Origin of the sequence: Pseudoalteromonas sp. UBA6610 (assembly GCF_002433295.1) — a bacterium.
Classification (GTDB): domain Bacteria; phylum Pseudomonadota; class Gammaproteobacteria; order Enterobacterales; family Alteromonadaceae; genus Pseudoalteromonas; species Pseudoalteromonas atlantica.
The window spans coordinates 57,672-99,924 of record NZ_DJHW01000104.1 but is presented as its reverse complement, the minus strand read 5'-3'; the positions used below and the strand labels follow the sequence as shown (position 1 = coordinate 99,924).

The window sequence follows — 42,253 nt, the reverse complement described above, 5'->3', positions numbered from 1 at the left end:
CTCTTAACCTCTTTGTGAATTAATATTTTTTATTTTTTGCACAAAGAGAAGAAAATGAGAAATATCCAAGTAGCAGCGAGTTTACCTCGCATTTGGGTTTATTGTTCGAACGCGGCATAAAGCCGCGACTACGCACTACCCTCTAAAGCGCAGCGTCTCTTAACCTCTTTGTGAATTAATGTTTTATTTTTTGCACAAAGAGAAGCAAAAGAGAAGTAAATGAGAAAACATATAAGTAGCGGCGAGTATAAAACCCGCGTAAACGTGAGGCTTACTTACGCAATTTTTTAAATACGTAAAAGCGTTGCTTTTAAAACGCCAGCAAGCTGCGCGTCTACGAGTTGTCTAGCCCTTCGGGCACGCTTCACGTTCCAGTTCGTCGCAGAGCTCCTCTCGCTTCAGCTTGAAAGCAAAACTATTTGCTTGTCTAGCCCTTCGGGCACGCTTCCGCCCCTAGGTTGCAGTTCCTACGTACTGATATGTATACCAATTTTTATGTAATGGGTGCCTGTGGGCTTACCTATTACTGTTTTAAATCTTTATTATCTACACTTACTTCTACTTTTTGATTAAGTAAGTTAATCAGCAAAATACTACGCATGTCGCCATCTGGCTCTTTGTATATTGCAGTAATGTTGTTAAATGCGTGGTTATGTACGCTTACTGTGTCGCCTACTTTTGGTAAAGTTGACTCAGCAGACTCTATTCGCTCAGATTTTAGTTGTTGTATTAGGCTGTCTGGCACAATTTGGTAACGAGAGCCATATGCAACAAACCCATTAATTCCGCGCGTATTTTTTACAGCAGAAAAATTAGCATTTTGAGACTCTAAGCAAATAAATAAATAGTTTGGAAATAAAGCAGAATGCTTAACACTTCGCCTGCCTTTATGGAGTTTTTCGATGGTTAATTTTGGATAAAAAACTTCAATGCCTTGATTCAGTAAGTTGGTGGCTGCTCGTTCTTCTTGACGAGGCTTACATGTAACTAAATACCAACTCTTCACAAGAACCCTTACTACGCACAATTGCAACAAATACAACATTAATAAACAAACGGCGGCCATTATAAAAAATTAAGGTTCTTAAGTAAATAGACATTTAAGGTAAATGTATACTTACTTACCTCACTCTGGCAGCTCAGATTATTGTAATCATTGGGTTTATATTACTTTATTCAAGCTAAAAAACATATTTGTAGCAGGGGCTTATCTTGTAATTGGGCCTATTTCTTTAAGCGCCATAAAGCTGCTGCTATTACACCCTAAACTTTGCTTAAATTGCTGTTTACCCCTACTTTTAACTTTACATTATAAAAGCTAAATATAGATACTTATGCAAATACTTCACCACGGAGCGGTAAACGGCGTAACAGGCTCGTGCCACGAGCTCGTTATTAATAGTAAAGCCAGTGTATTAATAGACTGCGGGCTTTTTCAGGGAGAGGACGAAAAGGATGATTTATCAATAGAGTTTAATGTTACTCACATTACTGCGCTTATTGTTACGCATTGCCATATTGACCACGTGGGGCGTATTCCGTATTTGCTTGCAGCAGGTTTTAAAGGCCCTATTTTTACTACGCCTGCCTCGGCTAGTTTGCTGCCACTCGTGATTGAAGATGCGTTAAAGGTGGGCATTACCCGCGATACTAAAATTATAAATGCGTGTTTAAGTTTGCTAAACAAGCGCATTGTTGCCGTTAGTTTTAATACTTGGTTTACGCTGCCTTGCAACAACGAGCAAATAGCTAAGGCGCGATTTCAGCGTGCTGGGCATATATTAGGCTCCGCTTATGTTGAAATAGATATTAGTAAGAATAAAGCTACACATAGAGTGGTATTTTCGGGCGATTTAGGCGCCCCCTACACGCCGCTGTTACCGGCACCAAAACCTCCTTATAAGGCCGATACGTTAGTTATAGAGTCAACCTACGGTAATAAAAACCACCAAGGCCGAAAAGAGCGCACCCAAACACTAAAAAATGTAATTGAACGCGCTGTTGCAGACAACGGCGTGGTGTTGGTACCTGCATTTAGTATAGGCCGCACACAAGAGCTACTTTACGAGTTAGAGCAGCTAATACATCAATCAGCTAAAGGCTCGCCTTGGCGACATATTCATGTGATTTTAGACTCTCCCATGGCTGCTAACTTTACTGAGCAATATATTAAATTTAAACATTTATGGGATGCAGAGGCTAAGCGTAAAGTAGCCAAAGGCCGCCACCCACTCGACTTTGACAACCTAACTACGGTAGATACGCATAGTGAGCATATGGCTATTATTAACTATTTAGCGTCGCGCCAAACCCCTGCCATTATTTTAGCTGCCAGCGGTATGTGCAGTGGTGGGCGAATAGTTAATTACCTTGAGCGCTTTTTAGGCGACAAAACTACCGATGTACTATTTGTGGGCTACCAGGGCGTTGGCACGCTTGGCCGCGATATACAAAAATACGGTCCACGCAATGGGTATGTTTTTATAAACGATACACGCATTACAATTAACGCACAGGTGCATACCATTAGCGGCTACAGCGCACATGCCGATCAAAACGGATTAGTTAAATTTGTAACCGGCATGCGTAAAAAGCCAAGCCATATAAAAATTGTGCACGGTGATGAAGATGCAAAGCGCACTTTAGCAAATAAGTATAAAGCGATATTAGGGGGTGGTATAAAAGTTGAGATTGGCACCTAGCTTATACAACAAGGGATTTAGCTAGACGGTTAAACTTTTATATTTTAGTTTTAACTAATACCCTGCAATTTTGATAAATGAGTAGACAACTGCTAACTATTTTTTTACTTAAGTTTATTCCATGCACACTGTGTTATAGTTGCATAACAAATAAATAAAACAATATATGTAGCTAGCATTACCCACTCAGGCACTGAAAATATCTCTGCAACGCAGCCTAGTACAGCAAGTAATAAGGCAAAACTAGAAATACAAACAAGTGCTGAAGTTCTGCTATAGCCTGCTGCTTCGAATAAATGGTGCAAGTGCTGTCGATCTGCAGAAAAAGGTGAATTACCCGATTTTAACCTGCGTATTATCACTGTAGCCATATCTAAAATAGGCACTCCCATAATGTAAAGAGCCGTTACAGGCTTGAACGCCGGCGTTTCTAAATTGACCCCTAACACCATTAACCACACCAAAGATAAACCAATTAGCATGTTACCTGAGTCACCCATAAATATTTTTGAAAACGATTTATGTAGTTTTAAGTTAAACATTAAATACGCAAGTAATGAGGCTATAAATAAAGTGGGGAGTAAAAACCAGTCGTTTGCTACTCTATTTAAAAAAAACGCTATAGCAGCAAAGGCAATTAAGCTAAGCGCACCTGCAAGCCCGTCTATTCCATCCATCATATTTATTGCATTAATGCCGGCAATAATTGCGACTATGGTTACAATAATTCCAAACAATCCAAGTTTAAGTTCAAATCCGCCTAAAATATTACCAAGGCTACTTAGGTGTGTTTCTGTTCCAAAAATCATTAAAGAGGCTACAATCACTTGTGCAACGAGCCTTGTTTTTACAGGTAGGTCGTAACGGTCGTCTAACACCCCTAAAAACAAAACGAAGGCTGCAGCAACTAAATATATATTTAAGTTTCGGCTTTGCTCAATAAATAAAACCGATGCAAGCATAATCGATAAATATATAGCTATACCACCAACTAAAGGGATATGCCCTTCGTGCACTTTACGTGCGCATGGGTAATCAACTAAGCCGGTTTTGATTGCGATAGGGTTTACAATCTTAATTGCTAAAAAAGATAATATAAAAGATATTGTTAGCGGTAACCAAAAGTCCATATTTAGGCCATTAATAACAGTTAAATTGTATGGGGTAAGCGTATTTACGATTGAGCTTTTATAAAGTGCCCACCCAACTAAGTTAAACTACAAAATTAACTTTTCCACTACGTTAGAGTCTATTTAATAAGAGTAAATTAAATTTTCTTGGTAGTAAAACGCCTAACAAAAGTGAGTACTTTCCATATGTGTAGTATAGCAACACTGTAAATTAAGAATAAAATAATAAATCCAAAAAACATTATAGACTCAGGTAAATTAAGCAACTCAGCCGCTATACCTACACCTGAAAATAGTACGCTTAGTGTAAATATAATTACCAAAGCTGAACGTGAGCTAAATCCCGCTCGCAAAAAGATGTGGTGAAGGTGATCTCTGTCAGCGTGAAATGGAGACCTTCCCTTTTTTATACGCCTAACAATAAGTGCTGCCATATCCATTAAGGGTATAGCAACAATCCATAACGCTGTTACGGGTCTAAAGCTTGCCGATTGACCTTGCGTGTTGGTTACTAACAACCATACAACCGTAAACCCTATAAACATACTTCCTGCATCACCCATAAAGATTTTTCGGTATCGGGTTCCACAAAAACCTAAGTTAAAAATTAAATAAGGAATTAATGCAACAACAATTAAAACAGTAAATAGGTTTTCTTTTTGGTTAAGCAACAATAGTAATGCAATAGCGCCTAAGGTATTAATGGCCATAGCCCCTAATAGCCCATCTATGCCATCTACCATATTAAAGGCGTTTATTAACCCGATAACGGCTAAATACGTAAAAAAGATCCCAAAATAGCCTAGTTTAACGTCACCAAGGTAAAAAATGTCACCAAGATCGATAATGTAGTTATCTATTGCTATTATCATAAATGTAGCAACAATAATTTGAAAAATAACACGAAATTTAACGCTTAGTTCGTGTTTATCGTCCATCACACCAAGCAAAACCATTAACCCTGATGCACATAAATAACTGGTTAGTTCTTGATTAAAAGGCAGCCAAATACCGCACGATATGGCAACACTTGCAAAAACAGCCACTCCACCAATAAGCGGTACATGGCCATCATGGTGTTTGCGCTCATTTGGTTTGTCTACAAGATTATACTTAACTGCAAATGGTCTAAATAATTTTATGGAGCAAAGCGACAGAACAAATGACGAAATAATAGCTAAAATAAATTCCATACGCCCTCCTAAGCTTTATAGTATTTTAATGATAATTTATTAGTACTCATGCAAACCCAGTTTTATTGTTACGCACAACCCTAAGCGGCTTATTATATTTTGCTATAATTACGAGTAAAAAAGCTAACGAGCTATGCCTTTAAATGCGGGAAATAAATTGATACGCAATTATCAATACTCCCTTACCCTTGCCAACTACACTTTTAGTAAAAAAGCTAACTACCTTAGCCTAAAAACAGAGCACAACTATGCACTGTTTCTCTCTAAATAAAAATAGTCGCAGATTCTAACATAGCTTTTTTTGTAAAGCACAACTGTTTATGTATAGCTCGTTATTTAACTATAAAGTAGCCCTATAAGCTTTTAAGCGCCCCCTTTTTAACTCTTTGTATTGTGCAAAGCGTACTTTTGAGCTCTAGCAACCTAAATAAACTTAGGTATAATCGCACAACTAGAAATAAGTACATCACTAACAAGCAGGGAAATTTAATGGGCAATGCTGATAAAAATATTGAGATCTTACCTCCTCCAGAACTCAGTGAGATAATAAGCTCTATATGGTCTTTTAAAATTTATATTTTTGCGATTTGCTTTGTCTGTGCAGTTATTTCTTTTTTTGTAGCCATAAACACTCCCAACACCTACAGAGCTGAAGCCTTACTCGCCCCTACGCAGTTGCTTCAAGGGCAAAGCTCACAAATGGATTCTCAGTTAGGTGGGCTTGCTTCTCTTGCTGGTTTAGGTGGTTTAAACGATGACGACTTTAAAACAGAAGTTGCACAAGCAAAAATGCTAACTAAAGAGTTTGTGTATGCGTTTATAAAAAAATATGACCTAACTGCCCCCCTTATAGCAGCACAGCACTGGGATGAAGCCAATCAATCACTTATCTATGATCCAGAAATATACGACACTAAAAACGCCACTTTTTTATTTCCAGAAGATACAAACCCCTATTGGCTAGCCTATAAAAAGTTTGAAAAAAACCTAACTATAGACAAAGAAAAAAATGGACTGGTAAGAATCTCTTATGAACACATATCTCCTGTTTTCGCGCAACAAATTGTAACCAATTTAGTTAAAGATATAAACGCGCAAATGCAAAGTTATGATATAGAACAAGCAGATAAAAGCATCCATTACCTCAACGAAAAACTAACGCAAACGCGCATTGCTGACATGGAGGCCGTTTTTTATAGGTTAATAGAAGAACAAACTAAAAATAAAATGTTAACCGAAATAAAAAGTGAGTATATATTTACTACTTTAGATCCGGCGATTATTCCTGAAGAAAAGTCAGGCCCTAAACGTGCTTTCATTATTATAGTAAGCGTTATTTTAGGTGGTATTTTCGGCAGCTTTATAGCCCTTATCCGTTTTTATAGGGCTCGTTAATGCAAACACCATTAATTACGGTATATATGCCAACGCACAATAGACTGAACAACTTAAAACGCGCTGTACAAAGCGTGCTTGATCAGTCTTACTCACAATGGGAACTTATTATAGTCAACGATGGTTCATCTGACGGAACTGCTGACTACTTAAATGCGTTAGCACTCACTGACCCGCGTATTACTGTTTTTCATCACGAAACTGCGCTTGGAGCTTGTGCTGCTCGTAATAAAGCAATTGATGCAGCTTCTGGAGAGTTTATTACCGGCCTTGATGACGATGATGTATTTACCACCGATCGGCTTACCTATTTTATGACGCACTGGTCTGAGTCGTACACTTCGTTATGTACCCCTGTGACTGTTTGTAAAGGTAACTCAAAGGTTGAGCATAACTTTTTTATTGGTGAGCTAACTTTAAACGATATTCTAGTTGTTAATAAGGTCGGTAACCAATTATTTTGCAAAACCGAGCACCTTAAGCATATAGGCGGTTTTGATACCAGCTTTAAAGCTTGGCAAGATTATGATACGTGGGTTCGATTTTTTAAATGTTATGGACCGGGTTTAAAGCTACCAAAATCGACCTACCTGCAATACGAAGTGCAATCTGATGTAAGTATTACTCGCTCACCTAACAGGTTAACTGGGTTTAAGCAGTTCTTAAACAAGCACTCGCTATTAATGAACAAAAAACAACTTAATGCAATGGGATGCTGGGAAGCAATCATATCGGGAAATTGGGTTCCTCTGAGCTTATTAATACACTCTCATAAAGATATTTATAAGTATTCAATAATGCATAACATGAAAAAAATACTGGGACGTTAGGTGTAAATATGCACATTGTTTTTGTTTTTGAAGACTTTTGCCTAGGTGGCGTTGAAAGGGTCACTGAGCAGCTAATAACCGGCTTGCTTGAAGGTTACAATTGTAGAGTCTCTATTATTTGTGAACGTAAAAGTGGAGAGCTTACCTCTCGCTTTGATAAGTTAGCACCTATTTATGCGCTAAGAGATAAAAACGCGTTAATTATTTTTCGTCGACTCGCTGATGAACTTAATCCTGATGTAATTTTATTTACCAAAGGCGGACTGTCTAAATATGGGCTGTTTGTACCTAAAAAAATAAAAAAAATAGCTGTACAGCATGTCCCTATTAATTTACCTCAAGAAAATTATTTTAAAAATATAATAAGGCGATTAGGTGCGACCTTTTTATATTCGCAGCTAGATAAGGTTGTTTGTGTATCTAAAGGTATATTAACTAACTTAATTACATTAAATGTTGTACGAAAAGATCAGGCGCTTTGTATTTATAACCCAGTACTAGACAAATCTATTGAAAAGCAAGCTCGTGAAAAGGTTGATTTTGATAATTATTTTGTTTGTGTAGGCAGGCTCCATCATCAAAAAGGGTATGATTTGTTGATAGAGACTATTTATGAGGCTAAAAAAACAATAAATGACATTAAAGTTGTTATTGTTGGAGATGGTCCTGAGCATGATAACTTAAAAGAAAAAATACGTAGCAAAAAGCTCAGTGATAATATCATTCTTCATGGCTCACAAAGTAACCCTTACAAATATATAGCAAATGCTAACGCCATACTTTTAACCTCTCGCTGGGAAGGGTTGCCAACTGTATTAGTTGAAGCCGCATTTTTAAAAACACCTATTATAGCGTTTGATTGTAACTACGGCCCTAGAGAGCTAACTAACAATGGAGAAAATGGGCATTTAATTGACTTTATGGATATTGGTAACTTTGCAAATGCAATCTTAGAACTAAATAAACAACAAAAATTACCTATTTCACCTAATGTGGAGCCATTTTTACTGTCAGTGGCTACGGATTCATATTATAAGTTATTTAAGTCACTATTATGAATAAATTGCTTAATAATAAAATACACTCAGGTGATCATTTTACTGATATTCAAAATAAGGCATTTGGCTCGGCTTCGTCTTACATTATTTCGTTTGTAAATCCTTTTTCATATTGTGAGGTAGCAAAGGAAGCGCGCTTAATCGATGAGGTTGATGCGTATTTTTCTGATGGTGCATTACTATGCATTCTTCACAACTTATTTTTGCAAAAAATAACCAGGGCAAGCTTTGACTACAGCTCTATTGCTGAGCCTTTTTTACAGTATGTAGCAAATAAAAATAAGCGTATTGCGATTATAGGTGCAACTACAGACGAAAACTCACTGGCCGTTATTAATCTAAAAAAGCAGTTCCCTAACTTGAATGTTGTCTACCAGCGAGATGGATATATCAATAACCCTGATGAAACAATTAATGAGCTTAATTTATTAGAGCCTGACGTTGTACTAGTCGGTATGGGTACTCCTTATCAGGAGCGCTTTTCAATTGAATTAAAACACAAGCTGATTAAACCTGCCGTTATTATCACTTGCGGCGGCTTTTTAACACAAACATCTATAAAACCCGATTACTATCATCCCTTAGTAAAAAAACTTGGGTTAAGGTGGCTGCAACGCATGGTATTGCACAAGCATGTGCGCGACAGAGTATTAAAAAAATACCCTAAATTTACCATAAGCTATTTATACAAAATGATTGGGCTTAAGTTTGCAAAAAAATAATGTACCTTTAAACACTGCACAATGGCTAGTACTGTCTACGTTATTTGTTTTGTGTTACTGGCCAACGTATTTCATCCCTACGATTGATGCAGCTGTGATGCAAAAATCGTATTTTGTAGTAATGCTTGCTTATTTAACGTTAATTATTTTTGCCACTAGAACCAAAGTTAGTATACCTAATGTTGCTTATGTGTATTGGCTTCCGCTTTTTGCGATGTTGATAAGCTTTCCTTTTGCTATTAAAAATTTTTCGACTTTTCATTTTTCTGTCCTAATCAAGCCGATTTTATTATTTTCATACGTTATATTTTTCTATTCTTTGCTTGTGGAAAACTTCAAACTTACCAACAGCATAAAAATAAAAAAAGCTTTAACCGCTATTTTTATAGTTCAATTAATAGTTATCTTATTGCAAATAATATTTGGCGATATTGCGCCATTGAAAATGCTTAGCTTTAAAGACGTTTATAGCGGGTTTGGCTTTAGAGCGCCGGGTACTTTTGACTGGGTTTATATTACCTGTTATTTCTTAAGCTTTTTTTTAGCTGTTTATATTATTGAGTTTTTTTTCGGAAGTAATAAAAAATCTGCGGCTTTGTTTATTATTTTAGCCTTTCTTGCGATTTTTTTATCGCAATCAAAAACCGGTTATTTAGCAACTGTAATTACTGCATTATATTTTACATTTTTATCTATAATTTTAAGACTGGGTATAGCTAAAAAAATTATGCTTAGCATGGTTACCCTTCTTACTTTATTTATATTATTAATAGCCTATTTTGGAGTAAACCTTGATTACATAACAAGATTTATTGATCTATTACAACAAGGTCATTTAGATGGCTCAACATCGACTCGAAAAAATCAAACTATACTTGCTTTAACAGAAGGTTTCACATATTGGTATAGTGGCTCGCCGCTGGCATTAAAGGGCGTAATAATTGAGAATAGTTATCTGGATTATTTATTTCGCTATGGATTGCTTGGCTTGATCGCCTTTACTTCAATGCTATTTATTTTTTATTATTATTCGCTAATGGTTTGTATAAAGTGTAAAAAACTATACGATAAAAAATTAGCTAGTTTTGAGCTTTTTCAGTTAAGTGTTGCTTGTCATATTAGTTTTTTTTCAGCCACGCTTTATTCATTTACTGGCACACCTGTAGATGCATACCGCTCTGCTTTATGGTCTAGTTTTGTTATAGCGCTTGTTGCTTTTATAAACAGGCTAAATAAAAAAACACTTCAAAACACTAGCATAGTAAAACGATAACTAAAAAGTAAATTTAAAGCATCACGATAAGGTCACACATGAATTGCATAGCAATTACAGCTCACCGAATAAGCTCTTCATTAGAGTACACAGTATTAAAAGCGTCAAAAAATCCAAACAACACCATTTTGATTCATGTAGATAAAAAGTCTGATATTGAACCATTTTTATACTTAAAGTCTAAAAATGTTATTTTTATAGAAAAAAGAATAGAGGTGTCTTGGGGAGATGTATCTCAAATTGATGCCACCCTTGAACTTATTAAAGCCTCTTTAGAGCACGAATATGACTATTTTCATTTAATATCGGGCGACGACATATTAATCTCACAAAACAGATTAGATACATTGCCAAACAAAGGAAAGTATGAATATATTGCTTTTCAAGAAAATCGTACTTCGCCTATAAATCCAGAGCTTAGGGTGTTGTTTAATTATCCTTCTTTATGTTTTAAAAAAAATAACTCTTTTATTGAGAAGGTTTGTAAAAAAGCATTTTTTTCATACACTAATATGCGTTTTAATTTAGGGCTATATAGCACACTCGACATTCCACTTTACAAGGGCACTAACTGGTTTAGCTTAACCAAAGGCTGCATTGAGATGATAAATAGCTTTGTTGCTCGCAATCCTCACTACAAGCTCAAATTTGCACGTTCCTTATGTGCTGATGAAGTATTTTTTCACTCTATAATTTATAATAGTGAGTTTAAAAATAACATTTATAAACATCCTAAATCTTTAAATATTGATAGTATTGCAGAGCATGCACTGCGCTATATAGATTGGAAAAATGGTCCTGATTACCCTAGAACGCTGCAGGAAGAAGATTTTGAAAAGGTGAAAAACAGCGAAATGCTTTTTTCGAGAAAAATATCGAGCTCAATTTCATTAAATGAGCTTCGCTATTTTGATATTGAGCCTGACAATAAAAACGACAGCATTTAAACTGTCGTTTTTAGCTTTACAGCAGAGCGTATAACAAATATACAGCAGCATATAACCCTAAATTAGCACTTAACATTAAAAAGAAACTTTTTTTCGATATGCTTTGGTTATAACGACCAAAATAGAAAAAAGCTCCTATAGTTAAAGAAATTTGTAACCCCGCGACGCCTAACGAAAATAGGTTTATATTGCCCACCTGCGCAATAAAAAAGAGTGAAATAACACTAATTACTGCTGAAATCATACTCCAGTTAAATTCTATTTTTGTATTTCCCTTTGCTTGTGCAATAACTCCAAATAAACTACCAAAAGGTGCCACCAAACCAAGTATAAGTAATATGCACAATACGGGTAATGATTTCTCGTACTCATGAAAGAAAAAGTGTACTAAAACAAGCAATCCTATGACGTAAAGAAAGTATAAAGTTGAGTTTAATAACAAGAGCGTTTTAGCAGAGCCATTTAGCACCTTATAAAACTCTCTCTGGTTATCTTGTAGTCGTGCAAGCTTTGGATAAAGCATTCTAGCAATTAATGTACGAATAAATTTAACTGGCTGCATTATGAGCTCTTTGGCAAAAGAATAAAGGCCAAGTATTTCTACGCCCATTATTTTACCTATTATAAGCTGATCGAGCTGAGTTCTAACTTGACTAATTACTTGAGAACCCATTTGGTAACTTCCGAACGCTATTGCAGGCTTAATAATTTTTAGATCAACTTTTAAAGTTGGGTGCCATGTTTTATCAGCAATAAATACAAAAACAAGGTAGCGAATAAAGTTGGTAATTAAATACGAATATAGGTACGGGAAAATACTCGATATACCTAGTTGAATTAAAGTAAAAGTAGAGATAAGCAGGCTAATTTTAATAGCAATATCAATTTTAGCTAAGGTTACATTTTGCTCACTTTTTATAAAGTTTGCTTGATATTGAGCGGAAAACCCTAATAAAACAAAATTAAACGCCATAATATACATACTTTGCCCTATATCATTAGAATCATAAAAGCTCTCAACGGGCGCCGCTAATACGGTAATAATTAAACTCGCTATAAGTCCTAGGACACAGTTTGTATAGTATAAAGTTGAGCTCTGTGCTCGGGTTAAATTTTGCTTGTATATAAAATAATTAGACAATCCCATGTCTTGCACTAAAAATGCAATTGCTAAAAACACGTTTACAATGGCTAAAACACCGATAGATTCTGGGCTTGTGTAATAAGCTAACATTGAAAATATTAAAAATTGTACGCCTCCAGCAACCCCTGCTGATACAAATAACCAAGCCCCCTGCTTTTTATTGCTCATTTACCTTTTCCAGTATCCCTACAAACTCTTTGTAAAGTTTGGTTTGTTCAAAAGAAGTATCAATCCGTGCCTTAGCTTCTTTGCGTATTTCTTCGATATTTATTTCATTATTTACTATTTTTAGAACCACATTAGCTATTTCTTCAGTATTTCGCTCTGGTACTAAAAAGCCATTTTGCGAATCACTTATTAACTCTGGTATTCCACTATGATAGGTCGATACAGTCAGCAATCCCATGGCCATAGCTTCCATCAATGAAACAGGAATGCCTTCCATGTCTCCTGTTTTTGCTGTTATTGAAGGCAATAAAAAAACATCTGACTCATTAAGTAACTCTGAGACTTTATTTTGAGGTTGGAAACCTAATAACTTTACATTTTTTAATGCTAACTTTGCTATTTGATTTTCAATGTCACTTTTTAATTCACCATCACCAATAATATTATATTCAAACTTAATACCTTTACTTTGTAATATAGCCATGGCATCAAGCGCATAGGTAAGTCCTTTTTTTTCTGTAAAGCGAGCGACCGTAATAATTTTAAGTATGTTTGATAGTGGCTTGTTTAACTCTCTACATTCAAACTGCTTGCTATCTATTCCCATACGGTTAACTTTTATTTTATTCTCAGGGCAGCCTAGCTCTACTAACCTATTCCTCCACAGATCACTAATAGGAACCATGAGTTCGCCGGTCATAAAGAGCTTTTTATAGTCATCTTTAAATAATTTTAATATAGAATGGACAGAAATATCCGAACCATGAAAGATAGTTATGAGTTTACCCTTTAATAAATTTAGCTCTCTTAATTTGTTTGCTACTACGCCTGCCGTACCAAAATGAGCAACAAAAATATCAGCTTCATAAACCTTGCTATTTTGGGTAACTATACTAGGTAAGAGTAGTGATTTACTATGGATCCCAAAACGCTTCATATTTAGTGCTTTTAATTTATTTGTTATGTTTAGTGGTTTAATTGTATTTAATATACGTTTAGCTCTAATATTAATCGCACTATCTTTTGTGGATTCAGCTGTTAAGTAAGTCGTTTTTTCAACGAGTGAGTAATCTATTACAGATTGCTGGCATTGCGCTACATTACCCTTACGTGTAGCAATAATATTGACTTCATTTCCAAGTTTGATCAGACCAATGATCTGATTAATAACAAATGTTTCTGATGGCTCTGGGAATTGGTTCAAAAAGAACGTGATTTTCATTTTTTTCCGCTGATATTATTTAATGTATTTTGTATCATCATCCTTACTTTTTGTCTTTCTTGTTCTACCTGAACATTCATTTTTACTTTAACTTGCTCAATGTTGTTTAGTACTTCCTTTGCACTGGTTAACAAATTACCATCAAATAAGGTACTAATATCTTTAGAGAGCTCGGGCATATCTAACTGCGCCATAATGCCTTTAGATTTGTGCTCGTAATTTATCGCGATTGCTGGAGTGCCAAAGTTCATTGAAATAATGGCACTATGGAGGCGAGTGCCAATTGTTAAGATACAGTGGCTTAAAAAAGTTCCTAACTCAATGTCATTTAGCTCATCCATTATGACATGGCAGTGCTCAATTTCATTAACTAGCCCTTGGACTTTTAAAGCGACCATTCTATCATCTCGATGATAGCCACCAATTCCTGTACACGTTGAACAAAGCACTACTTTATAGCCATCAGCAATGAGCTCATTAATAACACATGCGAAACGAGCTTCGTATTCTTGTTGAGTAACACCCAGGCGCTTATCAAAAGGCGCTAGGTTTCTAAGTGTTATAGCAACGGTAGGCCTACCGGTCACTAATTTAGTAAGATGTGGCTTTAAAGTAAGTACGTTATTAGGCACCGTCCATGCTGTATCTGCGCCGCTCGTTACTTTTGAATTACTGATGGAGGCGCTACGCATATAATCAAGGCTTAAACTCTCTCTTAATGCTAGTGAGTCTACTGATGAAAAAACTTGATTTGCTAGAGCAGAGTACTTTTTGCTATCGAATGGGCCAACTGAGTGCCCAAGCATAAATAGCTTTTTATTAGCAATTAATGCACACAAAGCGTGTTCGAACTGAGCAGGACCGTATAAATCAACAAAAAAAGACCCTCCCACTTGTATAACAGCATCGTAACCTTTTAAACGTTCTATATATTGCTGAATGTGTTCTGGTAACTTGCTTATATTATTTGACTTGAGCTTTTTAGCTAGACTGTACCCTAAAAACCGTTGGCTGACTCTTTTCCATAAGCGCTCTTTAAAAGAGCCACCCGATGAGTGGTACTCATCAAGCGGATCCGGATGTAGAGTTTCATTAAGTAAGTAACTTGAGCTAACATGAAAGCGACTGTAAATATCTAGCTTTATATCAGGCTGTTGTGACCTTAATTCAGCAATCAACCCTCTTAAAATTGCCCCATCGCCTCTGTTCCCACACGTATGGTTACCTACTAATAATAACTTCATTTATTTACTCATTTAATTGTAATTGGTGCGCTGTATAGCTCGGCCATAGCTTCACTGAATTCATCCACTTCAAAGCTCTCGTTTACAACTTTTGTGGTAATTAACATAACTAGCTCAGTGCGATCCAGTGAATCTACATTGCTTTTAAATAAGTTACCTATAATTGGGATTGTGCTTAGCAACGGAACACCATTGTTATACTTGTTTTTCTTTTCTTGAATTAAACCACCTAATGCTACTGTTTGGCCATCTGCTGATAAAATTTCAGAAGTGATTGCACGGTTTGTGATAGTCGGAGATGAGCTCCCACCTAATTCATTTGGATTTGCATCACTCACCGACATTGAAACACTCAGTGTAATTACACCTTGAGAATTAATGATGGGTGAAATAGTCACGTTCACACCTGTAGAGCGATATTGCACCGAGTTAGATACCGCATTATTGCTACCTAAGCTTTCAACTGTTTGCGTAATAATAGGCACCTGATCGCCAGAGGTGATCGTGGCTGATTCGCCGTCTCTTACAATTAAGTATGGTCTTGATATAACACGCGCATCGCTCACGCTGTCCTTCCAGTTGAAGGTTGCTTGCCAGTTACCACTTAATACCGCTCCAGCAATACTTCCAGAACTAGAAAGTGTGGCATTACTAGCAGAAAGCGATTCATTAGAATTTGAATTTTGATAAAACCAATCTATGCCTGATGACATACTATCACCAAGCGTTACTTCCAAAATAGTCACATCAAGAATCACTTGTCCGGGTAATACATCCATTTTTTGCATTAACGATTCTACTAAGCGGTATTCATCGTTTGTTGCATAAAAAATTAGCGCATTTTGTTGTTTATCTAGGCTAAAGCGCATAGAGCCAGTAGTACCGCTCTTTTTACCTTTTCCTCCTTCACGGTTAGATTGTGGCGTGGATGGGGCTTGGCCATTAAGCAATCCATTTATAGACTCTAGCATTTCTTCTGCTTTAGCGAATTTGGGTTTGTATACAAAGTACTGCCTTTCATCACCCGCAATAGGCACATCTATTTTATTTGCCCAAAATGTAATTCTGTCGATTATTTTTTCACTCGCCGCATACGCTACAAATGCATTAATACGAGGGATAGGAACAAACGAGGCATCGCCCTCTTTAGAGACCTGCATTCCATCTTCGATTAGCAGTTTTTCAATTTGCTCTATCCCTTCAATAGGCGAAATATTAGCAAATTCTATTAATCTAATTTGGCGTCCATATGCGCGAGGTACATCAAGCATATTAATTATTTTCATAGCGCGTAAAATTTCAGCTCGCTCACCTTCTAAAATAATTAATTTTTGCAATGAATTAACAGTAACTTGGGCTGTTGATAGCTTTTTCATTATGCTAGTAATGTTTCGGCTACTGCTATAAACGTATGGCACAATCTGTGTGATTGCACCTGATATGTCAGGGATATCCGCTGTATTATTACCTATACCGATTGCTATTGAGTTTTTTTGATCTGAAGACGTTGCTTTAGAAAGGTATAAAATATTATCTTTTCTTAAAGCTCTAATCGCACTTTCTTCGAGTGTTTTTATTACAACCTCATAAAATGCAGCTCTTGAGATTGCACTCGATATATTTAGTGTTATTTTCTCATTTGATGCTGCCAATTGCGGCGCAACTACATAGTTAATACTTAAAAGGTCATCAAATACGCGACTTGTAAACTCTTTTACAGATACCTCGTCTGCAGAAAAAGTAATCGGCTCACCGGTTAGCTCTGGCGCTTTTTTAGCTTCTTCTTCTAAACGTGTTATACCGCCTAAATCTTGAACTTTTAATGAACTAAATTCAGCCTGCGTTTTAGCTTGCTCTTTAGCTATCTGCTCTTGTGTTTGCTTAATACCTGTTGTTTTTAATATTGATCTATCTACTGCTAAATCGTTATCTCGTAATTTACCTGTTGTTGTACAACCAGATACTGCTAATGCGACTAAAACTAAAAGAGATCCTTTTAATGGTTTATTATTCATTTTGTTACTTCCTCAACACCATTTGTTTTTGTAATACTGATAACTTCAGGCTTGTACATTTTCAGTAAAACTTGTTGACCGTTATTAGATAATTCAACCGCAGCTGCTAAAATTTCCTGTAGCTCTAACGATTCAAACTTATCTCCTTTTGAAAGGTTAATTAACTCCTCTCCATCAGGGGTTTTTATCTTGATTCTTGCGTTTGCAACATTACCACTGGTGTAAACAGAAACTAATGAAAGCGTAGCATCTATAATATCGGGACCTTTATCATCGCCCTCGTTGCTGTCTTTACCTATTTCTGAGTAATCTACGCCCAAGGTGTTTGCCAGTTGCTCTATATCGAATTGAGTTTGCGCTACTCTACTTACATTTAACTTTACCGAAGCCGGCGCTTTTTTTTGATGGCTTTGATTTTCGGGTAACAAAAAATCGCTTACCCATGTAATTATTGCAATACATACGCATAAAAGTATTAATATATTTCTCATGACTTTTTAAATACCCGTACAAACTCTATATTTGCAGTTACCCTGTCGGGCGTTGCTTTTGTGCGCGTAAAAGAAACCTGCCTTACGCGGTTACCCTCTTTTATATTTTCGAGTTCATAAAGTAAATTTAAAACCTCGTTATAACTTCCCGATACGTTGAGTCTACCTGCATAAACAGAGTATGCATCGTTGATTTTTACTTCTCTAAAAGGTGCTTTATTATTAATGTTCAGCTCATACCGCTCTACCGCCGCATCAATGACCTGGAGCCATAGTAATGCAGGGTCCTGATTATTATCTAAAATAGGTAGCTCAGAAAAATCACTTAAGTTTGCTGCGAACGACTCGGAATTATTTCGCCTCTGCTCATCTGAAGCTAGCAAGCTCTCTTGCTTAGCCACTATTTTTTCTAGGCTTTGCAACTCACTCTTATTTGCATCAAGCCAATCTAGCCAAGGAAAAATCAAAAACTCAAAACTTAAAAGTAGCGCTATTAACAATAACCCCCACTTTTTTATAGATATAGATGATGCATTCACTTCCATGTCACCTCAATAGTAAACGTTTCCAAACCTTGTTTGTTTTTTGTAACCGCTCGCGAAAATTTAGCCTCTTTGACAGATTCAGCACTAATTATTTGCTCAAGTATTTTTGTTGCGGAGTTCTCTGTTGTTCCAAATAGCTCAACACCGGTAGGGATAACTTTAACTCGCTCTATAAATACATCATCGTCTTCTAGTTTTATTTGGCTCAACTTATCAAGCACATTTGGATTAGTAGCTAAGAATTCGATTAAACCCGTTGCTAAAGTTAATTCTTTATTTGTTGCTTGTCGCCCAGAAAGAACCTCGGTTACAGCAGCTTCATTTTTTGACTTTTTATCAACGTAATAACTAGTAGCAAGTATAAGATATGCACTTAACAAAATAGCTGTCGCACTCAATAAAGAAGTGATTGCTATGAGCAATTTTCGATTTGAAAGCTTTTCAGGCTTACTAGATGCTTGTTTATTTACGCCAAATAAGCCCGATAAGTTTAACCAGTTTAACCTATCTACATGAGAAGCAAAGTCGACTTTTACTACATTATGCTTTATCAGTAATGGCTGCACTTGTGCTTCTCCAGCGCTCGAATAAAGAGGTGCAATTAAACGACACTCAGAAGGAATTTCATCCAACACATTCTGAGGCACAACAAAGTACGATATTGTAAATTGATTATTCCTTAGCGCTTCTATTGACCAATAAAATTTTCCCTCCATAGGTGGAAGCTGCATTTTTTCGGCTTGAACTATGCTTTTAAGTTCAGTTATAGAAGTGTTTTCGTAGGTGCGTGTTGTTGCCCAAAAAAGGTTTCTATCGAGTAAACACCCTGTTATCAAAGACAGCCTAGGCTTGCTTAATTTAGTTTGCTCTACAATACACTCTGCTGTCAGATGGTATTTGTAATGGCAAAAAGCCGAGGGAGAACCTAGCCTTTTTAATACTTTTTTCATTATCTAAAAATTAGCTCTTCATCTGTTATAGAGTATGGACGGAAGGAATCCTGTCCCCGTAATAAAATAAACTTTTTTGTTATTGAAATATTGTTATTTGAAGAAATCTTGATCAGAAAGCGTCCGCTAGGGTAAGTAACACCATCCTCTGATGTAGTTTGAGCACTCTGCTCAGAAATTCCTAATGCGGAGTATAAAGATTTAGGCACAAATTGTCGAACTATGTAGTCTCCCCCATACATAGTAATGTGCGGCTTTATTTGTTCATATAGCGTATCATTGTCAAATATATATCTCAGCTCTTGCGTTGTTTGAATAATTCCATTTTTAGGAAGCTCAGGTTGTGGGTAATCACCTTTTTCAGCCCCTTCTAAGTGCCTGAAGTTATCTTGGTCTTGCCAATCATCAAGCCTATCTTGTATTTTTAAAAGCTCAGTCTCTCCCACACCGTTCAAGGCTAATAAACGGTTAAAGTCATTCTTATTTAAAGGTACAATAGAGACTAGCCCGCTTATATCTTGAACCGTTACGTTATAATCCTTTAGTTTCTTGGTTTCACCCGTAAAACTTTGAGTAAAGTCATTTATAATAGGCTTCCCTAAGTAATCAGCTCTGGGCCCTAAAATACTAAAGTTACTTGTCATATAGCTGTAAATTACTTCTGCTTGAGTGCTTTCTAAGTTTAAAGATGCATCTGTGTTTTGTTTTACCATACCGGCTAATCGTGCATTATTTTGGCCTTGCCCAGACATATACAACATAATAACTGCCATTACAGCAGTAATCATTAACACCACAATTAACGCTACCCCCTGGTTTGACTTAACCCTCGAAAGCATTACTTGCTCCTAATTCAAAAGAAGTTAACTGAGGTATCTTAAATAAAATATCAGTATGTTCAGCTATGGAGATCCGTACGTATAGCGGCATTAGTTTTCTTTTGGCAGCAGAAAAAGTTGCAGACCACAATGGCTTAGGCTTTACAGCTATATTTAAATATTCAGAATAAAAGTTACTTAACTCAAAATTATCTTTCCACCCGAAGTAAGTGATAGAAATATCTTTACCTGTCAGGTAGGTAATAGGTGAACTGCAATCTTTAGGCATGCGATCAATATCTTCAAGTAAAAATGTACCATATTCTATCTCACAATATTGCACCGTATCGTCAACCACTTGTAACGTAGCAACCGCTAACGGAGAAGTAACTTGAATGGGTTTATCAGTAATGAATGAAAATGCGTTGCTATTGCCTTGAAAAAAAGGCACCTGCTCACCCATTTCTGTTCTAAAGATAAAGGGTGTTAAAGAATGAATTTGACTATTAATTAACTTGGTCGTTGTTAAGTGTTTTATTTGATTGTTTTTTTCTTCTTTAGTTAACTCACTTAGTGAAAACCTGTAACTGGTCACTGAGACTGTCATTACTAGAGAAAAGATGACCATTGCGACGAGTACTTCGATTAACGTAAAAGCCGACTGTCTCCTTTTATTGCTTCCAATATACATCTTTAAATCTCAATATTGTCTTTTCTTGGCTTTTTTGACTAACAGTTACTTCGTACAGTTCTAAATTATCATCTTTTTTGTCAGTATCTTGTGTCGTTTCGGAAGAAATAAAACGCACTACGGGCTTTGATTCAATCACCTCTACGTGCCATTTATATTCATTAGAGCCTATCTTATAGCTACCTTGCGTTATATTTTCATATTGATATTTGTAACTCACAAAATCTTTTATATGTTCGGCAAGTAAACCCCGAGATATATTATTTTTTAGCTTTTGCTCATGTAGCATTGACGCTCGAGATACAAAACTAATTGCACTAACAGCTATAAATAAGATAATAGAAGCAATTAATACCTCTATAAGCGTCATTCCCTTGCTATATCTCAATTTTTTCTCTCTTTTGAGTTCCATTTATACCAATCGTTATTACCACCTTTTTAAAGTAGCTTTGTGCATCAAAAATAAAAGACTTATCTTGTAATGTTAATATATTAAATTCAATTTTTTTAATTAACCGCTCTGGACTCTCAGCGCTTTGCTTTTCATCTTGTAAATTTTGTTCATCATCAAGGTTATTCGTTTCACCTTTGATTTCATCCATTTCTACATCAGATTGCGGTATTTTTTGTTCGTAGACTCTTAATGTATTTTCGTTTAAAACTAACTTTACTGAACCGCCCTTATAAACACTGTACTCTTTAGCAAAAGTTATAATTGAAGAGAGCTGTTTTTTTTCGCTATAGAGTTTAGCTTGATCAAATTGTTTCCACATATTTGGTAGAACAAACGATGTTGCCAATCCAATCAGCACCAATACGATAAGTAGCTCTATTAATGTAAACCCTTTATATTTAGAATGAGACATCGTTTATCGATACAATACTAAGCAACATGGTGATAACCACAGAACCTACTACTCCACCCATTACTAAAATCAGTAATGGTTCTAGCATAGCTGTAAATTTAATAAGCCATTGCTCAAAACTTAATCTTGAGCGCTGCGCTATTTCGGTAAATGAGCTTGTAAGCGTGCCACTTTCTTCACCCACGGAAATTAGGGAGATGCCAATATCATCAAATAGCGTTAACTTAGCCAATTCATCACTTAATACTCCACCTGCGGATACTGATACTACAATATTTCTTAAACTTTTTTTCAGTTTAGGATTTATTACGGTTTCACTAGCTAGCTGCAACCCCGAAGATAAACTTACGCCACTTTCTAATGTCAACTGCAATGATGTGGCAAAGCGTATTCGATCTGATTGTTTAATTATAGTGCGTATTAAAGGTAAGTTTACTGTTGCCTGTATCATTTTTATTTTAAACTCATGATTTTGAAAGGCAAAAATTAAACCTGATATCACTGCTAAAATGCATACTAGTAAATGAAGCTGATAATTCTGTATCCATTGTGATGCATCAATAAGTACTTGCGTGTAGGTAGGAACATCATCGACGGAATCAAACATTGATGACATGCTAGGTATTACAAAGTTAAAAATTGCCCAAATAGCGGTAATACATACTATAAGTATAAAAAAGGGGTATGTAATTGCTTGAACTACCTTATTGCGCAGAGCATTTTGAAACAAAAGGTTTTGGCTAAGCCTATTAAATACCTGCGGTAGATTGCCCGTACTCTCACCTATTCTTACCATTTCTACAAATAAAGTAGAAAATGCCTCTGGCCTTTTTGCGAGTGCATCGCTTAATAAAGCCCCTTGTTTTATATCAGAAAGTACAGAAGACCATACCAAACCGATTGCCGATTTTTGATTTGACTTTACAAGCACTGAAAGTGCTTTATCAATTTTAAGTCCATTTTTAAGCAGTGTGGCTAATTGATTTGTCGATTGCTCTAGATCAGCTAAGGTGATTCTTTTTCGTTGCCTTGCTTGGTAAGTTGCATTTACCTTAATAACTAATTTGTAATCTTGCTTTAATTTAGAAAATGCTTCTTTTTCATTTTCGGCAGAGATTTCTCCGTTTACAGTTTCGCCGCTATGAGAGTAAGCTTTATACTTATATAGTTGGCTCATCCTGCCACCCTCATAACTTCTTCAACCGTTGTAATCCCTTGGATTGCTTTTAATAAACCATCTTGCTTTAAGCTACGTAAGTTTTTGTCTTCCATTAATTGATAGAGCTGATCTAAAAGCTTTTCATCTTTAGGAATTTTTTTAATATCGCTATCACAAGGGAGGTACTCTAAAAAAGCAACACGGCCCGTGTACCCAGTATGCTCGCAATGATCGCAACCTACAGCTTGGTGTAAGCGAATATTTTTTAAGGGGGCTAACTTGTTGAGTGTATATTTAGCAATAAGATCTTGGCTTTCATCTTGCTCTAACGGCTTCTTACAATGGTTACATAAAGTTCTAGCAAGGCGCTGCGCCATGATTGAAACTAAACCCGCATTCAGTAGGTATTCTTCTATACCTAAGTCCATTAAACGGGTGTAAGCTGAGGGCGCATCATTAGTATGAACAGTACTAAATACTAAATGCCCTGTTAATGCAGATTGCAGAGCAATTTTCGCTGTTTCGTTATCACGGATTTCACCAACCATGATCACATCCGGATCTTGGCGTACTATACTTCTTAAACCAGCAGAAAAATCAAATCCAATATCAGAATTTACTTGCACTTGGTTTACACCGGCTAGTTGGTACTCAATAGGATCCTCTAAGGTAATAATTTTGATATCGGGTTTATTTATCTGATTTAAAAAAGAATATAAAGATGTTGTTTTACCTGACCCTGTAGGGCCTGTCATTAAAATAACACCTGATGTACGCTTTAGATCTTGATTTATATAATCTATTAAATCTTCCGAATAACCTAAAGTACCTAAGTCAAACTTTACTGCATTTTTTATTAAAAAACGCATTACCACACTCTCCCCCATCCCTAGTGGCAGTGTTGAGCAACGAATATCTAAGTCTGTAGAGCCTGCTTTCATTTCGATTTTGCCGTCTTGTGGTCGGCGCTTTTCGGCTATATCCATACCTGATAAGATTTTAATTCTAGAAATAACGGCAAGCTGCAGACTATGCGGGATTGGATCTGCTTCTTTTAAAATGCCATCGATTCTATAACGGGCACGATATCGCCCGTCCACTGGTTCGATATGTAAATCGGACGCACCCAACTTAACACCTTTATTTATAAGGCTATTCACTAAATTGACTGTAGGTGCTCCTAACGCAAGCTCTTTAAGTGCGGCTACATTATCTGATGACACTATTAAATCGGGCTGCTGCTGGAAAAGTGCTTTAAATTGCTCACTGAGAAGCTCAAAATCTTTTTTAGATAAAGCAAAAAAGTCTATTTCAAAATCTAGGAACCTTAGATAATCCAAACCTTCCATATTATGCGGGGAGGCAAATCCCAACTTAAGTGTTTTATTATTTATTTCTAGTGGCAATAGCTGCGCTGAAAGTAGAAAGTCTGTATTGACAGCCTCTAACGCTTTTATATCTGCTTGTTCTAGCTGCAGTGGCTGCGTCCACCTACCACATTTTAATAAATCAGCGTACATAATACTTAGCTGATCTTCATCGATCCAACCAGAATTTAATAAAAGGACATCTAACTTTTCTGATGTTGCATTTTGGTATTCAAGCGCTTGAGACAGCCTATTTGCATCAATTAAATTGTGTGCGGTTACATATTCCTTTATTTTAGTATTCCACATCAGCGTCTTCACCCTCGCCACCTAATTTGCCATCACGCCCAAAGCTTTTTAAAACAAACATATCACTATTAGCTTCTGAACTGGCAGAATAGCTATATTCGTTACCCCAAGGATCTAGTGGTATTTTTTGTGGGAAATAAGGTCCATCCCATTGTCTTTTAGTACTTTGGAGTAACTCATTAAGGGTGTCGGGATAATAGCCAATATCTAACCGATACGAGTCAAGAGCAGTCGCGATTACTTGCATTTGCGCTTTCGCCGTCCCTTCTCTTGCAGAATCCACTTTACTAAACATGCGAGGTGCAACAATTGAAGCTAAAAGGCCTAAAATAACCATAACAATTAGCAGTTCCACGAGTGTAAAACCGGAGCTTTTAAATTTGTATTTCATAATCAAATCCATGACGTTTTGTTTTTTAGATAAAAAAGGAGGCTTTTTATTTAGCCCCCAAATTTATCACAGCTAAAAAGCAATGCAACTACATTCACTATTTAGATTTTGTTACTTCATCTATTACAGAACCAAACTTTTCTAAACTTCCAGCACCCGTCAATATTTGGTAATTAGTAATGTAATCGCCTTCTTTTTTACCAATAATAAATGTTGGCGTTGAAGATAGGCCCAGTTCAGCCGCATCTTGTAAAGAGCGAGTGACAATATTATGAACATCAGTATTCGCTAAACACGCATCAAACTGCTCTTGATCTAAGTTAAAATCTTTTACAATTTCATCTAATGAACCTTTAACAACAGATTGACCAAGCTCGAATAAACGTTCTTTGACGTTTTCATATTGATCTTGCTCATTGGCACAACGCAACGTAACTGCTGCGTAAGGTGCTTTAGGGTGTAAACTTGCTAGCGGAAATTCACGTGCTGATACGGCTAATTTATTTGTATCAACATATTTAGCTTTTAACTCTGGCCACACTGTTTGCTGGAATTTTTTGCAATATGGGCAGTGTAAATCTGTAAACTCTATCATTACTACTTCAGCATCTTTACTACCAATCCAAATAGCTTCTGAAGATAATTCAATTTTTTCTGGTCGAACTAGCTCACCTAAGCCCACTTTAATAGCCACTTGTCTTTGTACTTTCTTTAATTGCGCTAGCTCTTTTTTTAACTCTTCATTTTCGTTGTTTTGTGTACTTTGGCACCCAGATAAAATAACAACAAAACAAAGTAATAATAGCTTTTTCATTAATATTCCTTTTTATTAAAAAAAAACCCCCGCCTAAGCGAGGGTTTATTAGTAAGTAACTAAACTAGTTAGTTATTACTGGCTCCACTCGTTACGGTCAAGTACAGGCATTACACGGTCAGAACCGCCTAATGTACGTTGTACTGATACACCGTGAACTGTGTCACGTGGTGCTGTAACTGTGAAAGTTAAAGTGTGACGATTAGCGTTTGAGTTTGCGTTAACACCTAAGTCGCCTGCAGAGTAACCACCGTCAGCGCCAGTGTAACCAGCTTGCTCAACAGCTTCTTCAATTAGGTCTGGTACAAAGTAAACTACTGAAGACTGAGCAGCAACAGTACCAAGTTTAACAGCTGTTACTTTACGGTTGTTAGTAGTACCGTCGTCAGACTCGCCGAATACGTCTACAGTTACTTCTGCAGCTTCGTCATGCTCGTTTGTTACACGTACAAAGTTACCTTCGCCGTTTACAGCGTATGGTACTTTAAGCACTGCACCGTTAACACCAATTTCGTGTGAACGAACGCTCATGTCACAGTGGTCAATGTAGTTAGTGTTACCGAAGTCTAACGTGTAGTTAGTGTCAACAGCGTAGTTAAAGTTCATAACACCGTTTGTAGTGTTAAGGTTAGTTACTGCATAGTATACTTCGTTGTATTCTGCATTGTATAGCTTGCTGCTTGTAGCTACTGGGTTTGACTCAACATCACCATTAAGCTCGTTAGCGTCAAACACATCTTCAGCGTATGTTTCATACTCTGGAGCTGTATCTTTAGTTAAACCAAAGCTACCCCAAGTAATGCCAATATCTACTGGCTCTTGCTCATCAACAACACCTGTAGCTGCTAAACGAGAGTTAAAGATACCCATTTTAACAGTTGCACCAGGAGCCGCAGAAGAAACAAATTTAGTGTCTAAACGGTCAGAAGAAACTAAGTCGATGCTACGGTCTAATACCGGGCCACGGTTGTAGAAAGCTGACTTGTAAAGAACTTGGTTTTTACGAGAAACTAACTGCTTAGATGCATCTGGGTCAAATACAAATTCAGTACGTGCTGTAATTGCCGCGCCCATTGAGTTAGTGCTTTCTGCGTTTACATCGCCTTCAGCAGTCGTTGCGTCTTGGAAAGCGTAGAACTGAGCAGAAATATCAGCAATTTTTTCGTCTGCTGAGATTGCACCTAAGATGCTGTAACCATTACCACCATCGGTAACCGCTTCAACAGCTTTAAGGCTTACTGATTTAGAAATGTTAGCTGTAGTACATTCGTCATTAGCAATCTTGATACCTACAGGATCAACTGCGCTACCAGCAAATGTTACGTCTGCACCTGTAGAAACACGAGAGAATGCTAAACGCGTACCAGCACCAATGGTAATACCCGCTTTAGTGATGAAAGTAATTTCTGACTCACCGTCAACTTGACCATCTGAAGAAGCTACTGCTTCAATTTCAGCATCGTCTGTGTTGTATTTAACTAAGTGAATTTGATTAGAGTTACCGTCAAATACCGCACCTGTGATTCTAAATTTAAGTTTAGTACCGCCTGGGATGTCAGTAGTTGGGATGTAAACGATTTGTTGGCTATCATCTGTAGAAGTGGCACCGTCACCTTTAAGATCTTCAAAGTCGATTGGTAGGTTACCAGTTAGCTCGTATGCAATTTTTGTTTCATTGATTACAGCTAAGTCATCGTTTGATGCGCCACCACGGTTAGCAACACAAGACGCTTCTTCGTATGTAGTACCAAAAGCAGAAATTTCGCCATCAACATTCGTTTTGTAAATTTCAAAACATGCTTCCGTACCAGCATATGCATTACCTGCTAACACAGCTGTTACTGCTGCAGGGATTAGAGCGAGTTTAGTAAAACGCTTCATTTTTATCTCCTTGACCTTTAAATGTGCCTGTATTAGCACGTTAGTTTTAAAACTGTTTTTGCTAACTAAAGCTAGTTAACATAAATATTCTTAAACTCATCCGATACTCCTCAAAAAGAAGTATCAGTTCGAGGTGTGGTAATTATGATAACTTAGGTTACTAAATTCAAGGGTTTATTAATAAAAATGTGTTGCAAAGCATAAAAAAAAGGTTGAATAATGTTCAACCTTTTGAATGTTAAGACTTTTAATTACTATTTTATTCGTAACTTTTTATGAACATTTGTCCCTAATTAAAGCGCACTTAAAGCAGCAACTGCGACACCTAATTGATATAAAACTTGAGTCGCTTTACTCCACAGAGTTAGTTTATCCATATGCTCTGCATTTAATGGCACTACTATAGTATCACCAGGCTCTAGCATCGTTGCTTCATTCGCTGCAAACCAGCTACTTTTGTTAGGCACTTTAACTGAGCCATTGGCTTTTATTATATAAATACGATCATCCGCTGCTCTGGATTTTAGGCCACCACTTTTATTTATGTAATCTTCAATTGATACGCCTCTTTCATACAAGTGCGATGTTGAGTAGTTAACTTCCCCTATTACACTTATAGAATCACGCTTACTAGGGACAAACAACATGTCTCCATCTTGTAAAACTAGCTTTTGTTTATTTTGTACTATTAATGGTAAATTAATGACTAAGCGCCCTACCGCTTTAACATTGGCTAAATCATCAAGTAGATTATTCATTTCGTCGTACGATAAAGAATTGCTGGTTATAGAACTTTGGAAGCTCTTTGAGGCTATATCGCGACGTAACTCTGTAGATAAACGAGCTAATTGCTCTTGCTCCTGCTTTTTTATAGACTTACGAGTGAAAACAGCGGCACTTTGCTCAGCAAATTGTGAAAAGCCACCCGCTCTTTTTAGTAAGTCATTTAAAGTCTCGCCTCGTCTTATGGTATATTCCCCAGGAAATTTAACCTCCCCTTTTAACTCAACTTTTACATTTTCTTGCCAATTTGGAATAGGGAATATATTTAAACTATCCTTACTTTTTAGCGTTACATTGTCGCGATTATCGCCACTAACGACACTTTGCAAGTCAAATTGTATGTGTTCAACCTCAGAGATATCTGATCCCGCTATACGTGTAATTTCTGCTTGCTTTACGTAAGCCGACTCTAACAAACCTCCTGCAGCAGCAATTAAGTCGCTCACTTTTCCACCTACTGACAACGGGTAAATTCCTGGGTAGGTTACATGCCCTGAGATTTCAACTAACTGCATGTTTTGGCTAAAAGAGGCTTGCTTTCGTAGCTTTGCAATAATTGGTTCTAAAAGATTAAAACGACTAAATGTTGCGTAATCTTCAGGTTTTAAGCTTTGCTCTTCCTCTTTTTTACGCTCAGTATATTCTGCTATTGTTAATATTTGATCATTATCAGTTATTAACTCTTGTTCCTTTTCGTTTATACCGATGTACTTTTCAAATTCTTTTTGTTGAAATTTTTGCCATTGCTGAGTTTTAAGTTGCTGAATGCGCTGCTTTTCACTTAAAGCCATATTAGCTAATGCCACTTGCTCAACTTCTTTCTCTTCGAATCGGCTAAAGATAATAACTTTATCGTTTGCTTGCAGCTTTAAGTCGTTTTTCTTATTTTTGACTATTGCTTGCGCTACATCAAATTGATGAATTTCTATGTCACCATTAATATTTATTTCACGAATAACCAGGCCATAGCTTAGATCAGCTTGTGGAAGTAGGTCGCCACGTACAGACTTTAAAACATCAGAAATTCGCTTGCCTGGTTGCCATTCATAACTCCCAGGGCGTGCCACAGCACCAATTAAACTAATAGAGTTTAAATATTGTTCACTTATTGAATTAAAACGTAAACGATCGCCATCTTGAGGGGTATAGTTAACTTGAGATTTTGTAAAATCAATAGAAAGAATTTCCTTTCGCTCAGCGTTAAAGCGCTCTACAACTGCATTTTTAGCATATGCTCCTGGTTTAAGCCCACCTGCCATAGCGAGTAATTGCTTTGCTGTTTCGCCCGCTTTTAGCTCAAATATTGCTGGGCGCTTTACTAACCCCTCAACAGTTACTTGTTTTCCTACTGGAGGAACAAAGACAACATCGCCTGGTTTTAATACTATATCGTTACTACTGTCGCCTTTGATGAGTAAATCATAGAGATCGAAGTTAGTAATAACCTGACCAGAGCGCTTTACTTGTATATTTCGAAGTGAAGCTATATCTGATACCCCACCACTAACAAACAAAGCATGCGACACTGTAGTTAATGATGAGACGCTATAACTACCGGGTTTATAAGCTTCACCTAAAACAAGAATACGCATGCTGCGTAGCTGCCCTAATGATACAAATGCCTTAACCCCAATAACCTCTTGGTCTACCTTTAATTTAATTAATTCTTTTACTTCAGCGAAAGTGAGGCCTGCGACCTCTACAGGGCTGAGATTAGGTATGCTAATGCGTCCCTCTCTGTCAACAGTTACATCAAAGCTGTTACTCTCTTTCCCATAAAAGCTAATTTTTAGCTCATCGCCAGTACCAATAGTATAACTATCTGGGATTGAAGCATTTTCACTTGGCATAAAGGTAGTTGGTTCACCAGCAAAAAGTTCATATCCAAACGGTTTCAGTTCCTCGACTTTAGGCTTAAACCGCTCTTCATCGGTTAAGGTTTTCTCTTTCTCGTCAAAACGTTCTCCAATAGATATTGGTTGAGATGAGTTACTTGCTTTTGAGGCTTGCCCATCACCTGTAATAGCTGAAATATCTACACCGTACTGCTTAGCTAAAGCCTCTTGCTGAGCACGTGGTAAATTTTTAAACTGTTCAAGCTGAGCTGCTGTTGGTGTAAACGCTAATAAATTAACGCTAAAAACTAAAAATAAAAAACTTACGTAATATTTCAAAGCTTTCACGAGTGTATATATCCCTAATCGACGACCGAAAATTTCAGCTATCATACATTATTTGCTTTTAAATAGAAGCGCAGAGGATTAAGAAGCTAGCTATTTGTATTAACTATATTGAATATTAATATGGCCTAACTTTATATTATTTTTCAGTAAGTAACAGGGTTTAGTACACCACGGAAAACGTAAAATATACATGAGGTATTAATCTTTTGGATTACAAATTGTTTAACCTAGAGAGAATTTTATTGCAACGTTAGGCTTTCACTCTAGGGAGCCCGATTACGCCCCGTGCTTTATTCAAGAAAATTACACCAGTATAGGCAAAGCTTCCGCGTCCTGCTCACGCTCCTTACCTACATCCGTGTAGGCAACAAAGAGTAATTTCTTCCAAACGGAACGATTAGATAACCCTTTTTGACTTTTATTCTACGTTATCGCCTATTTATGGGGGACATATACTTAGCTTTACCTAAATTCAAAACATATTGCTAAGAATTCAACTTTCGAAATCTGAAAGAACCTTGAAATATTATACACTTACTATTTAAGCGAGCACTTTAACACTTAGATAATACAAGCTTTGGTATCGATAAATAATCCCTTCTAGCTGCGCCATACTTTAACGCTTTTGCTTAGAGTTAAGCTTATATATATACTTGCAGCATATTTATTACGGACATTTCTTTTTATTTATGCAGTTTAGAAAAGATATTAATGGACTAAGGGCTTTTGCAGTAATAGCCGTTGTACTATTTCATTTTAATCCAGCCACGCTACCTGGTGGGTTTGCTGGTGTAGATGTTTTTTTTGTTATTTCTGGTTATTTAATGACAGGAATTATTTTCAAAAAGCTCGATGCTAACAATTTTTCTCTATTCAGCTTTTATATAGCACGCGCGCGTAGAATTATTCCTGCTTTAGCCACACTCTGCTTAGCACTACTACTTTATGGTTGGCTTTACTTAATTCCTTCTGAATTTCAGCTGCTTAGCAAGCACACTAGCGTAAGTATGGGGTTTATTTCTAACTTAGCTTATTGGCGAGAGTCTGGCTATTTTGATGCAATTTCACACGAGAAATGGTTATTGCACACGTGGTCTTTATCAGTCGAATGGCAATTCTATATCATTTACCCTGCACTATTACTTTTGTTAAAAAGGAAGTTTACTCTTAGCGCAATAAAAAAGTTTATTTTGTGCTCAACCATTGTTGGGTTTTTGTACTGTATATATGCAAGTTACACCACCCCTAATCTAGCTTATTATTTTTTATCATCAAGAGCATGGGAAATGATGATTGGTGGACTTGCTTATTTGTATCCGTTCAAATTCAATAGCACGGTAAGGAAAACCTCTCATTTAATAGGTATAGCTCTGATACTCGCTAGCTATATATTAATTGACGAAACAAACTATTGGCCAGGTTTTTTAGCTTTAATACCTTGCCTTGGTGCGTACCTAATTATTATTGCACGTGATAATTATAGTTTTTTAACTGGAAACTATATATTTCAAAAAATAGGAACATGGTCTTACTCTATCTATTTGTGGCACTGGCCCTTAGTTATTTTTTACTATGAACGTTCAGGGGGCCATAGCTCGCCAATAGTTTACATTTTTCTATCTGTGTTTTTCGGAGTGCTGTCTTACAGATATATTGAATCTATTAACTTCAGACAACCATCCAATTTGTCTATTACTAATATTATTAAATTTAAACCTGTATTAATCACACTGTTTATTGCCCTCCTCTCTGTAGCTATTTATTCCACAACTGGCGCTGACTTAAAAGCTAGAAGTGCAGCTCAATCTGATACGGCGCTTTATTTAAAAAGATATCAAAAAGCAAGTTACGTCTCTAGCTTTGTAAAGCAAGCATATAGATCTGAATGTAACTACTATGATGGTAGTCTAGCAAAAGTAAATATTGCAAACACATGTACGAATGGCGGCAGTGGCGGTATTTTTGTATGGGGAGACTCACACGCTCAAGCATTGGGGTACGGGCTTAGAAAAACTCTAAATAGAGTGAATTTCAATCAAGTAGCAACTTCTGGCTGTAGGCCTCTGGTAAAAGAGGATAGTGTGAGCAAAGGAGAGTTCAAAAAAGCATGTGATAGATCTAACAAAAAAGCGGCTGAAGCTATTTTAAAGATTCACCCTAAGGTAATTGTATTAGCGCAAAAGTTAGACCACCATAAAAATGATTTTTTTGAAATAGTGGCGTTTTTGGAAAGAAACAACATTAATGCTCAAATTATATTGGCAGGGCCGGTACCTCAGTGGAGGCCTTCACTACCCAAAGCAATTGTTAAGCGCCATTTCGATGTTCAAGAAAAATATATAGACGATATATACTTTGTTAAAGAAACCACACAAGTAAACACAATATTGAAAAAGCGTTATAATAACTCTTCGATACAATACGTATCGATTATAGATACACTTTGTTCTTCGGGTCATAAATGTTTAGCTAAAGTTGATGACAATAACACCCCTTTAGTTTGGGACTATGGACACCTCACATTAGAAGGTTCCATATATATTGCGGAGAATGTTTTTAAACCCGTTTTAAATAAAGCTCTACAATAAAAAAGGGACTTTCGTCCCTTTTGTCACTTAAATGTCATTAAATACGGTTTTTGGTTAAAAACTGTAAACTAACGTTAATGACGTCTCTGTATCTGTGCTTTCTTCGTCATCAGCAACATCTGAGTTGTTGGTAACATTAAAAGCGACTTTCATTTGCAGCGAGCCATTTATTTTTGCTAGTAATGCAGTTTCTGAACGCGTTTTGGTGTTTGAATCACCGTACTCAACCGATACAAGTTGAGTAAAACGTGCACTGTCTGAAATCTTCCAGTTGTAATCAAGTTTACCTAAAGCAATTACTTCACTGTCGCTTTCGCCTGCAAGTAGGTTACCGTCGTCATCAACTTGCGTGCTGTCGTCTGAGTATTCAAAAAATTTGTAACCCGGACCAAACTCTGCATTTAACCACATATCTGGTTGGTCAATTAAACGTAAGCCGTAACCAGCAGAAATTACAGATTCAGTCCTATACGCGCCAAAGTAGTCTGAAACGTGTGAACCATAAATGAATAAATGAGAATTCTTTTCATTTAATTTGTAATTACCTTGTGCAGATGCAGAGTACTTTTCGTTCGTACGCTGTTTGTCTTTGTCGCCGTTGTCATCTTCTACTTCATCTTCTTTATAGATGCCGTCGATTTTGTACTCATTATTCCAGTTTTCTAGGTGATGTAATACCTTTAAACCGCCTTTTAATGTTGTAGTTTCAGTGTTACCACTAGTGACAATAGCACCTAGCTCGCTTGTTACTTCCCACGTTTTTTTCTCTGCGTCTTCAGCGAATGCGTTAGTTGCAGCAGATGCTGCAACTAAAAGTGTTAAAAGCTTTAATTTCATTAAAAATAACCTATTTAATCCTAAAAATTATACTAATTCGCTTAATTAAGTAATCTATTTTGAGGCTGGAAAAACGTGTTGATAGCCAGGCAAAAAATTCGCTATTTAGTTGTTCTAAATGAGAATTTTTTAACGCAGATAGCGACACGTTTAACCCCGCAAAATGATTAAGTATTATTGCGGATTTGTATTAGTCTTGCTTGTGTAAATGTACATCCATTTGTGGAAATGGGATTGTAATGTCTGCATCATCTAATGCAATTTTAATGTTCTCTAATAATGCCCAGTACGTTGGCCAGTAATCACCAGAGTTTACCCAAGGACGCACAATAAAGTTTACGCTTGAGTCTGCAAGTTCAGAAACTGCAACAGTGTATGCTGGATCTTTAAGTAAACGAGTCTCTGCGTCAAGTACTGACTGTAATACTTCTTTTGTTTTACGTAAGTCAGCATCGTAACCTACACCAATTACTAAATCGATACGGCGAGTAGACTCACGCGAGAAGTTAGTAATAGCACCAGACATAATTTGTGAATTTGGTACGATAATTACTTTGTTATCTGGAGTGCGAAGCTCTGTAGAGAATATTTCGATTTTTTTAACTGTGCCCATTTTACCGCCAGCTTCAACAAACTCACCAGATTTAAATGGACGAAGCAATATAATAAGTACGCCAGATGCAAAGTTAGACAGCGAACCTTGCAGCGCTAAACCAACAGCTAGGCCAGCCGCACCTAAAATAGCAATAAACGAGGTTGTTTCTATACCGATTTGCGAAAGTGCCATTAAAATAGTGGCAGCAAATACGATGGCATAAACTATACTCGATACAAATGAGCCTACAGCTTTATCAACTTTCTTTTTATCGAATGTTTTTTCTGTTAAGCCTGCACAAAACTTGGCAATACGGCTACCAAGTAAAAAGATAACAAGCGCAATAACTGCTTGAATACCGTAGTGTAAAATTAGGCCTGAGTTTTCGTTTAGCCAAGTAAGTATTGAATCCATAGTAACTCCAAATAGTTTTTATTAAGCAATTTCCCGCAAGTGAGTATACATTAATTTACATTTTATTCTCATTAAATAGTAAATTATCACTACAAAATAATTTTTATTATCAGCGCTAATACGCTACACACTCTTTATGAACCTTTACTGATAGTAGGCAATTTTATGAAATATTTATTTTTTTTGATTTTTTTTAATTTTAGGCTTCACAACATTTATAATATTATGTATTATGCGCGCCACACCAAACGAGGTGTGTAGTGGCGGTTGTAGCTCAGTTGGTAGAGCCCCGGATTGTGATTCCGGTTGTCGCGGGTTCAAGCCCCGTCAATCGCCCCATTTTTTCTCTTCTTATTTTTTCATATAAACTTCCTAGCAATATTTAAAATAAATTATTAATTTATTACCCTCAATGAAATAACTTTTCACACACCCATTTTTATTTATATTAATTTTTGTTTTTAAATACGTTTTAAAATAGCATCCAATCTAAAGTGCGTTTAGATTTTTATTAAAAATGTATCGAAGTAATACTATAAAAATAGGCGAGTTTGAATCTGCGGTATAATTAAAAATGCTTATCGAGGGCGTGGAGTTTAGCCATCAAGCTATAAAAAATGCCACCTTGCGGTGGCATTTACACACGGGTTATTTCTACAAGTAGAAATTCTTTTTATTTTTGATTATTTTTAAACAAAAATTATGCCGTAAATGTAGCACTAAGGCCTATATCTAGCAATAAAAAGGTAACCTGTAGTTATAGATCACTTAATTAAGCAAATTGGTATTAGTAACCTAAACCGTGCTGGGTAACCAATTTTTCATGGTTTCTGGTGTCATCGTTTTTAAACTTTGATACACACGTACTTTTCTTCAAGGTATTCATCAAGCCCTTGATGGCCGCCTTCTCGGCCTAAGCCTGATTGCTTAACTCCACCAAACGGTGCTACAGGGTTAGATATAACCCCTTCATTAACACCAACCATGCCAAACTCAAGCCCTTCGCTAATACGATAAACCTGCTTGATATTTTGACTATAAAAATAAGCCGCTAAGCCATATGGAACATCGTTAGCAAGGGCAAGTACTTCGCTTTCCTCATCAAAAGGAATAACCGTTAATACCGGGCCAAATACTTCTTCGTGGTATATATCCATTTCGGTCGTTACGTTATTAACAATAAGCGGGTTTTGAAAGCTGCCGCCTAAGTCGCTGTTATCCCCTATTAGGTCTGCGCCTTTATCAAGTGCATCTTGCACAAGCTGCTGCACTTTTTCTTTCGCTTTTGGGTAAATAAGGGGGCCAATGTCTACGTCCTCTTCAAACCCATTGGCTACTTTTAATGCGGCTACTTTAGGCGTAATTTTACTCAGCACTTCATCTAAAATACTGCGCTGAATAAAAATGCGGTTTGCGGCTACACATGCTTGGCCACTGTTTCTAAACTTAGCCGCCATAAGGCCTTCGATTGCTTCGTCTATATCGGCGTTATCAAAAATAATAAAGGGGGCGTTTCCGCCAAGTTCCATGGAGGTACGTTTAATCGTACCCGCACACTGAGAAAGTAACTGCTTGCCTACGCCTGTTGAACCTGTAAAAGTAAATTTGCGCACCACTTCTGAGTCAGTAAGTATTTGTCCGACTGTTTTTGCGTCTTGCGAAATCAGTACGTTAAAAGCTCCTTTTACAAACCCGGCTTGATCGGCAAGGTATGCCAACGCCAAAGCACATAAAGGTGTATATTCAGAAGGTTTTAGCACAAAGCTACAGCCTGCAGCGTATGCTGGCGCCACTTTACGTGTCACCATAGCAACCGGAAAGTTCCAAGGAGTAATGCCAGCCACAACGCCTACAGGTTGTTTAAAGCTCGTTAATCTATGTGTATCGTCGGTTGGGGGGATCACATCGCCGTAACTGCGTTTAGCTTCTTCTGCAAACCATTTTATAAACCCAGCGCCATAGTCTATTTCACCTAACGACTCTTTAAGCGGTTTACCTTGCTCTTTTGTCATTAGCTCAGCAAGCGTTTGCTTGTGTTTTATTACCAGCTCATACCAACGCATTAGCGTATTACTTCGCTCAGTGGCATTGGTTGATTTTAACTTAACAAAGGCACCTTGCGCTGCATTTATTGCGCTATTAACGCCTTGCTCGTCTATATCACTTACTTCAACAATACTTTTTTCGGTCGCGGGGTCGTCAACGCTAAAACGTTTATTGGTTTTATAAAATTCACCATTAATAAACGAGTCACAAAAAATTAGATTACTCAAAATAGACCTCCGAAATAGTTTTATGGGTTAGGTAAAACGCGTAGCAGCGGGTTTAGCCAAAAGCGATAATTCCTTGACTGTAATTCGACCTGAAAAACGTGATCATTTTAGATCTAGGCCTATTTAAAAAACGCGACGTAAAGTCGCTGCTACGGTGTAAATGTAGCAGCGGGTTTACCCCGCGATTATAATTACGTGGTCATTCATTTAAAAACGCGACGTAAAGTCGCTGCTACGGTATAAATGTAGCAGCGGGTTTACCCGGCGATTATGATTACGTGATCATTCATTTAAAAACGCGACATAAAGTCGCTGCTACGTGCTATACAATCTCTAAAACAAAAAAGCCGCTGTAAAAAACAGCGGCTTTTAAAAAATTCTCGTTAATTAAAAACTAGTGCTCTTCATTAACGATATTGAGATTGTACTTAGGTATTTCAACCACTAAGTCTTCATCTCTAATAACTGCTTGGCATCCTAAGCGAGATTCTGACTCTAAGCCCCATGCTTTATCTAGCATGTCGTCTTCTAGCTCATCGCTTTCGTCTAGTGAGTCAAAGCCTTCGCGGATCACTAAATGGCATGTAGTACATGCACACGATTTTTCACATGCGTGTGGAATGCTAATGCCGTTTTTAAGGGCCACATCAAGGACTGTTTCGCCCGCAGGCGCTTCAAGTGCTGCACCGTCAGGACATAATTCCGGATGGGGAAGAAAAATAATTTGTGGCATTCTAACCTCTTTAAACGTTGTCTACTGACTGCCCTGTAAGGGCCTTTTTAATTGATGCATCCATTCTGCGCGAGGCAAAATCGCTGCTAGCGTTATCTACTTTTTCAATTGCAGCTTTAATATCACCTGGTTGCTGCGCGGTTTCGCGCACTTTAGCAAGCTCGCTTATTTCAGCTTTTAAATTAGCAAGTTGAATATCGTCGAGCAAGTCACCGTCGCTAGCAAGTGACGCCTCTAGTGCTTCTATAACACGCAGCGCCTCTACTTGTTGCTCTTTAAGCATACGTGCTTGCATGTCGTCTTTAGCGTTACTCATTGACTCTTTAAGCATGTTAGCTACTTGGTCATCAGATAAGCCAAATGATGGTTTAACTTGGATTTCAGCTTGCACACCAGTTGATTTTTCCATTGCTGATACACTTAACAAGCCATCGGCATCCACTTTAAAGGTAACACGAATATGTGCAGCGCCTGCTGCCATAGCCGGTATGCCTTTTAGGCTAAATTTAGCCAGCGAGCGGCAATCGTCAACCAGCTCGCGCTCACCTTGTAGCACATGTAAAGACATTGCCGTTTGGCCGTCTTTAAAGGTAGTAAATTCTTGCGCACGAGCAACGGGAATAGTGGTATTACGCGGAATTATTTTTTCAACTAACCCACCCATCGTTTCAAGGCCAAGTGACAGTGGCAATACATCAAGTAATAGCATGTCAGAATCGGGCTTATTACCTACTAATACATCAGCTTGTAATGCTGCACCTAGTGCAACAACACGATCCGGGTCGATTGATGTTAGCGGCTCTTTTTCAAAAAAACCTTCAACTTGGCTGCGAACCAGTGGCATGCGAGTTGAACCACCTACCATTACAACTTGCAGCACTTCTTCGTTTTCGATGCCGGCATCTTTTACTGCACGACGACACGAACGAAGTGTTTTTTTAACAAGTGGCATAGCCAGCTCGTCAAAGGTCTCGCGTGTCACTTCTACGGTGTGTTTTTGCTCGCCAAATTCAAGTACTACATTTACTTTTGCGTACTGGCTTAGCGCTTCTTTACACGCTTTTGCTTTATTGATGAATAAACGTAAAACTGAGGGGGATAATGATGGCACACCTGTTTGCTGCTTAAAGTAATCGACTAATAACGAATCGAAATCATCGCCACCTAAGCTTGAATCACCGCCAGTTGCCATTACTTCAAACACACCTTGGTGTAAGCGAAGTATAGAAATATCAAAGGTGCCGCCGCCTAAATCGTAAACAGCAATGATACCTTCTTGGCCCGAGTCTAACCCATAAGCGACTGCCGCAGCGGTTGGCTCGTTTAATAAACGTAATACGTTAATGCCAGCAAGTTCGGCTGCATCTTTAGTGCTTTGGCGCTGTGCGTCATCAAAGTACGCAGGCACCGTAATTACTGCTCCTAAAATGTCTTGATTACCAAAGCTTTGCTCTGCACGCGCTTTTAGAGCCGCTAAAATATGGCTAGAGGCTTTAACAGGGCTGATTTTTCCGGCATCGGTTTGAATGGCAAGCGAGCCGTTATCTTCACAAAATTGGTAAGGTAATTGGCCGTAGCTTTGCTCTATTTCGGCTTGGGTTTTACCTAAAAAACGCTTAACCGAAATAAGGGTATTGGCTGGGTCTTGTGTTGCAGCTTGTGCAGCATCGGTGCCTACCGTGATGCCCCCAGCTTGGTAACGCACAACCGATGGCAACATCGCTGCACCAAGGTCATCTGTTAATGTGCGGGCTTCGCCACTTTGTACCGTTGCAACCAATGAATTAGTGGTACCTAGGTCAATACCTATTGCTAATTTGTGTTCATGTGGTGCCGCGCTCTGCCCCGGCTCAGCAATTTGCAATAATGCCATAATGCTCTTTAAACTCGTGTTGCTCGCTTTACAGCAAGTAATTAATCGTCAAATAAACTGTCTTCAATACGCTCAAGTTCGTCTTCTAATTTATATACAAACTTTAATTTGCGAATGTTGTCAGCAGCTTGTTGATATTGCGCCTCGTCGTTACTTGCAAGTTGCTCGGCAAGTTCATTACTGTATTGGATTTTTAATTGCTTTATTTGTGATTCAAAATTGGCGATAGCGGCCTCAGGATTACTTGCTGAAGCGAGCTCTTCAAGCTCCTCACGCAGTTCCATTTGCTGCATTAAGAACATTGGATCTTGCAGTGTTTGTTGCTCAGCTCGAATATCAACACCTAGTTCGCTGAGCATATATTCAGCTCGTTTTACTGGGTGTTTTAGCGTTTGTAGCGCATCGTTAATTTCAGCGGTACTTTGTACGGCCATTAACTTATCACGGCTGCTCGCATTAGCGTGGCGATCGGGATGCACTGCGCGCTGCAGCTCTAGGTAATGCTTATTTATTGTTGCCAAGTCAATGTTGTAATCAACTGGTATTGCAAATAACTCAAAGTAACGCATAGCTTCAACCAATAAAATTTAGAAATACAAATTTCACAAATAACAAAGCCCTACAATTACTGGCAGGGCTTAAAAATACTACAAAGGTAGCTGAGCTTAAACAGTAAAGCTTTCGCCACAACCACACTCGTCGGCTTGGTTAGGGTTATTAAATTTAAACCCTTCATTTAAGCCTTCTTTGGTGTAGTCAAGCTCAGTGCCGTCAATGTAAACCAAGCTTTTAGCGTCAACAATTAAGGTAACGCCTTTAGCTTTAAAGGTTTCATCGTCTTCGTTAAGCTCATCAACAAACTCGAGTACATAAGCAAGACCTGAACAGCCCGTCGTTTTAATGCCAACGCGCAGGCCTAAACCTTTACCGCGGTTTGCTAAAAATGATTGTACGCGGTTTGCTGCCGCATCTGTCAATGTCACTGCCATGAATTTCTCTTACTTCGCTTGTTTGCTTTTGTAATCAGCAATTGCTGCTTGAATTGCATCTTCAGCTAAAATTGAACAGTGAATTTTCACTGGTGGTAATTCAAGCTCTGCACTGATATCAGTGTTTTTAATAGTTGATGCTTCGTCTAGTGTTTTGCCTTTCACCCACTCTGTTACAAGCGATGATGAAGCAATTGCACTGCCACAACCGTATGTTTTAAATTTTGCATCTTCAATAACGCCTTCAGACGATACTTTAATTTGCAATTTCATTACGTCACCACATGCTGGTGCGCCAACCATACCCGTTGCCACTGACGGATCATTTTTGTCTAAAACACCAACATTACGTGGGTTTTCTACGTGGTCGATTACTTTATCACTATAAGCCATAATTCTATCCTCATTACCTGCTACGGTAGGTGCTCACTCGTATTAGTGGTGAGCCCATTCAACTGAATCTAAATCAACACCTTCTTGATGCATTTCCCATAAAGGAGACATCTCGCGTAGGCGACCGATAGAGTTTTTCATTAATTCAACGGTGTAATCAATTTCTTCTTCGGTAGTAAAACGGCCAATACTAAAACGAATTGAGCTGTGTGCTAGTTCGTCGTTACGGCCAAGTGCGCGTAGTACATATGAAGGCTCTAAGCTTGCCGATGTACACGCAGACCCTGATGATACCGCTATGTCTTTTACTGCCATAAGTAACGACTCACCTTCAACAAAGTTGAAGCTGATGTTTACAATACCTGGTACTGATTGGTCTTGTGCGCCGTTAAAGTATACTTCGTCCATATCAGCCATAATGCCGTCAATTAGGCGTTTACGTAATGCGCTGATGTGTGCGTGATCTTTTTCAAAATCTTGCTTAGCAATTCTAAATGCTGCACCCATACCTACTAGCTGATGAGTTGCAAGTGTACCTGAACGCATACCACGTTCATGGCCGCCACCGTGCATTTGCGCTTCTAGGCGAGCACGTGGTTTACGACGAACGTAAAGTGCGCCAACACCTTTAGGGCCATATACTTTGTGGCCTGAGAACGACATAAAATCAACTTTAAGCTGTTGTACGTCGATTAATACTTTACCTGCGCTTTGTGCTGCATCTACGTGGAACATAATTTTACGTTCGCGACACATTTCACCAATAGTATTGATATCTTGAATTACACCTAGCTCGTTATTAACGTGCATAATGCTGACAAGAATAGTGTCGTCACGCATAGTTTCTTCAAGCTTTTTAAGATCCAATAGGCCGTTTTCTTCAACGTCCATGTAGGTTACTTCAAAGCCTTGGCGCTCAAGTTCACGACACGTATCGATTACTGCTTTGTGCTCAGTTTTAGCGGTAATAACGTGCTTACCTTTCTTTTTATAAAACTGCGCTGCACCTTTAATTGCAAGGTTATTTGATTCTGTTGCGCCCGATGTGAAAACAATTTCACGCGGGTCGGCATTAATTAAATCGGCAATGTCTGTACGCGCTTGGTCAACTACTTCTTCAGCTTGCCAACCAAAACGGTGCGAACGTGACGCAGGATTACCAAAATTACCGTCCATTGTCAGGCATTGCATCATTTCTTTTGCAACACGCTCGTCAACAGGCGTGGTCGCTGCGTAATCTAAATAAATCGGTAACTTCATTTCTCTC

The 42,253-nt window shown here is 37.6% G+C and carries 37 protein-coding genes and 1 tRNA gene; 9 read left to right on the top strand and 29 right to left on the bottom strand.

Annotated features, from left to right (window positions below; translation table 11 throughout):
• Nucleotides 1–523 precede the first annotated feature (523 nt).
• Entirely contained in the window at nt 524–1,006 is a 483-nt protein-coding gene (rfaH, locus tag B4F91_RS14270; protein ID WP_286938248.1) for a transcription/translation regulatory transformer protein RfaH, read from the bottom strand.
• A gap of 328 nt (nt 1,007–1,334) precedes the next feature.
• Between rfaH and B4F91_RS14265 the strand changes: the two genes are divergently transcribed.
• Entirely contained in the window at nt 1,335–2,702 is a 1,368-nt protein-coding gene (locus B4F91_RS14265; protein WP_286938247.1) for an MBL fold metallo-hydrolase RNA specificity domain-containing protein, read from the top strand.
• 104 nt (nt 2,703–2,806) lie between these two features.
• Here B4F91_RS14265 and wecA (B4F91_RS14260) read toward each other — a convergent pair whose 3' ends face one another.
• Both wecA (B4F91_RS14260) and wecA (B4F91_RS14255) read right to left on the bottom strand, forming a co-directional pair.
• A complete protein-coding gene (wecA, locus tag B4F91_RS14260; protein ID WP_286938245.1) occupies nt 2,807–3,832 on the bottom strand; it encodes a UDP-N-acetylglucosamine--undecaprenyl-phosphate N-acetylglucosaminephosphotransferase in 1,026 nt (341 codons plus the stop codon).
• Between the two features lie 137 nt (nt 3,833–3,969).
• Nucleotides 3,970–5,025 carry a UDP-N-acetylglucosamine--undecaprenyl-phosphate N-acetylglucosaminephosphotransferase gene (wecA, locus tag B4F91_RS14255; RefSeq protein ID WP_055016705.1) on the bottom strand — a complete coding sequence of 352 codons (1,056 nt, stop codon included), beginning with the start codon at nt 5,023–5,025 and terminating at the stop codon, nt 3,970–3,972.
• Nucleotides 5,026–5,724: 699 nt separating this feature from the next.
• Between wecA (B4F91_RS14255) and B4F91_RS14250 the strand changes: the two genes are divergently transcribed.
• Genes B4F91_RS14250 through B4F91_RS14225 form a run of 6 tightly spaced genes read left to right on the top strand, consistent with a single transcriptional unit; the run spans nt 5,725 to nt 11,250 of the window.
• A complete protein-coding gene (locus tag B4F91_RS14250) occupies nt 5,725–6,420 on the top strand; it encodes an LPS O-antigen length regulator (RefSeq protein ID WP_348689396.1) in 696 nt (231 codons plus the stop codon).
• Nucleotides 6,420–7,250 carry a glycosyltransferase gene (locus B4F91_RS14245; RefSeq protein WP_096041113.1) on the top strand — a complete coding sequence of 277 codons (831 nt, stop codon included), beginning with the start codon at nt 6,420–6,422 and terminating at the stop codon, nt 7,248–7,250. The genes B4F91_RS14250 and B4F91_RS14245 overlap by 1 nt, the downstream gene beginning before the upstream one ends.
• A gap of 8 nt (nt 7,251–7,258) precedes the next feature.
• The gene (locus tag B4F91_RS14240) at nt 7,259–8,308 is read left to right on the top strand and encodes a glycosyltransferase (protein ID WP_286938242.1); all 1,050 of its coding nucleotides are present in this window, start codon (nt 7,259–7,261) and stop codon (nt 8,306–8,308) included.
• Entirely contained in the window at nt 8,305–9,030 is a 726-nt protein-coding gene (locus B4F91_RS14235) for a WecB/TagA/CpsF family glycosyltransferase (RefSeq protein WP_096041111.1), read from the top strand. Before B4F91_RS14240 ends, B4F91_RS14235 begins: the two co-directional genes overlap by 4 nt.
• A complete protein-coding gene (locus B4F91_RS14230; protein ID WP_096041110.1) occupies nt 9,017–10,303 on the top strand; it encodes a hypothetical protein in 1,287 nt (428 codons plus the stop codon). The genes B4F91_RS14235 and B4F91_RS14230 overlap by 14 nt, the downstream gene beginning before the upstream one ends.
• A gap of 38 nt (nt 10,304–10,341) precedes the next feature.
• On the top strand, nt 10,342–11,250 hold the full coding sequence (locus tag B4F91_RS14225) for a beta-1,6-N-acetylglucosaminyltransferase (RefSeq protein ID WP_096041109.1): 909 nt from the start codon (nt 10,342–10,344) through the stop codon (nt 11,248–11,250).
• Nucleotides 11,251–11,266: 16 nt separating this feature from the next.
• On the opposite strand, the gene B4F91_RS14220 is transcribed toward B4F91_RS14225, so the two are convergent.
• The 17 genes from B4F91_RS14220 to B4F91_RS14140 all read right to left on the bottom strand — a co-directional run bounded on the left by B4F91_RS14220 (nt 11,267) and on the right by B4F91_RS14140 (nt 30,291).
• Nucleotides 11,267–12,562 (bottom strand): oligosaccharide flippase family protein, encoded by a 1,296-nt coding sequence (locus B4F91_RS14220; RefSeq protein ID WP_286938239.1) that lies wholly within the window; start codon nt 12,560–12,562, stop codon nt 11,267–11,269.
• On the bottom strand, nt 12,552–13,784 hold the full coding sequence (locus B4F91_RS14215; protein ID WP_286938238.1) for a glycosyltransferase: 1,233 nt from the start codon (nt 13,782–13,784) through the stop codon (nt 12,552–12,554). The genes B4F91_RS14220 and B4F91_RS14215 overlap by 11 nt, the downstream gene beginning before the upstream one ends.
• Nucleotides 13,781–15,028: a colanic acid biosynthesis pyruvyl transferase WcaK gene (gene wcaK, locus B4F91_RS14210; protein ID WP_286938236.1), complete on the bottom strand. Its 1,248-nt coding sequence runs from the start codon at nt 15,026–15,028 to the stop codon at nt 13,781–13,783. The genes B4F91_RS14215 and wcaK overlap by 4 nt, the downstream gene beginning before the upstream one ends.
• 8 nt (nt 15,029–15,036) lie before the next feature.
• Nucleotides 15,037–17,043: a secretin N-terminal domain-containing protein gene (locus tag B4F91_RS14205; RefSeq protein ID WP_286938235.1), complete on the bottom strand. Its 2,007-nt coding sequence runs from the start codon at nt 17,041–17,043 to the stop codon at nt 15,037–15,039.
• Nucleotides 17,040–17,534, bottom strand: coding sequence for a hypothetical protein (locus B4F91_RS14200; RefSeq protein ID WP_096041104.1), 495 nt, complete (start codon nt 17,532–17,534; stop codon nt 17,040–17,042). Before B4F91_RS14200 ends, B4F91_RS14205 begins: the two co-directional genes overlap by 4 nt.
• Nucleotides 17,531–18,073, bottom strand: coding sequence for a hypothetical protein (locus tag B4F91_RS14195; protein WP_157742985.1), 543 nt, complete (start codon nt 18,071–18,073; stop codon nt 17,531–17,533). The genes B4F91_RS14200 and B4F91_RS14195 overlap by 4 nt, the downstream gene beginning before the upstream one ends.
• Nucleotides 18,070–19,029, bottom strand: coding sequence for a hypothetical protein (locus tag B4F91_RS14190; protein ID WP_286938233.1), 960 nt, complete (start codon nt 19,027–19,029; stop codon nt 18,070–18,072). The genes B4F91_RS14195 and B4F91_RS14190 overlap by 4 nt, the downstream gene beginning before the upstream one ends.
• A complete protein-coding gene (locus tag B4F91_RS14185; protein ID WP_157742984.1) occupies nt 19,029–19,817 on the bottom strand; it encodes a type II secretion system protein GspK in 789 nt (262 codons plus the stop codon). Before B4F91_RS14185 ends, B4F91_RS14190 begins: the two co-directional genes overlap by 1 nt.
• A gap of 34 nt (nt 19,818–19,851) precedes the next feature.
• Complete coding sequence (locus tag B4F91_RS14180; protein WP_096041100.1) at nt 19,852–20,538, bottom strand: type II secretion system protein; 687 nt, start codon at nt 20,536–20,538, stop codon at nt 19,852–19,854.
• A complete protein-coding gene (locus B4F91_RS14175; protein WP_152967915.1) occupies nt 20,519–20,950 on the bottom strand; it encodes a type IV pilus modification PilV family protein in 432 nt (143 codons plus the stop codon). Before B4F91_RS14175 ends, B4F91_RS14180 begins: the two co-directional genes overlap by 20 nt.
• Nucleotides 20,916–21,404: a prepilin-type N-terminal cleavage/methylation domain-containing protein gene (locus B4F91_RS14170; protein WP_286938229.1), complete on the bottom strand. Its 489-nt coding sequence runs from the start codon at nt 21,402–21,404 to the stop codon at nt 20,916–20,918. Before B4F91_RS14170 ends, B4F91_RS14175 begins: the two co-directional genes overlap by 35 nt.
• Nucleotides 21,391–22,581 carry a type II secretion system F family protein gene (locus B4F91_RS14165; protein WP_055016687.1) on the bottom strand — a complete coding sequence of 397 codons (1,191 nt, stop codon included), beginning with the start codon at nt 22,579–22,581 and terminating at the stop codon, nt 21,391–21,393. Before B4F91_RS14165 ends, B4F91_RS14170 begins: the two co-directional genes overlap by 14 nt.
• Nucleotides 22,578–24,251: a GspE/PulE family protein gene (locus B4F91_RS14160; RefSeq protein ID WP_257125143.1), complete on the bottom strand. Its 1,674-nt coding sequence runs from the start codon at nt 24,249–24,251 to the stop codon at nt 22,578–22,580. The genes B4F91_RS14165 and B4F91_RS14160 overlap by 4 nt, the downstream gene beginning before the upstream one ends.
• Nucleotides 24,226–24,630 carry a type II secretion system major pseudopilin GspG gene (gspG, locus tag B4F91_RS14155; protein ID WP_055016685.1) on the bottom strand — a complete coding sequence of 135 codons (405 nt, stop codon included), beginning with the start codon at nt 24,628–24,630 and terminating at the stop codon, nt 24,226–24,228. The genes B4F91_RS14160 and gspG overlap by 26 nt, the downstream gene beginning before the upstream one ends.
• Before the next feature lie 97 nt (nt 24,631–24,727).
• Nucleotides 24,728–25,444 (bottom strand): DsbA family protein, encoded by a 717-nt coding sequence (locus B4F91_RS14150; RefSeq protein ID WP_055016684.1) that lies wholly within the window; start codon nt 25,442–25,444, stop codon nt 24,728–24,730.
• A gap of 75 nt (nt 25,445–25,519) precedes the next feature.
• On the bottom strand, nt 25,520–27,325 hold the full coding sequence (locus tag B4F91_RS14145; protein ID WP_096041096.1) for a hypothetical protein: 1,806 nt from the start codon (nt 27,323–27,325) through the stop codon (nt 25,520–25,522).
• A 293-nt stretch (nt 27,326–27,618) separates the two neighbouring features.
• Nucleotides 27,619–30,291, bottom strand: coding sequence for an SLBB domain-containing protein (locus tag B4F91_RS14140; protein ID WP_257125142.1), 2,673 nt, complete (start codon nt 30,289–30,291; stop codon nt 27,619–27,621).
• Between the two features lie 689 nt (nt 30,292–30,980).
• Here B4F91_RS14140 and B4F91_RS14135 point away from each other — a divergent pair.
• Nucleotides 30,981–32,879, top strand: coding sequence for an acyltransferase family protein (locus tag B4F91_RS14135; protein ID WP_096041094.1), 1,899 nt, complete (start codon nt 30,981–30,983; stop codon nt 32,877–32,879).
• 54 nt (nt 32,880–32,933) lie between these two features.
• On the opposite strand, the gene B4F91_RS14130 is transcribed toward B4F91_RS14135, so the two are convergent.
• Together B4F91_RS14130 and B4F91_RS14125 are read right to left on the bottom strand one after the other, a co-directional pair.
• The gene (locus B4F91_RS14130) at nt 32,934–33,716 is read right to left on the bottom strand and encodes a DUF481 domain-containing protein (RefSeq protein WP_096041093.1); all 783 of its coding nucleotides are present in this window, start codon (nt 33,714–33,716) and stop codon (nt 32,934–32,936) included.
• Between the two features lie 190 nt (nt 33,717–33,906).
• Nucleotides 33,907–34,725 carry a mechanosensitive ion channel family protein gene (locus B4F91_RS14125; protein ID WP_024032471.1) on the bottom strand — a complete coding sequence of 273 codons (819 nt, stop codon included), beginning with the start codon at nt 34,723–34,725 and terminating at the stop codon, nt 33,907–33,909.
• Between the two features lie 263 nt (nt 34,726–34,988).
• Here B4F91_RS14125 and B4F91_RS14120 point away from each other — a divergent pair.
• Nucleotides 34,989–35,064 (top strand) — tRNA-His (locus B4F91_RS14120).
• Between the two features lie 506 nt (nt 35,065–35,570).
• Here B4F91_RS14120 and B4F91_RS14115 read toward each other — a convergent pair.
• The 7 genes from B4F91_RS14115 to B4F91_RS14085 form a co-directional block, all read right to left on the bottom strand.
• Entirely contained in the window at nt 35,571–36,998 is a 1,428-nt protein-coding gene (locus tag B4F91_RS14115) for an NAD-dependent succinate-semialdehyde dehydrogenase (RefSeq protein ID WP_286938225.1), read from the bottom strand.
• A 394-nt stretch (nt 36,999–37,392) separates the two neighbouring features.
• Nucleotides 37,393–37,731 (bottom strand): ISC system 2Fe-2S type ferredoxin, encoded by a 339-nt coding sequence (gene fdx / locus B4F91_RS14110; RefSeq protein WP_004585776.1) that lies wholly within the window; start codon nt 37,729–37,731, stop codon nt 37,393–37,395.
• Between the two features lie 10 nt (nt 37,732–37,741).
• Complete coding sequence (hscA, locus tag B4F91_RS14105) at nt 37,742–39,604, bottom strand: Fe-S protein assembly chaperone HscA (RefSeq protein WP_288635902.1); 1,863 nt, start codon at nt 39,602–39,604, stop codon at nt 37,742–37,744.
• Nucleotides 39,605–39,645: 41 nt separating this feature from the next.
• Nucleotides 39,646–40,173 carry a co-chaperone HscB gene (hscB, locus tag B4F91_RS14100; protein ID WP_004585774.1) on the bottom strand — a complete coding sequence of 176 codons (528 nt, stop codon included), beginning with the start codon at nt 40,171–40,173 and terminating at the stop codon, nt 39,646–39,648.
• 96 nt (nt 40,174–40,269) lie between these two features.
• Nucleotides 40,270–40,593 carry an iron-sulfur cluster assembly protein IscA gene (iscA, locus tag B4F91_RS14095; protein ID WP_004585773.1) on the bottom strand — a complete coding sequence of 108 codons (324 nt, stop codon included), beginning with the start codon at nt 40,591–40,593 and terminating at the stop codon, nt 40,270–40,272.
• 9 nt (nt 40,594–40,602) lie between these two features.
• Nucleotides 40,603–40,986, bottom strand: coding sequence for a Fe-S cluster assembly scaffold IscU (gene iscU, locus B4F91_RS14090; protein WP_004585772.1), 384 nt, complete (start codon nt 40,984–40,986; stop codon nt 40,603–40,605).
• Between the two features lie 42 nt (nt 40,987–41,028).
• Complete coding sequence (locus tag B4F91_RS14085) at nt 41,029–42,246, bottom strand: IscS subfamily cysteine desulfurase (RefSeq protein ID WP_004585771.1); 1,218 nt, start codon at nt 42,244–42,246, stop codon at nt 41,029–41,031.
• Between the last annotated feature and the right edge of the window lie 7 nt (nt 42,247–42,253).

What these genes read in the sequence shown, in the direction of transcription:
- B4F91_RS14265 (WP_286938247.1), top strand. Translation starts at nt 1,335, where the DNA reads ATGCAAATACTTCACCACGGAGCGGTAAACGGCGTAACAGGCTCGTGC.
- wecA (WP_286938245.1), bottom strand. Translation starts at nt 3,832, where the DNA reads ATGGACTTTTGGTTACCGCTAACAATATCTTTTATATTATCTTTTTTA.
- wecA (WP_055016705.1), bottom strand. Translation starts at nt 5,025, where the DNA reads ATGGAATTTATTTTAGCTATTATTTCGTCATTTGTTCTGTCGCTTTGC.
- B4F91_RS14250 (WP_348689396.1), top strand. Translation starts at nt 5,725, where the DNA reads ATGGATTCTCAGTTAGGTGGGCTTGCTTCTCTTGCTGGTTTAGGTGGT.
- B4F91_RS14245 (WP_096041113.1), top strand. Translation starts at nt 6,420, where the DNA reads ATGCAAACACCATTAATTACGGTATATATGCCAACGCACAATAGACTG.
- B4F91_RS14240 (WP_286938242.1), top strand. Translation starts at nt 7,259, where the DNA reads ATGCACATTGTTTTTGTTTTTGAAGACTTTTGCCTAGGTGGCGTTGAA.
- B4F91_RS14235 (WP_096041111.1), top strand. Translation starts at nt 8,305, where the DNA reads ATGAATAAATTGCTTAATAATAAAATACACTCAGGTGATCATTTTACT.
- B4F91_RS14225 (WP_096041109.1), top strand. Translation starts at nt 10,342, where the DNA reads ATGAATTGCATAGCAATTACAGCTCACCGAATAAGCTCTTCATTAGAG.
- B4F91_RS14220 (WP_286938239.1), bottom strand. Translation starts at nt 12,562, where the DNA reads ATGAGCAATAAAAAGCAGGGGGCTTGGTTATTTGTATCAGCAGGGGTT.
- B4F91_RS14215 (WP_286938238.1), bottom strand. Translation starts at nt 13,784, where the DNA reads ATGAAAATCACGTTCTTTTTGAACCAATTCCCAGAGCCATCAGAAACA.
- wcaK (WP_286938236.1), bottom strand. Translation starts at nt 15,028, where the DNA reads ATGAAGTTATTATTAGTAGGTAACCATACGTGTGGGAACAGAGGCGAT.
- B4F91_RS14205 (WP_286938235.1), bottom strand. Translation starts at nt 17,043, where the DNA reads ATGAATAATAAACCATTAAAAGGATCTCTTTTAGTTTTAGTCGCATTA.
- B4F91_RS14200 (WP_096041104.1), bottom strand. Translation starts at nt 17,534, where the DNA reads ATGAGAAATATATTAATACTTTTATGCGTATGTATTGCAATAATTACA.
- B4F91_RS14190 (WP_286938233.1), bottom strand. Translation starts at nt 19,029, where the DNA reads ATGAAAAAAGTATTAAAAAGGCTAGGTTCTCCCTCGGCTTTTTGCCAT.
- B4F91_RS14185 (WP_157742984.1), bottom strand. Translation starts at nt 19,817, where the DNA reads ATGATTACTGCTGTAATGGCAGTTATTATGTTGTATATGTCTGGGCAA.
- B4F91_RS14180 (WP_096041100.1), bottom strand. Translation starts at nt 20,538, where the DNA reads ATGTATATTGGAAGCAATAAAAGGAGACAGTCGGCTTTTACGTTAATC.
- B4F91_RS14175 (WP_152967915.1), bottom strand. Translation starts at nt 20,950, where the DNA reads ATGGAACTCAAAAGAGAGAAAAAATTGAGATATAGCAAGGGAATGACG.
- B4F91_RS14170 (WP_286938229.1), bottom strand. Translation starts at nt 21,404, where the DNA reads ATGTCTCATTCTAAATATAAAGGGTTTACATTAATAGAGCTACTTATC.
- B4F91_RS14165 (WP_055016687.1), bottom strand. Translation starts at nt 22,581, where the DNA reads ATGAGCCAACTATATAAGTATAAAGCTTACTCTCATAGCGGCGAAACT.
- gspG (WP_055016685.1), bottom strand. Translation starts at nt 24,630, where the DNA reads ATGAAATACAAATTTAAAAGCTCCGGTTTTACACTCGTGGAACTGCTA.
- B4F91_RS14150 (WP_055016684.1), bottom strand. Translation starts at nt 25,444, where the DNA reads ATGAAAAAGCTATTATTACTTTGTTTTGTTGTTATTTTATCTGGGTGC.
- B4F91_RS14145 (WP_096041096.1), bottom strand. Translation starts at nt 27,325, where the DNA reads ATGAAGCGTTTTACTAAACTCGCTCTAATCCCTGCAGCAGTAACAGCT.
- B4F91_RS14135 (WP_096041094.1), top strand. Translation starts at nt 30,981, where the DNA reads ATGCAGTTTAGAAAAGATATTAATGGACTAAGGGCTTTTGCAGTAATA.
- B4F91_RS14130 (WP_096041093.1), bottom strand. Translation starts at nt 33,716, where the DNA reads ATGAAATTAAAGCTTTTAACACTTTTAGTTGCAGCATCTGCTGCAACT.
- B4F91_RS14125 (WP_024032471.1), bottom strand. Translation starts at nt 34,725, where the DNA reads ATGGATTCAATACTTACTTGGCTAAACGAAAACTCAGGCCTAATTTTA.
- fdx (WP_004585776.1), bottom strand. Translation starts at nt 37,731, where the DNA reads ATGCCACAAATTATTTTTCTTCCCCATCCGGAATTATGTCCTGACGGT.
- hscA (WP_288635902.1), bottom strand. Translation starts at nt 39,604, where the DNA reads ATGGCATTATTGCAAATTGCTGAGCCGGGGCAGAGCGCGGCACCACAT.
- hscB (WP_004585774.1), bottom strand. Translation starts at nt 40,173, where the DNA reads ATGCGTTACTTTGAGTTATTTGCAATACCAGTTGATTACAACATTGAC.
- iscA (WP_004585773.1), bottom strand. Translation starts at nt 40,593, where the DNA reads ATGGCAGTGACATTGACAGATGCGGCAGCAAACCGCGTACAATCATTT.
- iscU (WP_004585772.1), bottom strand. Translation starts at nt 40,986, where the DNA reads ATGGCTTATAGTGATAAAGTAATCGACCACGTAGAAAACCCACGTAAT.
- B4F91_RS14085 (WP_004585771.1), bottom strand. Translation starts at nt 42,246, where the DNA reads ATGAAGTTACCGATTTATTTAGATTACGCAGCGACCACGCCTGTTGAC.